This is a genomic window from Streptomyces lateritius, from assembly GCF_014649715.1.
GTDB classification, from domain to species: Bacteria; Actinomycetota; Actinomycetes; order Streptomycetales; family Streptomycetaceae; genus Streptomyces; species Streptomyces lateritius.
This window is the reverse complement of sequence record NZ_BMTO01000001.1, coordinates 572343-627510: the sequence shown is the minus strand read 5'-3', so window position 1 is coordinate 627510 and position 55168 is coordinate 572343. Positions and strand designations below refer to the sequence as shown.

57 protein-coding genes and 2 pseudogenes (2 of these 59 only partly in view) are annotated in these 55168 nt (G+C 71.7%); 29 read left to right on the top strand and 30 right to left on the bottom strand.

What is annotated here, in order from left to right; translation table 11 throughout:
• The 5 genes from IE136_RS02930 to thpD form a co-directional block, all read left to right on the top strand.
• Window positions 1-589, top strand: the 3' portion of a protein-coding gene (locus IE136_RS02930) for a pyridoxal-phosphate-dependent aminotransferase family protein (protein WP_158994121.1). Its footprint begins 515 nt before the window's first position; 589 of the gene's 1104 nt are visible here — the last part of the coding sequence; its start codon lies beyond the left edge, outside the window; the stop codon is at window positions 587-589.
• 362 nt (window positions 590-951) lie between these two features.
• A complete protein-coding gene (ectA, locus tag IE136_RS02925) occupies window positions 952-1488 on the top strand; it encodes a diaminobutyrate acetyltransferase (RefSeq protein ID WP_229818603.1) in 537 nt (178 codons plus the stop codon).
• Entirely contained in the window at window positions 1485-2753 is a 1269-nt protein-coding gene (gene ectB, locus IE136_RS02920; protein WP_158986102.1) for a diaminobutyrate--2-oxoglutarate transaminase, read from the top strand. Before ectA ends, ectB begins: the two co-directional genes overlap by 4 nt.
• 44 nt (window positions 2754-2797) lie before the next feature.
• A complete protein-coding gene (locus IE136_RS02915; protein ID WP_158986104.1) occupies window positions 2798-3196 on the top strand; it encodes an ectoine synthase in 399 nt (132 codons plus the stop codon).
• A 2-nt stretch (window positions 3197-3198) separates the two neighbouring features.
• Window positions 3199-4089 carry an ectoine hydroxylase gene (thpD, locus tag IE136_RS02910; protein ID WP_158986106.1) on the top strand — a complete coding sequence of 297 codons (891 nt, stop codon included), beginning with the start codon at window positions 3199-3201 and terminating at the stop codon, window positions 4087-4089.
• Window positions 4090-4247: 158 nt separating this feature from the next.
• Here the strand turns inward: thpD and IE136_RS02905 are convergent, their stop codons facing one another.
• The 4 genes from IE136_RS02905 to IE136_RS02890 form a co-directional block, all read right to left on the bottom strand.
• A complete protein-coding gene (locus tag IE136_RS02905) occupies window positions 4248-5294 on the bottom strand; it encodes an aminotransferase class V-fold PLP-dependent enzyme (RefSeq protein WP_373308988.1) in 1047 nt (348 codons plus the stop codon).
• Window positions 5295-5371: 77 nt separating this feature from the next.
• On the bottom strand, window positions 5372-6070 hold the full coding sequence (locus IE136_RS02900) for a DsbA family oxidoreductase (RefSeq protein ID WP_189599294.1): 699 nt from the start codon (window positions 6068-6070) through the stop codon (window positions 5372-5374).
• Between the two features lie 62 nt (window positions 6071-6132).
• Entirely contained in the window at window positions 6133-6609 is a 477-nt protein-coding gene (locus tag IE136_RS02895) for a GNAT family N-acetyltransferase (RefSeq protein WP_158986110.1), read from the bottom strand.
• Complete coding sequence (locus IE136_RS02890; protein ID WP_158986112.1) at window positions 6606-7565, bottom strand: AraC family transcriptional regulator; 960 nt, start codon at window positions 7563-7565, stop codon at window positions 6606-6608. The genes IE136_RS02895 and IE136_RS02890 overlap by 4 nt, the downstream gene beginning before the upstream one ends.
• Before the next feature lie 108 nt (window positions 7566-7673).
• Here IE136_RS02890 and IE136_RS02885 point away from each other — a divergent pair, with 108 nt between their 5' ends.
• Window positions 7674-8687 carry a zinc-dependent alcohol dehydrogenase family protein gene (locus tag IE136_RS02885; protein WP_229818602.1) on the top strand — a complete coding sequence of 338 codons (1014 nt, stop codon included), beginning with the start codon at window positions 7674-7676 and terminating at the stop codon, window positions 8685-8687.
• Between the two features lie 6 nt (window positions 8688-8693).
• Here the strand turns inward: IE136_RS02885 and IE136_RS02880 are convergent, their stop codons facing one another.
• Complete coding sequence (locus IE136_RS02880; protein ID WP_158986114.1) at window positions 8694-10196, bottom strand: aldehyde dehydrogenase (NADP(+)); 1503 nt, start codon at window positions 10194-10196, stop codon at window positions 8694-8696.
• A 117-nt stretch (window positions 10197-10313) separates the two neighbouring features.
• Between IE136_RS02880 and IE136_RS02875 the strand changes: the two genes are divergently transcribed.
• The gene (locus tag IE136_RS02875; protein ID WP_158986116.1) at window positions 10314-11084 is read left to right on the top strand and encodes an IclR family transcriptional regulator; all 771 of its coding nucleotides are present in this window, start codon (window positions 10314-10316) and stop codon (window positions 11082-11084) included.
• A gap of 87 nt (window positions 11085-11171) precedes the next feature.
• Here the strand turns inward: IE136_RS02875 and IE136_RS02870 are convergent, their stop codons facing one another.
• Window positions 11172-11669 (bottom strand): cupin domain-containing protein, encoded by a 498-nt coding sequence (locus tag IE136_RS02870; RefSeq protein WP_189599293.1) that lies wholly within the window; start codon window positions 11667-11669, stop codon window positions 11172-11174.
• Between the two features lie 177 nt (window positions 11670-11846).
• On the opposite strand from IE136_RS02870, the gene IE136_RS02865 reads away from it, so the two are divergent.
• The 6 genes from IE136_RS02865 to IE136_RS02840 all read left to right on the top strand — a co-directional run bounded on the left by IE136_RS02865 (window position 11847) and on the right by IE136_RS02840 (window position 18239).
• Window positions 11847-12848 carry a hypothetical protein gene (locus IE136_RS02865; RefSeq protein ID WP_158986118.1) on the top strand — a complete coding sequence of 334 codons (1002 nt, stop codon included), beginning with the start codon at window positions 11847-11849 and terminating at the stop codon, window positions 12846-12848.
• Window positions 12845-14107 carry a sensor histidine kinase gene (locus IE136_RS02860; RefSeq protein ID WP_229818601.1) on the top strand — a complete coding sequence of 421 codons (1263 nt, stop codon included), beginning with the start codon at window positions 12845-12847 and terminating at the stop codon, window positions 14105-14107. The genes IE136_RS02865 and IE136_RS02860 overlap by 4 nt, the downstream gene beginning before the upstream one ends.
• Window positions 14104-14763, top strand: a complete 660-nt coding sequence (locus IE136_RS02855; RefSeq protein ID WP_158986120.1) for a response regulator transcription factor — start codon at window positions 14104-14106, stop codon at window positions 14761-14763. The genes IE136_RS02860 and IE136_RS02855 overlap by 4 nt, the downstream gene beginning before the upstream one ends.
• 128 nt (window positions 14764-14891) lie before the next feature.
• Entirely contained in the window at window positions 14892-16340 is a 1449-nt protein-coding gene (locus tag IE136_RS02850) for a peptidoglycan D,D-transpeptidase FtsI family protein (protein WP_158986122.1), read from the top strand.
• A gap of 106 nt (window positions 16341-16446) precedes the next feature.
• Window positions 16447-16827, top strand: a complete 381-nt coding sequence (locus IE136_RS02845) for a hypothetical protein (protein WP_158994133.1) — start codon at window positions 16447-16449, stop codon at window positions 16825-16827.
• Window positions 16828-17078: 251 nt separating this feature from the next.
• Window positions 17079-18239: an MFS transporter gene (locus IE136_RS02840; RefSeq protein WP_189599292.1), complete on the top strand. Its 1161-nt coding sequence runs from the start codon at window positions 17079-17081 to the stop codon at window positions 18237-18239.
• 9 nt (window positions 18240-18248) lie between these two features.
• Here the strand turns inward: IE136_RS02840 and IE136_RS02835 are convergent, their stop codons facing one another.
• Together IE136_RS02835 and IE136_RS02830 are read right to left on the bottom strand one after the other, a co-directional pair.
• Window positions 18249-19379, bottom strand: a complete 1131-nt coding sequence (locus IE136_RS02835) for a hypothetical protein (protein WP_189599291.1) — start codon at window positions 19377-19379, stop codon at window positions 18249-18251.
• Window positions 19376-20326, bottom strand: a complete 951-nt coding sequence (locus IE136_RS02830; RefSeq protein ID WP_373308980.1) for a 5-dehydro-4-deoxyglucarate dehydratase — start codon at window positions 20324-20326, stop codon at window positions 19376-19378. The genes IE136_RS02835 and IE136_RS02830 overlap by 4 nt, the downstream gene beginning before the upstream one ends.
• A 194-nt stretch (window positions 20327-20520) precedes the next feature.
• On the opposite strand from IE136_RS02830, the gene IE136_RS02825 reads away from it, so the two are divergent.
• On the top strand, window positions 20521-21330 hold the full coding sequence (locus IE136_RS02825; RefSeq protein ID WP_158986126.1) for an NAD-dependent epimerase/dehydratase family protein: 810 nt from the start codon (window positions 20521-20523) through the stop codon (window positions 21328-21330).
• A 188-nt stretch (window positions 21331-21518) separates the two neighbouring features.
• Here the strand turns inward: IE136_RS02825 and IE136_RS02820 are convergent, their stop codons facing one another.
• Window positions 21519-22457 carry an AraC family transcriptional regulator gene (locus IE136_RS02820; RefSeq protein WP_229818600.1) on the bottom strand — a complete coding sequence of 313 codons (939 nt, stop codon included), beginning with the start codon at window positions 22455-22457 and terminating at the stop codon, window positions 21519-21521.
• Between the two features lie 85 nt (window positions 22458-22542).
• On the opposite strand from IE136_RS02820, the gene IE136_RS02815 reads away from it, so the two are divergent.
• The gene (locus IE136_RS02815; protein ID WP_158986130.1) at window positions 22543-22782 is read left to right on the top strand and encodes a hypothetical protein; all 240 of its coding nucleotides are present in this window, start codon (window positions 22543-22545) and stop codon (window positions 22780-22782) included.
• Window positions 22783-22818: 36 nt separating this feature from the next.
• Entirely contained in the window at window positions 22819-24039 is a 1221-nt protein-coding gene (locus IE136_RS02810) for a TerD family protein (RefSeq protein ID WP_189599289.1), read from the top strand.
• A 38-nt stretch (window positions 24040-24077) separates the two neighbouring features.
• Here the strand turns inward: IE136_RS02810 and IE136_RS35300 are convergent.
• Both IE136_RS35300 and IE136_RS02805 read right to left on the bottom strand, forming a co-directional pair.
• Window positions 24078-24203 (bottom strand): annotated as a pseudogene (locus IE136_RS35300) (1-aminocyclopropane-1-carboxylate deaminase); the annotation flags it as partial.
• A gap of 25 nt (window positions 24204-24228) precedes the next feature.
• A pseudogene (locus IE136_RS02805) lies at window positions 24229-25639 on the bottom strand (alkaline phosphatase PhoX).
• 63 nt (window positions 25640-25702) lie between these two features.
• On the opposite strand from IE136_RS02805, the gene IE136_RS02800 reads away from it, so the two are divergent.
• Window positions 25703-26470: an SDR family NAD(P)-dependent oxidoreductase gene (locus tag IE136_RS02800; protein WP_158986132.1), complete on the top strand. Its 768-nt coding sequence runs from the start codon at window positions 25703-25705 to the stop codon at window positions 26468-26470.
• 115 nt (window positions 26471-26585) lie between these two features.
• Here IE136_RS02800 and IE136_RS02795 read toward each other — a convergent pair whose 3' ends face one another.
• The gene (locus IE136_RS02795; protein ID WP_189599288.1) at window positions 26586-28043 is read right to left on the bottom strand and encodes a hypothetical protein; all 1458 of its coding nucleotides are present in this window, start codon (window positions 28041-28043) and stop codon (window positions 26586-26588) included.
• A 205-nt stretch (window positions 28044-28248) separates the two neighbouring features.
• On the opposite strand from IE136_RS02795, the gene IE136_RS02790 reads away from it, so the two are divergent.
• Window positions 28249-30096 (top strand): DUF8508 domain-containing protein, encoded by a 1848-nt coding sequence (locus IE136_RS02790; protein WP_189599287.1) that lies wholly within the window; start codon window positions 28249-28251, stop codon window positions 30094-30096.
• 68 nt (window positions 30097-30164) lie between these two features.
• Here IE136_RS02790 and IE136_RS02785 read toward each other — a convergent pair whose 3' ends face one another.
• Window positions 30165-30338 carry a hypothetical protein gene (locus IE136_RS02785; RefSeq protein WP_158986138.1) on the bottom strand — a complete coding sequence of 58 codons (174 nt, stop codon included), beginning with the start codon at window positions 30336-30338 and terminating at the stop codon, window positions 30165-30167.
• Between the two features lie 62 nt (window positions 30339-30400).
• Here IE136_RS02785 and IE136_RS02780 point away from each other — a divergent pair, with 62 nt between their 5' ends.
• On the top strand, window positions 30401-30847 hold the full coding sequence (locus IE136_RS02780) for a GNAT family N-acetyltransferase (protein ID WP_158986140.1): 447 nt from the start codon (window positions 30401-30403) through the stop codon (window positions 30845-30847).
• A gap of 128 nt (window positions 30848-30975) precedes the next feature.
• Window positions 30976-31884: a 4-hydroxy-tetrahydrodipicolinate synthase gene (gene dapA, locus IE136_RS02775; protein ID WP_189599286.1), complete on the top strand. Its 909-nt coding sequence runs from the start codon at window positions 30976-30978 to the stop codon at window positions 31882-31884.
• Here the strand turns inward: dapA and IE136_RS02770 are convergent.
• From IE136_RS02770 to IE136_RS02755, 4 genes are all read right to left on the bottom strand, one after another.
• Entirely contained in the window at window positions 31875-32096 is a 222-nt protein-coding gene (locus IE136_RS02770) for a hypothetical protein (RefSeq protein WP_158986144.1), read from the bottom strand. The two genes, dapA and IE136_RS02770, sit on opposite strands and share 10 nt — an antisense overlap.
• Before the next feature lie 86 nt (window positions 32097-32182).
• Window positions 32183-33166, bottom strand: coding sequence for a 2,3,4,5-tetrahydropyridine-2,6-dicarboxylate N-succinyltransferase (dapD, locus tag IE136_RS02765; RefSeq protein WP_158986147.1), 984 nt, complete (start codon window positions 33164-33166; stop codon window positions 32183-32185).
• Window positions 33167-33248: 82 nt separating this feature from the next.
• Window positions 33249-33860 (bottom strand): TetR/AcrR family transcriptional regulator, encoded by a 612-nt coding sequence (locus IE136_RS02760; protein ID WP_189599285.1) that lies wholly within the window; start codon window positions 33858-33860, stop codon window positions 33249-33251.
• The gene (locus IE136_RS02755; RefSeq protein WP_158986151.1) at window positions 33860-34180 is read right to left on the bottom strand and encodes a DMT family transporter; all 321 of its coding nucleotides are present in this window, start codon (window positions 34178-34180) and stop codon (window positions 33860-33862) included. Before IE136_RS02755 ends, IE136_RS02760 begins: the two co-directional genes overlap by 1 nt.
• 62 nt (window positions 34181-34242) lie before the next feature.
• Here IE136_RS02755 and IE136_RS02750 point away from each other — a divergent pair, with 62 nt between their 5' ends.
• On the top strand, window positions 34243-35328 hold the full coding sequence (locus tag IE136_RS02750) for a DUF7847 domain-containing protein (RefSeq protein WP_158986153.1): 1086 nt from the start codon (window positions 34243-34245) through the stop codon (window positions 35326-35328).
• Here IE136_RS02750 and IE136_RS02745 read toward each other — a convergent pair.
• The 9 genes from IE136_RS02745 to IE136_RS02705 form a co-directional block, all read right to left on the bottom strand.
• The gene (locus IE136_RS02745) at window positions 35325-35690 is read right to left on the bottom strand and encodes a VOC family protein (protein WP_158986155.1); all 366 of its coding nucleotides are present in this window, start codon (window positions 35688-35690) and stop codon (window positions 35325-35327) included. The genes IE136_RS02750 and IE136_RS02745 overlap by 4 nt on opposite strands.
• Before the next feature lie 60 nt (window positions 35691-35750).
• Window positions 35751-36089 (bottom strand): metal-sulfur cluster assembly factor, encoded by a 339-nt coding sequence (locus IE136_RS02740; RefSeq protein WP_158986157.1) that lies wholly within the window; start codon window positions 36087-36089, stop codon window positions 35751-35753.
• Entirely contained in the window at window positions 36086-36550 is a 465-nt protein-coding gene (sufU, locus tag IE136_RS02735) for a Fe-S cluster assembly sulfur transfer protein SufU (RefSeq protein ID WP_158986159.1), read from the bottom strand. Before sufU ends, IE136_RS02740 begins: the two co-directional genes overlap by 4 nt.
• A gap of 9 nt (window positions 36551-36559) precedes the next feature.
• Window positions 36560-37828 carry a cysteine desulfurase gene (locus IE136_RS02730; protein ID WP_158986161.1) on the bottom strand — a complete coding sequence of 423 codons (1269 nt, stop codon included), beginning with the start codon at window positions 37826-37828 and terminating at the stop codon, window positions 36560-36562.
• On the bottom strand, window positions 37825-38589 hold the full coding sequence (gene sufC, locus IE136_RS02725) for a Fe-S cluster assembly ATPase SufC (RefSeq protein WP_158986163.1): 765 nt from the start codon (window positions 38587-38589) through the stop codon (window positions 37825-37827). Before sufC ends, IE136_RS02730 begins: the two co-directional genes overlap by 4 nt.
• Before the next feature lie 7 nt (window positions 38590-38596).
• A complete protein-coding gene (locus tag IE136_RS02720; RefSeq protein WP_158986165.1) occupies window positions 38597-38914 on the bottom strand; it encodes a bifunctional 3-phenylpropionate/cinnamic acid dioxygenase ferredoxin subunit in 318 nt (105 codons plus the stop codon).
• Complete coding sequence (gene sufD / locus IE136_RS02715) at window positions 38914-40095, bottom strand: Fe-S cluster assembly protein SufD (protein ID WP_189599284.1); 1182 nt, start codon at window positions 40093-40095, stop codon at window positions 38914-38916. Before sufD ends, IE136_RS02720 begins: the two co-directional genes overlap by 1 nt.
• A 105-nt stretch (window positions 40096-40200) precedes the next feature.
• Window positions 40201-41616, bottom strand: coding sequence for a Fe-S cluster assembly protein SufB (sufB, locus tag IE136_RS02710; protein ID WP_158986169.1), 1416 nt, complete (start codon window positions 41614-41616; stop codon window positions 40201-40203).
• The gene (locus IE136_RS02705) at window positions 41613-42341 is read right to left on the bottom strand and encodes a helix-turn-helix transcriptional regulator (protein WP_158986171.1); all 729 of its coding nucleotides are present in this window, start codon (window positions 42339-42341) and stop codon (window positions 41613-41615) included. The genes sufB and IE136_RS02705 overlap by 4 nt, the downstream gene beginning before the upstream one ends.
• A gap of 192 nt (window positions 42342-42533) precedes the next feature.
• Between IE136_RS02705 and IE136_RS02700 the strand changes: the two genes are divergently transcribed.
• From IE136_RS02700 to IE136_RS02690, 3 genes are all read left to right on the top strand, one after another.
• Window positions 42534-43469 carry an ABC transporter ATP-binding protein gene (locus IE136_RS02700; RefSeq protein ID WP_189599283.1) on the top strand — a complete coding sequence of 312 codons (936 nt, stop codon included), beginning with the start codon at window positions 42534-42536 and terminating at the stop codon, window positions 43467-43469.
• Window positions 43466-44233 (top strand): ABC transporter permease, encoded by a 768-nt coding sequence (locus tag IE136_RS02695; protein WP_158986175.1) that lies wholly within the window; start codon window positions 43466-43468, stop codon window positions 44231-44233. The genes IE136_RS02700 and IE136_RS02695 overlap by 4 nt, the downstream gene beginning before the upstream one ends.
• 101 nt (window positions 44234-44334) lie before the next feature.
• Window positions 44335-45303: a COX15/CtaA family protein gene (locus IE136_RS02690; protein WP_158986177.1), complete on the top strand. Its 969-nt coding sequence runs from the start codon at window positions 44335-44337 to the stop codon at window positions 45301-45303.
• 169 nt (window positions 45304-45472) lie between these two features.
• Here IE136_RS02690 and IE136_RS02685 read toward each other — a convergent pair whose 3' ends face one another.
• The 3 genes from IE136_RS02685 to IE136_RS02675 form a co-directional block, all read right to left on the bottom strand.
• Window positions 45473-46552, bottom strand: coding sequence for an amidohydrolase family protein (locus tag IE136_RS02685; protein WP_158986179.1), 1080 nt, complete (start codon window positions 46550-46552; stop codon window positions 45473-45475).
• Between the two features lie 111 nt (window positions 46553-46663).
• A complete protein-coding gene (locus IE136_RS02680; RefSeq protein WP_158986181.1) occupies window positions 46664-46996 on the bottom strand; it encodes a hypothetical protein in 333 nt (110 codons plus the stop codon).
• 103 nt (window positions 46997-47099) lie between these two features.
• Window positions 47100-48047, bottom strand: a complete 948-nt coding sequence (locus IE136_RS02675; RefSeq protein WP_158986183.1) for a heme o synthase — start codon at window positions 48045-48047, stop codon at window positions 47100-47102.
• Between the two features lie 317 nt (window positions 48048-48364).
• Between IE136_RS02675 and tkt the strand changes: the two genes are divergently transcribed.
• Genes tkt through pgl form a run of 5 tightly spaced genes read left to right on the top strand, consistent with a single transcriptional unit; the run spans window position 48365 to window position 54965 of the window.
• Window positions 48365-50452, top strand: a complete 2088-nt coding sequence (gene tkt / locus IE136_RS02670; RefSeq protein WP_158986185.1) for a transketolase — start codon at window positions 48365-48367, stop codon at window positions 50450-50452.
• A 37-nt stretch (window positions 50453-50489) separates the two neighbouring features.
• Window positions 50490-51608: a transaldolase gene (gene tal / locus IE136_RS02665; RefSeq protein WP_158986187.1), complete on the top strand. Its 1119-nt coding sequence runs from the start codon at window positions 50490-50492 to the stop codon at window positions 51606-51608.
• Window positions 51609-51613: 5 nt separating this feature from the next.
• Window positions 51614-53146, top strand: a complete 1533-nt coding sequence (gene zwf, locus IE136_RS02660; protein ID WP_158986189.1) for a glucose-6-phosphate dehydrogenase — start codon at window positions 51614-51616, stop codon at window positions 53144-53146.
• Window positions 53143-54186, top strand: coding sequence for a glucose-6-phosphate dehydrogenase assembly protein OpcA (gene opcA, locus IE136_RS02655; protein ID WP_189599282.1), 1044 nt, complete (start codon window positions 53143-53145; stop codon window positions 54184-54186). The genes zwf and opcA overlap by 4 nt, the downstream gene beginning before the upstream one ends.
• A complete protein-coding gene (pgl, locus tag IE136_RS02650; RefSeq protein ID WP_158986193.1) occupies window positions 54183-54965 on the top strand; it encodes a 6-phosphogluconolactonase in 783 nt (260 codons plus the stop codon). Before opcA ends, pgl begins: the two co-directional genes overlap by 4 nt.
• Before the next feature lie 89 nt (window positions 54966-55054).
• Here pgl and IE136_RS02645 read toward each other — a convergent pair whose 3' ends face one another.
• Window positions 55055-55168, bottom strand: partial view of an acyltransferase family protein gene (locus IE136_RS02645; protein WP_229818599.1) — the final stretch only. 1020 nt of this gene lie beyond the right edge of the window; 114 of the gene's 1134 nt are visible here — the last part of the coding sequence; the start codon falls outside the window, past its right edge; it ends in the stop codon at window positions 55055-55057.

Here is a 55168-nt window from a genome sequence, read left to right as displayed (position 1 = left end):
GCCGGCCGGTGTCTCGGCGGTGTCCGTCAGCGAGCGCGCGTGGGAGCGTTTCGCCGCCAACCCCGGGGCGCCGCGCCGTTCGTACCTCTCCCTCCTCGACTGGAAGGAGCGCTGGATCGACGGCGGGCGGAAGACGCTGCTGCACGCGCCGGCGCAGTTGGAGATGCTGGCCCTCGAGGCGTGCGTGGAGCGCATCGAGGCCGAGGGGCTGGACGCGCTGATGGCCCGGCACGCGTCGGCGGCCGCCGCGACCCGGGCGGGCGCGCTGGCGCTGGGCGGCGGCATCGAACCGTACGTCCACGAGGCGAAGGACGCCGCCCCGGTGGCGACGACGCTGCGTTCCCCGGCGGGTGTGGACGCCTCGGAGCTGGTCGCCAGGGCGCTGGCGGCGGACCCGTCGCTGCCGCTGATCGCGGGCGGTGGGGTGCTGGCCAAGGAGATGATCAGGGTCAACCACTACGGCGCGGACGCGACGCCGGGCGTGGTGCGGTCCTCACTGACGGCGCTGGGCGCGGCGCTCGGTGAGACGGGCCGACCGGTGGACCTGGAGGCCGCCGGGCGCGCCGTGACGGAGGCCTGGGACCGGTAACCCGGCACCGGCACCACCTCCACACCCCCAACGCCCCCAAGGGGACTCCCAGAAATGCCGCGACCACCGGTCGCGGCATTCTTCTTTTCCCGCAGAATTACGGTCACGCATTCTCCATGCGAATTCCCTCATAGCTTCCAGGCTTCTTCTGCCCGGTTTTCCGGGCCCTAAACGCCAAGGTTTCGTCAGCGTTTCCCGCGCCTTTCAAGTCTTGTGATCGACTCCACATCACGTCCGTTTCGCCCGGGTAAATACGGGCAAATCCACCACTTCTCGCGCTCGCGCGAATAACACACACCGCGCCGCCATCCCACCCCCCAGGCACATGCAATTCGAGAATTCGCTCGGTAAATTGCCTCGGCATGACCGCCGCACAAGCAGCCATGACCGTCGAAAGCCCGAGCGTGGAGGACGGAGCCGCGCTCTGGCGTATCGCCCGCGATTCCGAGTCGCTCGACCTGAACTCTCCGTACAGCTATCTGCTGTGGTGCCGGGACTTCGCCGCCACCTCGCTCGTCGCACGCGACGCCGACGGTGAGCCGATCGCCTTCGTCACCGGCTACCTGCGGCCCGACCGGCCCGGCACCCTCGTCGTCTGGCAGATCGCCGTCGACCGGGCGCATCGCGGCCGCGGTCTGGCCGGCGTGCTGCTCGACGCGCTGAGCGCGCGGGTCGCCCCCGGCGCCGTCGAGGCCACGGTCACCCCGGACAACACGGCCTCCGACCGGCTCTTCACCGCGTACGCCGAACGGCACGGCCTCCGGCTGGAGCGCGAGGTCCTCTTCGACGGATCCCTGTTCCCGGAGACGCCCGGCCCGGCCGGCGGCCATCTGCCGGAAGTCCTCTACCGCATCAGCCCGCGCCCCCACCACGACCAGACCACGGGAGAATCGCTGTGACCATCGCCCCGCCTGCCCTCAGTGTCTTCGAGACCCTGGAGTCGGAGGTGCGCAGCTACTGCCGTGGCTGGCCCACCGTCTTCGACCGCGCCCAGGGCGCCCGCCTCACCGACGAGGACGGTCATTCCTATCTGGACTTCTTCGCCGGCGCCGGTTCACTCAACTACGGCCACAACAATCCCGTACTGAAACGGGCGCTCATCGACTATCTGGAGCGCGACGGGATCACCCACGGTCTCGACATGGCGACCACCGCCAAGCGCTCCTTCCTGGAGACCTTCCAGGAAGTGATCCTCCAGCCGCGTGCTCTGCCGTACAAGGTGATGTTCCCGGGCCCGACGGGCACCAACGCCGTCGAGTCCGCGCTGAAACTGGCCCGGAAGGTGAAGGGCCGCGAGTCGGTGGTCTCCTTCACCAACGCGTTCCACGGCATGTCGCTGGGCTCGCTCGCCGTCACCGGCAACGCCTTCAAGCGGGCCGGAGCGGGTATCCCGCTGGTCCACGGCACACCGATGCCGTTCGACCACTACCTCGACGGCCAGGTCCCGGACTTCCTCTGGTTCGAGCGGCTGCTCGAGGACCAGGGTTCGGGGCTGAACAAGCCGGCCGCCGTGATCGTGGAGACGGTGCAGGGCGAGGGCGGCATCAACGTCGCCCGGGCCGAGTGGCTGCGGGCGCTCGCCGACCTGTGCCGCCGCCAGGACATGCTGCTGATCGTCGACGACATCCAGATGGGCTGCGGACGCACGGGCGCCTTCTTCTCCTTCGAGGAGGCCGGCATCACCCCGGACATCGTCACGCTGTCGAAGTCGATCAGCGGGTACGGGCTCCCCATGTCGCTGTGCCTGTTCCGGCCCGAGCTGGACATATGGGAGCCGGGCGAGCACAACGGCACCTTCCGCGGCAACAACCCCGCCTTCGTCACCGCGGCGGCCGCGCTCGACACCTACTGGGCCGACGGCCAGATGGAGAAGCAGACCCTGGCCCGCGGGGAGCAGGTCGAGCAGGCGCTTCTCGCCATCTGCGAGGAGAACTCCGCCGACGGCGCCCACTACCGCGGTCGCGGCCTGGTCTGGGGCCTGGAGTTCGCCGACGCGACCCGGGCGTCGAAGGTCTGCGCCCGCGCCTTCGAGCTGGGTCTCCTGCTGGAGACCTCGGGCCCGGCGAGCCAGGTCGTGAAGCTCCTGCCGCCGCTGACCGTGACGCCGGAGGAGCTGGACGAGGGGCTGAGCGTCCTGTCCCGCGCGGTCCGCGAGACCGTCTGAACCACCTTGAGCAACAAGGACGAGCAACAAAGGAGTCGTACCCCGTGATCGTCCGATCGTTGAAGGACATCGAGAACACCGAACGCCATGTGCGGGCCAAGTCCGGCACCTGGGAGAGCAAGCGGATCGTCCTCGCCAAGGAGCGCGTCGGGTTCTCGCTCCACGAGACCGTTCTGTACGCGGGCACCGAGACGTCCATGTGGTACGCGAACCACATCGAGGCCGTCCTGTGCGTGGAGGGCGAGGCCGAGCTGACCGACGACGAGACGGGCGAGACGCACTGGATCGAGCCGGGCACGATGTACCTGCTCGACGGTCACGAGCGGCACACCCTGCGCCCCAAGACCGATTTCCGCTGCGTCTGCGTCTTCAATCCCCCGGTCACCGGCCGGGAGGACCACGACGAGAACGGGGTGTATCCCCTGCTGACGGAGGAGGGCTGATCATGACCGACGTACTGAACGTACCGACCACCGACCGCACGGACCTGTACCCCACGCGGGGCACCGACGAGGTGCTCACGCCCCGCCGCGACCCGGTCGTCTGGGGCGCGGGCGGCCCGCACCTGGAGTCGTACGAGCGCGACGGCTTCCTCGCCGAACCCGGTCTGCTGACGGACGACGAGGTCGCAGTCTACAAGCGCGAGCTCGACCGGCTGATCGCCGATCCGGCGGTACGGCAGGACGAGCGCGCGATCGTCGAGCGGGCGACGGGGTCCGTCCGCTCGGTCTTCGAGGTGCACCGGATCAGCGAGGTCTTCGCCCGGCTCGTCCGCGACGAGCGGGTGGTGGGCCGGGCCCGGGAGATCCTCGGCTCGGACGTGTACGTCCACCAGTCGCGGATCAACGTGAAGCCGGGCTTCGGCGCCTCCGGGTTCTACTGGCACTCCGACTTCGAGACCTGGCACGCGGAGGACGGACTGCCTCGGATGCGGACGGTGTCGGTGTCGATCGCGCTGACCGAGAACCACGACACCAACGGCGGCCTGATGATCATGCCGGGTTCGCACCGGACGTTCCTGGGGTGCGCGGGCGCGACGCCGAAGGACAACTACAAGCGCTCGCTCCAGATGCAGGACGCCGGCACGCCGTCGGACGAGGCGCTGACGAGCCTCGCGGACGCCCATGGGATCCGGCTGTTCACGGGCCGGGCCGGCTCGGCGACCTGGTTCGACTGCAACGCCATGCACGGTTCGGGCGACAACATCACGCCGTACCCGCGCAGCAACGTCTTCATCGTCTTCAACAGTGTGGAGAACGCGGCGGTGGAGCCGTTCGCGGCGCCGGTGCGGCGGCCGGAGTTCATCGGCGCCCGGGACTTCACGCCGGTGCGGTGAGCCGTACGACCGTACGGTGACGGACGCGGGGGCCCGGCCGGGCCCCCGCGCGTCCGGTCGCAGCGCCGGATCCGCCGGCGACTGGAGCCCGGGCCGGTGCGGATCGACTGCCCGGCCGCCGCTGACGGAGGCGCGGGGACGCCTCGTTCAGACCTCGATCACCCGGCCAGGACGTCCAGGGCGCGGTCCACGTCCGCCGCCCCGTTGTAGAGGTGGAAGGACGCCCGCAGATTGCCCGCCCGGGCGGACACCAGCACGCCGGCCTCCCGCAGGGCGGTCTGGCGGTCGCCGAGCCCCGGCACCGCGACGACGCCGGAGACGTCCGGCACCGGCGCGTGGCCCAGCTCGTCGAGCCCGGCCCGGAAACGGGCGGCGAGCGCCTTGTTGTGTGCCTCGATCCGCTCGATGCCGATCTCCTCCAGAAGGGCCAGCGAGCGGGCCGCCCCGTGGTACGAGAGGAAGGCCGGCGGCTCGTCGAACCGCCGCGCGGACCGGGCCAGGTCGCGCACCGGGCCGTAGCTGTTGACCCACAGGTCCTCGCCCGCCACCCATCCGGCGTGGATCGGGACGAGCGAGTCCTGCGCCTCCTCGGTGACGGTGAGGAAGGACGAACCGCGCGGGCAGAGCAGGAACTTGTAACCCCCGGCCACCGTGTAGTCCCACTCCCCCGCCCGCAGCGGCAGCCAGCCGGCCGACTGCGTGGCGTCGAGCAGTGTCCGGGCGCCGTGCGCGGCCGCCGCCGCCCGTACCGCCGCGAAGTCGGCCGTCCGGCCGTCCGCGGACTGCACGGAGGAGAACGCGACGAGGGCGGTCTCGGGGTTGATGGACTCCGCAAGGCGTTCCAGCGGCACGAAGCGCGTCTTGAGGTCGCCGCGGACCGTGAAGGGGGTGATCACGGAGCTGAAGTCACCCTCGGGGAAGAGGATCTCCGAGCCCGTCGGCATCGACTGCGCGATCATCCCGACATGGACGGAGACCGAGCTGCCGACCGCGACCCGCTCGGGGTCGACACCGACGAGCCGCGCATAGGTGGCACGCGCCTCGGCGACGATCTCGAAGCTGCCGGCCCCGTCCGGCCGGCCGTCCGCGGTCTCCTCCGTGAGGAGGGTGACCGCCTCGATGGTGCGACGGGGCAGCAGCGCACAGGCGGAGGTGTTGAGATACGTGTACTTCGGCGCGAACTCGGCGCCGCCGAGAGGGTCCATGACATCCATGGCCCCAGCCTGTGCTCCCCCCGACCTCCCGTCAATGACGAACGATCATGGGGAGCGACAGGAGACGCTCAGACCTCGCAGGTGCCGTCGGCGTCGCAGGCGGGCGCGTCGATGCCGGCCGGCTGCATCGTGCGGCCCTGCCAGGCCTGTTCCAGGGCCTGGGTGAAGATCTCGGCGGGCTGGCCGCCGGAGATGCCGTAGCGGCGGTCCAGGACGAAGAAGGGCACGCCGTTCGCGCCGAGTTCGGCGGCCTCGCGCTCGTCCGCCCGTACCGCGTCCGCGTACGCGGTCTCGTCGGCGAGGACGGAGCGGACCTCGGTCTCGTCCAGGCCGGCCTCGACGCCCAGTCGGACCAGGGTCTCGGTGTCGAAGACGGACCGCTCCTCGGCGAAGTTGGCGCGGTAGGCGAGGTCGAGCAGGTCGTTCTGACGGCCGCGGTCCTTGGCCAGATGGAGGAGACGGTGGATGTCGAAGGTGTTGCCGTGGTCCCGGCCCTCCGTGCGATACCCGAGGCCCTCGGAGTGCGCGTTGGAGGCGACGTGGGCCTCCATGGCGCGGGCCTCGTCCAGGGTGCGGCCGTACTTCCGGGCCAGCATGTCGATCACCGGCGCCGTGTCACCCTTGGGCCGGTTCGGGTCGAGCTCGAAGGAACGGTGCACCACCTCGACGTCGTCGCGGTGGGCGAAGGCCGCCAGCCCCTTCTCGAAGCGGGCCTTGCCGATGTAGCACCACGGGCAGGCGATGTCGCTCCAGATCTCGACGCGCATGTTCTTGCTTCTCTCCGGGGTCGGGGGGTGTTCCGCGGTGGGAACGCCGCGGGCCGCCCGGTTCATTCCGTCGCGGGCTCCACTGTGAGACGGAGCACGAGGTGGGTGCCGGAGCGCGGAGCGCCAGTGTCCGGGGTCCAGCCGTGGGCGGCGTAGAAGGCCTTGGCCCGCTCGTTCCGGTCGAAGACCTGCAGCCGGGCGGTGGTGACGCCCTCGGCGCGCCAGGCCTCCAGGCAGGCGGCGTGCAGCTCGGCGCCGACACCGCGGCGCCACCGGTCGGGCCGGACGTGGAGCTGGGTGAGCGTCATGACGCCGTCGACCGGTCGGTACGCGGCGACGCCCGCGACCTCGCCGTCCCGCTCGGCGCAGAGGACCTGGCCGCGGCCCACCGCCCCGCTCCAGGCGGCCCGGGTGCGGGCGAGCTCCTCCGGGCCGGCGTACTCCTCCTCGGGGACATGGCCCCGGTAGTAGGTGGCCCGCGCCGCCAGGTGCAGGGCAGCGATCGTGTCGAGGTCGTCGGCGTTCGCGTGTCTGATCACTCCGTCGAGGACGCCGGCGGCCGGGCCGCGGTTGCGGGCGGCGCCGCCTGACGGCGGTACTGCCCCGGGGCCATCCCGTACTCCCGTTTGAACGCCTTGGCGAAGGCGAACTCCGAGGCGTACCCCGTCCGCCCCGCGACCGTCCGCAGTGGCGTGTCGTCCGTGCGCAGGAGCCGACCGGCCGTCGTCATCCGCCACCACGTCAGGTAGGCGAGCGGCGGGCGGCCCACCAGCGCCGTGAACCGCCGGGCGAAGGCGGCACGCGAGAGGCCCGCCTCCGTGCCGAGTTCCTCCACCGTCCAGGCCCGGGCCGGGTCGCCGTGGATCGCCCTCAGGGCCGCGGCGACGGCCGGATCGCCGAGCGCGCCGGACCAGCCCGTCGCACGGTCGGGGCGCTCCGTCAGCCACCAGGTCCGCAGCAGATAGAGCAGCAGCGTGTCGAGCAGGGCGGGGACGACGGCGTCGGATCCGGGTTGCGGCTCGGCGAGTTCGGCGCCGAGCAGGTCGATCGCGGCGCGCAGCCGCGGGTGGGCGCCGACCCGGGCCGGGATGTGGACGAAGGGCGGCAGCTCGGTGAGGAGCGGATGGGCCCGCGCCCGGCTGAGCTGGTACGCGCCGCACAGCAGCAGGGTCTCGTCGGTGCCGACCGGTCCGCGGTCGGGGATCGAGGGCCAGGAGCCGTCGGGAGCCTGGACGGCGTCGACGAGCGGGGTGGACGGATGGTCGGCGAGGCCGTGGCCGGTCCCGTGAGCGAGCAGGACGACGTCTCCGGGACCGAGCCGGACGGGCGGGGCGCCGTCCGGGGGCAGCAGCCAGGCCGCGCCCTGGAGGAGGACGTGGAATCCGGCGCCCTTGCTCGCGGGGAACCGGAAGCCCCAGGGCGCGAACCTGACCGTGCGGGAGGAGTGGGGCCGTCCGGTGCGCATGGCGGCGATGGCATCGCTCAGTACGTCCATGCCGGCACCGTACCCCCGCCGATCACCGTCGGGTGGGAGACGATCGGACATGGAGGAGAGGTTCCGGGACATGGATCGTCTCTTCCCCGCCCGCCTACCGTCGTCCGCATGACGAAGGACACCGTGACAACGGACATGACGACAAGGGCGGTTCTGTTCCACGAGGCCGGCGGCCCGGAGGTGCTCCGGGTCGAGGAGGTGCCGCTGCGCGCCCCGGGTCCCGGCGAGGTGCTCCTGCGGGTCGAGGCCATCGGCCTCAACCGCGCCGAGGCGCTCTTCCGCGCCGGCACCTACTACTATCCGGCGACGCTCCCCGGCTCCCGGCTCGGCTACGAGGCGGCGGGGGTCGTGGAGGCGGTCGGCGAGGGCGTCGACGCGTACGCCCCGGGCGACCCGGTGCTGGCGGCCGCCAACTTCGACTTCGGGGTGCACGGGGTGTACGCGGAGCGGGTCGTGCTGCCCGAGGAGTACGTGGTGCGTCGGCCGGAGGGCGTGGACGCCGTGACGGCGGCGGCGGTGTGGCTGGCGTACTCCACCGCGTTCGGCGGCATGGTGGAGGCGGGCGGGCTGCGCCCCGGCGACCATGTGGTGATCATGGGCGCTTCCAGCGGCGTGGGCACGGCCGCGATCCAGACCGCGCTGCGGGTCGGTGCGGTGCCGATCGCCACGACGCGGGGCGAGGACAAGCGCGAGCGGCTGCTCGACCTGGGCGCCGCCCGGGTGATCGTGACGGAGAGCGAAAACGTGGTGAAGGAGGTGAAGCGGTTCACCGGCGGCCGGGGCGCGCGGGTCGTCTTCGACGCCGTCGGCGGGCCCGGCTTCGCCACCCTCGGCGACGCCCTGGAGCCCGGCGGCACGGCGGTGCTGTACGGCTGGCTCGATCCACGGCCGGCCGCCGTGCCGATGAACTGGCCCCTGACCGTGCGGGGTTACGCGAACGGCGCGGTGGTCCGCACGGCCGAGGGGCGCGGCCGGATGGCCGGGTTCATCGGCTCCGGACTGCGAGACGGCTCGCTGGCGCCGGTGATCGCCGAGACCTTCGAGGGTCTGGAGCGGATCACCGACGCCCACCGGCTGATGGAGTCCAACACCCACACCGGGAAGATCCTGCTGACCGTCTGACGGTGGTCAGCTCTCGCGGCGGGGCAGGCCCAGGGGGTTCCCGTCCCGCAGCTCCGGCGGGAGCAGGTGCTGCGGGGTCGACTGGTACGTGACCGGGCGCAGCCAGCGCTCGATCGCGGTGGCACCGACCGAGGTGGAGGTGGAGGTGGTGGCCGGGTACGGTCCGCCGTGGTGCTGGGCGCCCGCCACCGCCACGCCCGTCGGCCAGCCGTTGACGAGCACACGCCCAGCGAGGGGGGTGAGTTCGGCGAGGAGGCCGGCGGCGTCCGGGTCGTCGTCGGCCGCGATGTGCAGGGTGGCCGTGAGGTTGCCGGGGAGCCGGGAGAGGATCTCGCTGATCTCCTCGCGGGAGGCGTAGCGCGCGACGACGGTGACCGGGCCGAAGCACTCCTCGAAGAGCAGTTCGTGCTTGCCGTCGACCAGGGTCTCGGCGTCGACGGTGAGCACGCCCGCGCTGACGGTGTGGTCGCCGCCGGGGCCGGGGGTGACCGGCGCGGTCACCCCCGGGAGGCCGGCCCGCTCGCGGACGCCGCCGACGAAGGCGTCCCGCATCCGGTGGTCCAGCATCACGCCGGGCTCGGTCTCGCTGACGGCCGCCGTCAGGGACGCCACGATCCCGTCGCCCGCCTCGCCCCGGGGGGCCAGGACGAAGCCGGGCTTGGTGCAGAACTGGCCCGCACCCAGGGTCATCGAGCCGGCGAGCCCGGCCCCGAGCTCCGCGGCCCGCTCGTCCGCCGCCGCGCCGGTGATCACGACCGGGTTGAGGGAGCCGAGTTCGCCGTGGAAGGGGATGGGGACGGCCCGGGCCGCCGCCGCGTCGAAGAGCGCCCGCCCGCCGCGTACCGAACCGGTGAAGCCCGCCGCGGCGACCAGCGGGTGGCGGACGAGCTCGACGCCCGCCTCGAAGCCGTGGACGAGGACGACCACGTCCTCGGGCAGCCCGACCTTCGCGGCGGCCCGGCGCAGCAGGGAGGCGCAGAGCTCCGAGGTGGCGGGGTGGTCGGGGTGGGCCTTGATCACGACGGGGCAGCCGGCCGCGAGGGCACTCGCGGTGTCGCCGCCGGGGACGGAGAAGGCGAGCGGGAAGTTGCTGGCCGCGTAGACGGCGACGACGCCGAGCGGGATCTTCCAGCGGCGCAGGTCGGGCGTGGGGGGCGTCGTGGTGGGATCGGGCAGGTCGATCCGGACGTCGAGGAAGGAGCCCTCGTCGACGACGTCCGCGAAGGAGCGCAACTGCGCGGTCGTACGGGCGAGTTCGCCGGTCAGCCGGACCGGGCCGAGCGCCGTCTCGGCGTCGGCCGCCTCGATGACGTGCGTGCCGGCCTCGTCGAGGAGATCGGCGGCGGCCCGCAGCAGGGCCGCCCGCGCCGTACGGTCGGCGAGCGCGGCGCGGGCGGCGGACGCCGCACGGACGGCCCGGTCCACCTCGCCGGCTGTGGCCTCCACCGCAACCTGCTCGCGCGGCTTCCCTGTCCGGGGGTCCACACTCCACACTGATTCAGCCGCCACCGCCACGCCCCTCTTCACGCTCTGTTCGCTATTCTGAACAGGATTCCTGTAGATGAACGGGACTCTATTGACGGGTGTGCCCTCTCCACAAGAGGCACCAACAGAGGGGCGAGGGCAATGTCGACTGCCGACACGGGTGGGGCCCAGGTCAAGTCCGCGGTGCGTACGGTGGAACTGCTGGAGTACTTCGCCGGGCGGCCGGGGATGCACTCGCTCGCCGCGGTCCAGGAGGCCGTCGGCTACCCCAAGTCCAGCCTGTACATGCTGCTGCGCACCCTCGTCGAGCTGGGCTGGGTGGAGACGGACGCGACGGGCACGCGGTACGGCATCGGAGTGCGGGCCCTGTTGGTCGGCACCTCGTACATCGACGGCGACGAGGTGGTGGCCGCCGCCCGGCCCACCCTGGACCGGCTCTCCGACGACACCACCGAGACCATCCACCTGGCGCGGCTCGACGGCACCAACGTGGTCTATCTGGCGACCCGTCAGTCCCAGCACTACCTGCGGCCGTTCACCCGGGTCGGCCGCCGCCTGCCGGCCCATTCGACCTCGCTGGGCAAGGCGCTGCTCGCCACCCACAGCGACGAGCAGGTCCGCAAGCTGCTCCCGGAGACGCTGCCCGCGCTGACCGAGCACACCATCACGGACCGCGAGGGACTCATCGAGGAGCTGCATCTCATCCGCGAGCAGGGGTACGCGGTGGACCGCGAGGAGAACACCCTCGGGCTGCGCTGCTTCGGCATCGCGATCCCCTACCGGACCCCGGCGCGGGACGCCATCAGCTGCTCGGTGCCGGTGGCCCGGCTCACGCCCGGCCACGAGCAGATGATCAAGGACGCGCTGTTCGACGCGCGCGACCGGCTGACGCTGGCGACCCGCCGGCTCTGACCCTGGCCTCCGGTTCTGATCGGCCACGGCTCACGGTTCTGATCACCCACCGCCCGCGCCTCCGATCAGCGAGCGCCCGCGGCCCGATCAGCCACGCTCCGCCAGGGCCCGCTGCCACACCGGGCTGTCGACGTAGTGGTTGTCGAACCGCTCGGAGGACTCCTTGATCTCCTCGAAGCTCGCCTCGCCCCGCATCACCCGGCCGAGCAGCCGCAGGTAGTCGAAGCGCGCCATGCCCGGCGTGAAGACGAACAGGACGTCGGCCTCGGCGCCCGGCGCCGCCGCGAAGGCGTGCGGCGTGCGCGGCGGGACGAGCAGGAAGTCGCCCTGCTCCAGGACGGTGAGCTCCTCCCCCACCAGCACCTGGAGCGAGCCTCCGAGGACGAAGAACATCTCCGACGCCTTGGTGTGGAAGTGGGCCGGCGCGCCGACGGCGCCCTTCGCGAAGGACGAGCGGTAGCTGGTGAGCAGACCGCCGGTGGTGTCGGAGTCGGCGAGCAGGGTCATCACGCTGCTCGGGTCGGCGGTGGTCTCGGCATGGGCGGCGCGGGTCAGGAGCGGGGCGAAGGTCTGCGTCGTGTTCATGAAGATCACTCTAGGCCGGTCAGTGACCTGGTGAGGGGTGCATTTCCCGCCCGGAATCATGGGTCAATTCTGGACCGGGTGCCGAAGGCCGGACGAGGCGCTTCTCCGCCGCGCGGCGGAGGCTGTTCGTCGCCGGGCAGGAGGTGCGGGGGCCACCGGGACGGAAGCGTGGAGGCCATGACACAGACGCTCCCTCTCCCCGGCACCGCGACCGGCCGACCGACCCCGGCCCGCCGGATCCTGCGCGCACTCGCCGTCGTGGCCTGCGTCCCGTACATCTCCCTCAAGGTCGCCTGGGTCGCCGGCAGCGAGATCGGCATCCCGCCCGGCAGTGTGCTGCTGGACCACCGGGCGTTGCTGATCGTCGCCAACTCGGTCTCCGTGGTGATGGACGCCATGGTGGTCCTCCTCGCCCTGCTGCTCACCCAGCCCTGGGGCCTGCGCGTGCGGGCCTGGCTGCTCGCGTTCCCCATGTGGGCCGCCACCGGACTGCTCTCCCCGATCATGGTCGGCTTCCCGGCGCAGCTCGTGCTCTCCGTCTTCGCCGGCCCGCAGAAGCACGAGTCCGGCGGGAGACCGTTCCTCGACGAGTGGGTCTTCGGGGCCGTCTACGGCGGCTTCATCGGCCAGGGTCTGGCCCTCGGCGCCCTCTTCCTCCTCTACACGCGGGACCGCTGGGGCCATGTGTGGCGCGGCACCCTGGACGACCTGCCCGCCCGGCTCTCCGGCACGGCGGTACGTGTCACCGCCGTCGTCGCCTCGCTGCTCGCCCTGGCACCCTGCGCCGTCCGGCTGATGTGGGCCCTCGGCTCGACGCACGGCCTCTCCGCGGGCCAGATCTCCCAGCGCACCGAGGAGTTCCACCTGCTGGAGTGGATGCGGCTGCTCTTCACGGCCGTCGCCGTCGTCACCGTGCTCATGCTGGTCTTCGCGGGAACCTCCGGGCGGCGGACCGGGGCGCTGCCCGTCCGTACGCCCCTGGGCCTCGCCTGGGTCGCCACGGGCGGAGTGGGCTGCTGGGGGGCGTACATGACCCTGGTGACCTTCCTGCCGGACACCGATCCGGACAAGGCCTTCACCGGCCTGGCGCGGCTGACCTACGCTGGGGAAATGATCACCGGGTTCCTGCTGGCCGCCTGCGTGGCCGCCTTCCTGCGGCGCCGGAGCGCGAGCGCGTGAGACGTCCGGGCACCCGGCTCCTCGGGCAGCGGGCCAGGCTGCGCTGGATCCATCTGATCCTGGGTGGCGCCCTGTTCATGCCGTACTGGCTGGTCGGCACCGTCGTCATGGGGCCGCTGAGCGACGGACAGTCCATGTTCTCGGCAAGTCTGCGGGTGCAGTTCGGGGCGTACGCGATCGGCCTGCCGCTCGCCGCGCTCACCTCGCTCTTCCCGCTGACCCGGCCGATGTCGGTGGCGGCGGCGGGGGCGCTGTGCGGGATCGCGCCAGGCCGGCTCGCGGACGGGCCGGCGAGGGGCCGGGGCGCGCAGGCGCGGACGGCGGGCTGGTTCACGCTCCATCTGGGGCTCGGCGCACTGGTCAGCGGCGCGACACTGGCCCTGCCCCCGTTCGCGGTGTCGCTGATGGCGCTGCCGTTCTCGGCCTCGCTGCGGGAATCCGAGCTGGCATCCATGTGGGGTCTCGACCGGTCGTGGGCGCCGTGGGTCTGCCTCCCGGCGGGCCTGCTGATGCTGATCGCGCTGGCCGCCGTCGCGGCGGGCACGGGGGCGTTCCTCGCCCGGCAGGCGCCGCGGCTGCTCGGGCCGAGCCCGGCTGACCGGCTCGCCGCGGCGGAGCGGCGTGCCGCCGAACTGGCCGTGCGCAACCGGCTCGCCCGTGAGCTGCACGATTCGGTCGGCCACGCGCTGAGCGCGGTCACGCTCCAGGCGAGCGCCGCGCGCAGGGTCCTGGACAGCGGCGAGGAGCAGGACCGGGAGTTCGTGCGGGAGGCACTGGAGGCGATCGAGGAGACCACCCGGCGCACGGTCGGCGAACTGGACTCCGTCCTCGGCCTGCTGCGCCGGGACGAGGAGGACGCGGCGGACGGGGAGCTCGCGAGTCCCGGTCTCGGCTCGCTCGACGCGCTGCTCAAGGGGGCCGGCCGCGAGGTCGCCCTGACGGTGACCGGGACGCTCGACCGGGTGCCGGACGCGGTCTCGCGGGAGGCGTACCGCATCGTCCAGGAGGGGCTGACGAACGCGGCCCGGTACGCGGGCGGTGAGCGCGTGAACGCGCGCATCGCCCTGACCGACGAGGACTTGGAGATCACGATGGAGAACCCGCTGCCCGCCCGGGCGCCGGTGGCCCGCCCCGACGGCGGCCGCGGCCTGCGCGGCATCGCCGAACGCGCCCGGCTGCTCGGCGGCACGTCCGAGGCGGGAGCGTCGGGCGGCGTCTGGCGTCTCGCCGTCCGGCTCCCGGTGGGAGGCCACCGATGAGCGGCCCGATCAGGATCGTCCTGGCCGACGACGAGCGGATGGTCCGCACCGCCCTGCGGGTGATCCTCGACGCCGAACCGGACCTGGAGGTGGTCGGCGAGGCGTCGACCGGCGCCGAGGCGGTGCCGGTGGTGCGTGAACTGCGGCCGGACGTGGTGCTGATGGACGTACGGATGCCGGAGGTCGACGGGATCCGGGCGACCGAGCAGATCCTGGCGACGCTGCCCGAACCGCCCCGGATCGTGGTCGTGACGACCTTCGAGAACGACGCGTACGTGTACGACGCGCTCCGGGTGGGCGCCGCCGGGTTCCTGCTGAAGCGGGCGGCGGCGGAGGAGCTGGTGAGCGCCGTACGACTGGTGGCGCGCAGCGACTCGCTGCTCTACCCGGCGGCCGTACGGGGCCTCGCCGCCGAACACGCCCGGCGCAGGCCGCCGGCGCCGCCGCGCTGGGCGACCCGGCTGACCGAGCGGGAGGCGGAGGTCCTGCGGCTGATGACGACGGGGATGACGAACGCGGAGATCGCGGACCGGATGGGTGTCGGCCCGGCGACGACCAAGAGCCACGTGGCGGCGGTCCTGTCGAAGACGGGCGCGCGGGACCGTACGCAGGCGGTGATCCTGGCGTACGAGTCGGGGTTCGTCACCCCGCGTTGAGCGGGCCCTCACCACCGGTCCCCGCGCGCTCACCCCCCGTCGACGAAGTGGCGCCCGGTATGAAGGTTCCCTGAGAAACGGGACACACCCGGAACATCCGGCGCCCTGCCGTTCGTCCCGCACATGGGATGAATAAGACGATCAGGCGCGCCTCGGTCTTCGCGCTGCTCCTGGTGCTCGCCCTGCTGGGCCGGGCGACCTGGGTGCAGGCGTACGAAGGCAAGGCCCTCGCAGACGACAAGAACAACCGGCGGAAGGTCATGGCGCAGTACGCGCAGCCGCTCGGGAACATCATCGTGGCCGGCTCGCCGGTCACCGGTTCGAAGAAGACGGAGGGCGGCGACCTCGCGTACAAGCGCGACTACACCGACGGCGAGCTCTACGCGGCCGTCACCGGCTACAGCTCGCAGGCGTACGGCGCCACGCAGCTGGAGGGCATCTACGCCGACGTCCTGGACGGCACCGACGACCGGCTGAAGAACCCGCTGGAAGCCCTCACCGGCAAGCAGCAGGAGCCCGGGGACGTGCTCACGACGATCGACCCCGCCGTGCAGAGGGCCGGCTACCAGGCGCTCGGGAAGAAGAAGGGCGCCGCCGTCGCCATCGACCCGAAGACGGGGCGGATCCTGGGCATGATCTCCACGCCCTCCTACGACCCCTCGAAGATCGCCGGGATGACGGACGGGGCGAGCTGGCGGGAGCTGACCACGGACGACGACAAGCCGCTGGTCAACCGCGCGCTGCGACAGCCCCTGCCGCCGGGTTCCACCTTCAAGCTGGTCGTCGCCGCGGCCGCGCTGGAGGAAAAGCTCTACGGCTCCGTGGACACGGCGACCGAGAGCCCGAACCCGTACACGCTGCCGAACACCCGGACCGTGCTGAAGAACGAGAACGCCTCCGCGCCCTGCGAGAACGCGACCATCCGCACCGCGCTCCAGTACTCCTGCAACAACGTCTTCGCCAAGATGGCCGTCGATCTCGGGCAGGACAAGGTGAAGGCGATGGCGGACAAGTTCGGCTTCGACGACGCCGAGCAGGACGTGCCCGTACGCGCCTACCCGAGCGTCTATCCGTCCGGCATGGACAAGGCGCAGACGGCACTGACCGGTATCGGGCAGTTCGATGTGACCGCCACCCCGCTGCAGATGGCCATGGTGTCCGCCGCGATCGCCAACGACGGGCTCATGGCGTCGCCGCACATGGTTTCGCGGGTCGTCGACTCCGACGGTGACACCCTCGACTCCTTCGAGGACGGGGACACCCGGCGGATCGTCTCCTCCGGGACGGCGGAGCAGCTGCGCAGCGCGATGGTGACGGTGGTCGAGAAGGGCACGGGCACGAACGCGGCGGTCTCCGGCGCGGAGGTGGGCGGCAAGACCGGTACCGCACAGCACGGCGAGAACAACAGCAAGACGCCGTACGCCTGGTTCACGTCCTACGCCAAGGACGCCGAGACGGGCAAGGAGGTCGCCGTCGCCGTCCTGATCGAGGACTCGGGCGCGGCGCGCTCGGAGGTCAGCGGCAACGGGCTGGCGGCCCCGGTGGCGCAGAAGATGATGAAGGCGGCGCTGAGGTGACGGCGGGGCCCGCGACACGGTATGCAAGGTCCCTCAAGATCCGAGCACAGTTTCGATCCCGCGGAGGACCGCCGTGCGCCTGCCCCGTTCCCTGTCCGGCTGGACCATGGCCGTCTTCGGGCTGCTCGCCGCGGGATTGGGGGTGGTGGGGCTGGTCTCCCCGGACGCCATGCTCACGGTCATGGGCTTCGACCCCATACCGAAGGCGAGCCGCGCGGAGGGAGACCACACCCTGGTCTTTCTGACCGCCTCCTCCATGGCCGCGCTGAATATGGGCGTCTACTACGTCCTGGCCTCCCTCGCCGACTGGAAGCCCTTCTTCCGCTGGACGGTTCCCTTCCGTCTCCTCACCTGCGCCGTCTTCACCATCGCCGTCGTCACCGGCCGCGCACCGGCCGGGTTCCTCGGCGTGGGCATCTGGGAGGGCCTCGGCGCGCTGGCCACGGGGGCGGCCCTCCGGTACGAGAAGCGGTCGCCCCGCCCGTAGACGGGCCTACTCGACGCCGGGCAGCTGCTGGAGACGCCGACCACCGTGCCCATCGTGTCGAAGAAGTCGCTGAGCAGCAGGGTGAGACGAGCAGCACGAGGGTGACGACTTCGATCTGTTCGAAGGCGCCGAAGAGACTGAAGGAGCCGACGAAACCAGCAGACGCCGCTCACCGATCCGGCCTGATCACAAGGCACCCCTAGGTCATCTGCCCGATCCGCACGGGCCACCTCAGAGGTCAGGCTGCGGGCATGAAGGGGACGGCAGGGCTTTATCTCTCCGGGGTGCTGGTGTCCGGCTTCGGCTCCACGGCGATGTGGCTGGCTTCGGGGATCTGGGTCAAGTCACTGACCGGCTCGGACAGTCTGGCGGCGCTGACCGTCTTCGCGCTGTGGGCGCCGGTGCTCCTCGGCCCGCTGCTCGGCACGGTCGCCGACCGCGTGCGGCGCAGGCCGCTGATGGTGTGGTCGAACGCGGCGATGGCGGCCCTGCTGCCGACGCTGCTGTGGGTGGATTCCGCGGACCGGGTGTGGCTGCTGTTCGCCGTGCTCGTGCTGTACGGGGCGCAGGGGGCGGTCCACGACGCGGCGGAGGCCGCGCTGGCCGCGGGCGTCCTCGACAAGCGGCGGCTCGGGGACTTCAACGGGCTGCGGACGACGGCGAACGAGGGCATGAAGCTGATCGCCCCGCTCGCCGCGGCGGGACTCCTCGCCCGGTACGGCGGCGGTCTGGTCGCCCTGCTCGACGCGGCGACCTTCGCCGCGGCCGCCGGCCTGTTCGCGCTGATGCGGGTGCGGGAGGAGAGGCCGGCGCGGCGGGAGTCGGCGCACTGGCTCCGTGACACGGCGGAGGGACTGCGGACGATCCGGTCCTCCCCGGTGCTGCGTCCGCTGGTGGGGACGGGGGCGTTCACGATGCTGCTCGCCGGCCTCAACGGAGCGGCGGTCTACGCGGTGGTGGACAGCGGCCTCGGCCGCTCCCCCGCGTACGCGGGCGTGCTGTACGCCGTCCAGGGCGCGGGTTCGGTGGTCGCGGGGCTTGCGGCGGGGCCCCTGCTGCGCAGGGTGCCGGAGCGGCTGGTGTCCGCCGCCGGGCTGGCCCTTTTCGCCACGGCGGCGGGGCTGCGGGCGGTCCCGCACGACGGGGTGGCCCTGGCCGCGAGCGCGGTGATCGGCCTGGGGCTGCCCTCCGTCCTCCTCGCCGCGATGACGGCCGTTCAGCGGGAGGCTCCGGCGGACGCGGTGGGCCGCGCGGCGGCGACCGCGCACACGCTGCTCTTCGTCCCGAACGCGGTCGCCCTGGCGGTGGGCGCCGGTCTGGTCGCCTTCCTGGACGTACGGGTGCTGCTCCCGCTCCTGGGCGTGGCGGGCCTGGCGGTGGCGGGAGTGACGGCTGCCCGCCACCGCGCGTGAGGCCCCGCGTCAGCCGAGCGCCCGCAGGGCCTCCCGTACCGCCGTGAGGTCCGCGTTCGAGGCCAGGCCCGCGTGGTAGAGGCGCAGTTCGGTCGCTCCGGCGTCCGCCGCGCGCTTGGCGTCGTCGGCGAGGAGACGGGGGGAGCCTCCCATGCCCGTCACCACCGGGAAGTTGGCCGCGACGACGGAGGAGGGGCGAGCCCGCCCCGCGAAGGGGGCCACCGAGGAGGCCGGGGTGACCACGCCGTCCGCGACGGCGAGGACGTGCGCCGGGTCGGTGCCCACGTTGGCGCCGCAGCGGTACGGGAGCGGATCGGCGTGGAGCAGGACGCGGAAGCCGGGTGGGGCGGCCGCCCGGACCGCGCCCACGGCGGCCTCCTGGAGGGCGCGGGAGCACCGGAGGCGCCAGGCCAGAGCCGGGCCCTCGAAGGCGCCGAGGCTGCCCGCGGGGCCCCCGGCCCAGACCGGTTCCAGTGCGTCCCGCACGGCCGCCGCCAGCCCGTCGGGGTCGACGCCCTCCTCTCCGTACCCCCGCACGCAGGAGGGGCAGAAGCAGAGGGACATCAGGTACTGCTCGGCGTCGCCGAGCACCACGCCCGCCGTCTTGTCGTGGGCGTGGAGATGCGCGAGGCCGTACCAGCCGCAGGACTCCAGCTCCGTGCCGGCCGCTCCGGGCCGTACCGCCGCCTCGGCCGCGAGGCGGACGAGGTAGGCGCGGACCTCCGGCTGCGCGATGCACGGCGCCCAGGGGTAGCGGTCGCCGTAGGCGTTGACGACCGAGGTCTCCGGACGCTCCGCACCCAGGCGGGAGTTGTGGGCGAGGACGACCCAGCTGTGGACCTCAAGGCCCGTGTCGGCGAGGGCGTGGGCGGCCGCGCCGTACGCGTCGCCCGGCGCCCACTCCCCCGCCGGGTACGGCCGCAGGTCGTGTCCGGACCAGCGGGCGGGGTCCGGCGGGTAGAGGACGGCGGCGTACTCGGCGGTGACGATCCGGTGCCGCGGGTGCCGGGGCGTGAGGGCGCGCGTGGAGTGGTAGGCGGAGGCGAGCGTGACCTGCCGGACGCCGAGGTCCGCGAGCAGGGCCGGCGCGGCGGGGTCACCGACGACGTCCCAGGGGTAGACGAAGGTTCCGGCCCTCACGCGTCCGCCTCCCCGGTCGCGAGCAGGGCCCGGCCGCGCTCGATGATCACGGCGAGCTCCTTCAGGTGCTCGGGCGCGGGCTCGCTCAGCGGCGGCCGGACCTCGCCGACGTCCAGACCCCCCATCCGTACCGCCGCCTTGACGAGGGACACCGCGTAGCCGCGTCCCTTCGCCCGCAGTTCCACGAGGGGCCGGTAGAAGCCGTCGATGAGCCGGTTCACGGTCGCGTCGTCGCCGGAGGTGAGGGCCCGGTGGAAGGCGAGGGCGATGTCGGGGGCGAAGCAGAAGACGGCGGAGGAGTAGAGGGTGACGCCGATGCCCCGGTAGGCGGGTCCGGTGAGTTCGGCGGTGGGCAGGCCGTTGAAGTAGAGCAGGTCGAGGCCCTCGGCGCGGACGGCGCTGACGATCCGCTGCATCAGGTCGAGGTCGCCGAGGCCGTCCTTGAGTCCGATGATCCCCTCGGCCCGGGCGAGGGCGACGGCGGTCTCGGGGGTGAGGATCGCGTTGTCGCGCTGGTAGACGACGACGTCGAGCGAGGTGGCGGCGGCCAGTTCGGTGTAGTGGCGCAGCAGCCCCGCCTGGTCGGCGACGACGAGGTACGGGGGCATGGCGAGGAGGGCGTCGGCGCCGGCCTCCTCGGCGAGCCGGGCGTAGCGGATCGCGAGCGCCGTTCCGTAGCCGGCGCCGGCCAGGACGGGGACGCGGCCGGCGGCCTCCTCGACGGCGGCGGCGACGCAGACGCGGAACTCCTCGGGGGTGATGGCGTGGAACTCGCCGGTGCCGCAGCAGGCGAAGACGGCGGCGGCCCCCGCCTCGATGCCGTCCCGTACGTGCGCGCGGAAGGTGTCGAGGTCGACGGCGCCGTCCGGTCCGAAGGCGGTGACGGGGAAGAACAGCGGGCCGTCGAGCCGCTCGACGAGCGGGGCGGCGGGCGGGGCTGAGGTCACGGGCGCTCCCTGAGAAGTCCGTCGTGCACAGTTCTGACTGTTGTCCATATTCTTGAACAACTTCACGCTAGAGCAGTGCCGAAGCGCCGGTCAAGGCGCAAACCCGCTTCCCCGCACGGCCTTGACGGTCCATGAGGCCGCTCCCTACCGTGTCCATGGTTGTGAATGTGATCCACGGACGGAGACTGACGTACATGCCCACACCCCGCACCGTCCTGCTCACCGGCGCCGCCGGCGGCGTCGGCACGCTGATGCGTGAGCTGCTGCCCGCGTACGGATACGAGCTGCGGCTGCTCGACCTGGCCCCCGTCGACGGCGCGCCCGACGCGATCGTGGCCGACCTCGCCGACCGGAAGGCGCTGCGGGAGGCCGTCCGGGGCGTCGACTCCATCATCCATCTCGCCGGGATCTCCCTGGAGTCCACCTTCGAAAAGATCCTGGCCGCCAACATCACCGGCCTGCACCACCTCTACGAGGCCGCGCGCGAGGAGGGGGTGCGACGGATCGTCTTCGCCTCCAGCAACCACGCCGTCGGCTTCACCCCGCGCCCGCGCGGGGACGACCCGCTGATCCCCGTCGGCACCCCGCACCGGCCCGACACCTTCTACGGCCTGTCCAAGTGCTTCGGCGAGGATCTGGCCCAGTTCTACTGGGACATGCACGGGATGGAGACCGTGTCCGTACGGGTCGGGTCCTGCTTCCCCGAGCCGACCTCGGTCCGGATGCTGTCGATGTGGCTGAGCCCGGCGGACTGCGCCCGCCTCTTCCACGCGGCCCTCACCGCCGAGCACGTGGGACACACGGTGGTGTACGGCTCCTCCGCCAACACCCGGCTCTGGTGGGACCTCTCCTCGGCGCGTGCCCTCGGCTACGAACCCCAGGACGACTCGGAGCCGTACGCGGAGCGACTCGTCGCCGAGCAAGGGCCCCTGTCGGACGACGACCCGGCGGCCGCGCACCTGGGCGGCCACTTCTGCACCGACCCGCCGCGCTGGCCCCACTGACGGCCCGACGGATACACGGGCCCGGCCGGACTGATGCGGGGGCGCCGGCCGGAGCCCGGGTCACGGCATGCGTTGGCACACGCGGACGGGGGGAACGCTAGAACGTCCGGCGGCGCGCCGCGATCCGCTCGGCGCACCGGCTGTCCGAAAAGCGCGACGATCACGACGGGCGGGGCCCGGCGGGGTGATCAGCCTCCCGAACGGAGGGTCTGCGAGGGCGTCTCGCCGAACCGGGTCCGGTACTGCGCCGCGAACCGTCCCAGGTGCGTGAAGCCCCAGCGCCCGGCCACCTCGCTCACGCTCAGCTCACCCGGCCCCGCGCCCCGGAGCTCCTGGTGGACCCGGTCGAGCCGGACCTCCCGTAGGTACGCCATCGGCGACATACCCACGTACTCCCGGAACGACTCCTGGAGCCGGCGCACGCCGACCCGGGCCAGGCCGGCGAGTTCGGTGGTGGTGAAGGGGTGCTCGGGGCAGGCGAGGACCGCGTCCATCGCCCGCTTCACGGGTGCGGGGCGCAGCGGCTCCGACGGGTGGGCGAGCTCGTCCCGCCAGGGGTGCTCGGCAGCCAGGAGCAACCCGTTGAGCAGGGCTTCCTGCAGCGGCGCGGCCACCAGCGGGTGCTGGGCCAGGCTGTCCCCGGCGAGCGCCTCGTGCGCCACCTGTCGGGCGAAGCGCACCCAGCTCAGCCCGGGGCCGCGCGCGACGTCCAGGCGCGGCTCGAAGGCGAGCGGGCCGCGGAGCGGGCGGCCGAGGAGGCGTTCGAGCCGGTCGGCCAGCGCGGTCGCGCCGATCTTGACGGAGACGGCCCTGCAGTCCCCGCTCCACCGGTCCAGGACGGTGTCGCCCGACGGGTCGAGCACCACCGCGTCCGTCGCCGTCGCGACCACCGGCGCGCGACCGCCCTGGCGCAGTTCCATGGTCCCGGTGAGCGGGGCGTTGACGTGGAACGCGCCCAGCTCGCCGAAGCGCATCCGGACATCGGCCCCGCAGGCCAGGTCCCCGATGACCAGCGGTCCGAGCTCGACGGTGTCGAACCGGGCGGCGAAGGTCCGTTCCCGCCGCTCGATGACGTCCATGAAATTGGCGTAGTACCGCGCGTCGATCTCCTGCCGCGCCTCGTCCACGTCCCGCGTCCGAAAAGAGCTCCCACCCACGAGGCGAAAGAATATTCGCATGACGGAGCCGGCCGGGACCGGCAGGATGCCCGTCATGCCACGGCCCCATGGATTCGTCTACGAGCAGCGCGCGAACGGCACGGTCGTCCTCACCCACCAGGGACGCGCCGCCGGCACCCTGCGCGGTCCCCGCGCGGAGAAGTTCCTGGCGGAGGTGGTTGCGGGGGACGCCCAGCTGGTCATGGCGCGCTGGACCGGCGCGTACAGGTTCGGCAACGAGCGTGCCGGGAAGAACCACCCCCGTCACCAGGGTGGCCGAAGGGGAGGAAGGTAAGGGAACGGCAAAGCGGTCTCGCTCGTTACCCCTGGCATGACCGCTATGACCCCCGGCTCGAACATCCCTCTCTCCGCCGCGCGCGTGGCGGTGGACGTCGCCGCCCCGGTGCGGCTCGACGTCTCGGGCCTGCTGCTCAACGCCGACGGCAAGGTGCGCTCGGACGACGACTTCATCTTCTACAACCAGCCCGCCGGCCCCGGCGTGACGTACCGCTCGGGCGGCGGCACGACTCCGGACGCGATCGTGGTGGACACGGCCGCGGTGCCGCCCGGCATCGAGAAGATCGTCGTCACAGCGAGCCCCGACGCGGCCGGCCAGTCGTTCCAGGGCATCGAGCCCACGGCGACGATCCGGAACGCCGACGACGGCACCGTCCTCGCGACCTTCACGCCGCCGCGGCTCGGCACGGAGACGGCGCTGGTGATCGTGGAGATCTATCTCCGGGGCGGTGCCTGGAAGGCCCGTGCGGTGGGCCAGGGATACGCGAACGGGCTCGCCGGGATCGCCACCGACTTCGGCGTCTCGGTGGACGAGGAGCCCGCGGCGGCGGCCCCGGCCGCGGCGCCCGTCACGCCGGCGGCGCCGCCGGCTCCCGCAGCGGACCCGCGGATCGCCGCCCCGACGCCTCCCCCGCCGGCCGCTCCCCCGGCGGCGCCCGCAGCCCCCGTCTCGACGGGCAAGATCAACCTGGACAAGGGCCGGGTCAGCCTCCAGAAGAACCAGACAGTGTCCCTGGTCAAGGGCGGCCGCCCGCTGCTCTCCCAGGTCAAGATGGGCCTCGGGTGGGAGCCCGCGTACCGCGGCAAGGACATCGACCTCGACGCCTCCGTCATCGCCTACGGCCCGCAACGCAACCACCTGGACAGCTGCTACTTCGGCAAGCTGTCCATCCTGAACGGATCGATCAAGCACTCCGGGGACAATCTGACGGGCGAGGGCGCGGGTGACGACGAGGTCATCGTCGTGGACCTCGGCCGTCTCCCCGCCGACGCCACCGGCCTCGTCTTCACGGTCAACTCCTTCTCCGGCCAGAAGTTCACCGAGGTCGCCAAGGCCTACTGCCGCCTGATGGACGCGGCGACCGGCGAGGAGCTGGTCCGCTTCGACCTGACCACGGCCGAGCCGCAGACGGGCGTGATGATGGCCAAGCTCATCAAGCAGTTCTCGGGCGAGTGGGAGATGACGGCGATGGGCGAGTTCGTGAAGTCGCGGACCGTCCGGGGCATGGTCAAGCCGGCCGCCCAGGCGCTCTGAACGGCCGGCCGTGAGCCTGCCCGGAAAACCGACCGCTGGAACAGCGCGCTGTACGCGTTGAGGGCGGGCCGGCCGCCGAGGTGGACGTGGAGGACGGTCGCGTCGCGGCCGTTCTCGCCCCGCGCCACCAGGTCGACCAGACCCGCCGTCGACTTTCCCGACCAGTGACCGGAGGCCGGGGCCGGTCGCTCAGCGCCGGGGCCGGCGTCGCCAGGGGGCCGGTGACGGCGACCATGATCCCCGGGGACTGGATGCACGCGAAAAGCGTGTCGCCGTCGGGCGAGAAGACGACGCCGGTGAACTCGCTGTCGTTCAGCTCGTTGCGGGCGATCGGGTACGTCCGGCCGCGCTCGGTCGCGCCGAAGAGGTGCTGGAAGCCTTCGCCGTCCTCGGCGACGACGAGGCCGCCGTGGGGGGAGACGGTGATGCTGTCCGGGCCGTCGTAACCGGAGGCCACGCCGAGGAGGACCTGGAGGGTGAGGGTGCGGCGCTCGGGGTCGTAGAACCAGACCTGACCGTCGTGCGGGGCCCCGGGGCTCTCCTCGCGGGCGTACGAGGAGACGACGTAGGCCCCTCCGTCACCCCACCACATGCTCTCCAGCTTGCGGGCGCGGATGACCTCGCCGGGCCCGAACTGCTCGCGGACCTCGGCCGTGCGCCCGTCGCGGTCGGGGACGTCCACCCAGTCCACGCCGTAGACGGGGCCGATCGCGGCGCGGGAGAGGCCGTCGACGAACCGGCCCGCCGAGTCGAAGCACCTGGGGGCCTGGCGCACGCCCGCGTCGTCGGCGAGGGTGCGGAGCCTGCCACGGCCGTGCGTGAAGCCCTCCGGCGGGACCCAGCGGAAGAAGAGGCCGTTGGGCTCGGCCGCGTCCTCGGTGAGGTAGGCGTGGCCGCGCCGGGGGTCGATGACGACGGCTTCGTGGTCATAGCGGCCGAAGGCCTTGATCGGCCGGGGGTCGAGATAGGCGCGGCGGTCGTGCGGGGCGACCTCGAAGACGTAGCCGTGGTCCTTGGTCATGCCGTTCTCGCCGGCGAGGTCGGAGTTCTCCTCGCAGGTGAGCCACGTGCCTCAGGAGGTGCGCCCGCCGGCGCAGTTGGTGGAGGTGCCGGCGATGCCGACCCACTCGGCGACGCGGCCGTCGCGCTGTATCTCCACGACCGTGCAGCCGCCGGAGGCGGCGGGGTCGTAGACGAGCCCCTCGGTGAGCGGGACAGGATACTTCCACTTGGAGCGCGGGCCCTTGAGCTCGTGGTTGTTGACGAGGTACGTGACGCCGCGCGGGCCCGCGAAGGTGGCGGTGCCGTCGTGATGGGAGGGGGTGAACTCACCGGACTCCAGGGTGGTGACGCCGCTGTGGGTGATGACGCGGTACGAGAACCCGGCGGGGAGGGCGAGGATGCCGGCGGGGTCCTGCACGAGCGGCCCGTACCCGAGCCGGTGCCCGTGCCCCTCCCGGTCCTCGGCGGCCAGCGCCTCGGGCGCGGTGGCGAGCGCTCCGACAGCGCCGGTGAGGGCGAGGCCCGCGCCGGTGGCGGCGGACTGCTTGGCGAATTCTCTGCGTTGAGAGGCATGGCGATCGGTCTCCCCTGGGGTCACCCGGTGTCGGGCACGCGGTTCCGGCCACGTATAAACGGGAGTTGAACAGAGAGGCGAATTCCCATGAACCTGCCCCCCTCCGGCCGTCGGGTCCTCGTCAGCGGTGCTTCCCGGGGCCTCGGCCGCGCGGTTGCCCAGGCGTTCGCCGCCAACGGCGACCGGGTCGCCGTCCACTACGGCTCGCGCGCCGACGAGGCCCGCGAGACCCTCGACTCCCTCGAAGGCACCGGCCACGCGCTGGTCGGCGGGGACCTGTCCGATCCGGCGGGCGCGGCGGCGGTGGCCGGGGCCGCGGCCGAGGCGCTCGGCGGGATCGACGTGCTGGTGAACAACGCGGCCGTCAACGTCCGCCATCCGCTGCCCGAGACGCCGTACGACGAGTGGGTCGCCGTCTGGGAGCGGCACGTCGCGGTGAACCTGCTCGCCACGGCGAACCTGAGCCACCTGGCGGCCCGGCGGATGATCGACCAGGGCGGGGGCGGCAGGATCGTGAACATCGGCTCGCGCGGGGCGTTCCGGGGCGAGCCGGACCACCCGGCGTACGGGGCGACGAAGGCCGCCGTCCACGCGCTGGGCCAGTCCCTGGCGGTCTCGCTGGCCCCGCACGGCATCGCCGTCGCCTCGGTGGCCCCCGGCTTCTTCGCGACCGAACGCGTGGCTCCTCGCCTCACGGGCCCGGAGGGCGAAGCGATCCGCGCCCAGAGCCCCTTTCACCGCGTGGCCGCGCCGGAGGAGATCGCCGCGGCCGTCCTCTGGCTCGCCTCCCCGGAAGCCGAATGGTCCTCCGGCGCCGTCCTCGACCTCAACGGCGCGTCCCACCTCCGCACCTGACCCCGGACCCGAGAGCCCGCGGCGGCCCCGGGGCGGGGCCCCGGGTCCGGGCAGCCTTTCGGGGGAGCGGCGGGGCGGGGAGTCCGGGTCCTCACCCGCGACGCCCCGGCCCGCGTCAACCCCCGACGCGTGAGCGCGCCTTGAAGGCCGCCTTGCGGGCGTCCTTCGCCGCGTGCTTGTCGCGGTGGAGGCGGCCCATCGCCTCCAGGACCTCGGCCGTCGCCGGGTGGTCGACGCGCCAGGCCGTGTCGAAGAAGCCGCTGTGCTGGCCCGTGAGGCCCTCCACCAGGTCCTGGAGTTCCTCCAGGTCACCCTCCGCGTCCAGCTGCGCCGCGATCGTGTCGATCGCCAGCCAGAAGATCATCGACTCCGGCGGCGCCGGAATGTCCGCCGCGCCCCGCTCCGCCAGCCAGACCCGGGCGAGCCCGCCCAGCTCCGCGTCGTCCAGGACCTCCCGTACGGCCGGCTCCGCCTCGGGCCCCACCAGGGCCAGGGCCTGCTGGCAGTGGAGCCGGCGCAGCGGCGAGCCGGCGTCGGCGCCCCGGGCGGCGGCGAGCAGCTCCCGCGCCGCCTCCACCGCGCCCCGCCCGGCCAGCCACCCCGCGGTCTCGGCGCGCGCCGCGCTCTCGGGGTACACGGAGAGTCCGTCGAGCAGGGCGTCCGCGCCCTTGTCCGCCAGTTCGCCGACGGCCGGCGCGTCCACGCCCGCCTCCAGCATCCTGGCCCGTACGCCGTAGAGCCCGAGCGGCGTCAGCCTGACCATGCCGTACCGGGTCACGTCCTCCTCGTCGATCGGCGGGGCCGGCTCCGGGCCCTCCTCGCCCGCCTCCGCCTCCACCATCAGCGCCTCGTCGACCGGCTGGTACTCGACGAGCCCGATCGGTTCGAGCAGCCTGAACTGGTCGTCCAGCCGCATCATCGCCTCGGAGACCTGCTCCAGTACCTCGTCGGTCGGCTCGCCCATGTCGTCCGGCACGATCATCGACGCCGCGAGCGCCGGCAGGGGCACCGGGCCCTCGCCCGTACCGCCTTCGCTGACCGTCAGCAGATACAGGTTCCCGAGCACGCCCTCCAGGAACTCCGCCTCCTCCTCCGGGTTCCAGTCGAGCCGCTCGAAGTCGATCTCGCCGTCCTCGCCGATGACCTCCGCCAGATCGTCGAGCACGGGGGCCGTCGCGTCGGCGAGCACCACGTCGAGGCCGTCGAGCCAGATCCCGAGGACGTCGCGCGGCGCGCCGCCGGTGAGGAGGGTGAGGTTCTCGCCGGCGGTCACCGCACCGGGGGCTTCCTCGTCGCCGTCCTCGACTTCCACCAGGCCGGTGTCCACCGCGACCCGCCACGCCTCGCTCGCGTACGCCTCGCCCTCCTCGTCCGCCGCGAGACCCAACACCTCGGCCGCCGAGGGGAGTTGTTTGTCGACGAGTTCACCGCCCGAACCGACCCGGGTCTCGGGGCCGGCCCAGCGGGCGAGCCGGGCGGCACGGGCCAGCAGGGGGGTGGCCAGGGCGTCGCGCGCCAGCTCCGCGTCCGAGTGCAGCTGAACGGGGGGCAGAGTGGGGCGATCCGGTGCCATCTGGGGTCTTCTCCTCGAAGAGCGCTGGGGGACGAACGGCCTTCAGCGTAGACGCATTTCCGGCGCCGTCCGCCGGTTCACGGAGCCGTCAGCCTTCGTACACCCGTCGACCACCCGCCGACCCTTGACAAGGCACCCGCTCAACCAAGAGATTGACGCGCGTAGATCCATCGACCGATCCTCCAAGCACCTGCGGAGCCCCTTGATGCCTTCCTCCATACCGAGATCAGCGGCCGTCGCCGCCGTCGTGTCCGCCGCCCTCGCCGCCGGGCTCCTCGCCGGATCCGCCGCCTCGGCGGACACCTCCGCCGACGCCGCCGCCGGCGTCCGCGTCCACGACATCCAGGGCACCACGCGCGTCTCGCCGCTGGTCGGCAAGCAGGTCACCGGTGTCACGGGCGTCGTGACCGGTGTACGGACGTACGGCTCGCGCGGTTTCTGGATCCAGGACCCGCAGGCCGACGACAACCCGGCCACCAGCGAGGGCCTCTTCGTCTTCACCAGCTCCGTCCCGACCGTCGCCGTCGGCGACGCGGTGAGCGTGAACGGCACCGTCGGCGAGTACGTCCCCGGCGGCCTGAACTCGGGCAACCAGTCGCTCACTCAGATCTCCCGGCCGACCGTGACCGTGGTCTCCTCCGGCAACCCGGTCCCGGCACCGGTGACGATCTCCGCCTTCTCCGTCCCGGACGCGTACGCCCCTGAGGGCGACCCGGCCGCCGGCGGCTCGATCAACGGCCTCACGCTGGACCCGGAGACGTACGCCCTGGACTACTACGAGTCCCTGGAGGGCGCCAACGTCCGCGTCGGCACCTCGCGGGTCGTGGGCGCCACCGACCCGCACGCGGAGCTGTGGGTGACGGTGAAGCCGTGGGAGAACGCCAACCGCCGGGGCGGCACGGTCTACGGCTCGTACAGCGCGCAGAACACCGGGCGGCTGCAGATCCAGTCGCTCACGCCGCTCGCGCAGCAGCCCTTCCCCAAGGCGAACGTCGGCGACGTGCTCGCCGGTACGACCGAGGGCCCGCTGGACTTCAACCAGTTCGGCGGCTACACGCTGACCGCGCGCACCCTGGGTACGGTCGTGGACCGCGGCCTGGAGCGCGAGACCACCGAGAAGCAGCACAAGAACGAGCTGGCGGTCGCGACGTACAACGTCGAGAACCTCGATCCGTCCGACCCGCAGGAGAAGTTCGACGCGCTGGCCGCGGCCGTGGTGGACAACCTGGCCTCGCCCGACATCGTCGCCCTGGAGGAGATCCAGGACAACAACGGCGCCAAGAACGACGGCACGGTCGCGGCCGACCAGACGCTGAAGAAGTTCACGGACGCGATCGTGGCCGCGGGCGGCCCGGCCTACGAGTGGCGCTCGGTCGACCCGGTGAACAACAAGGACGGCGGCGAGCCCGGCGGCAACATCCGTCAGGTCTTCCTCTTCAACCCGGAGCGGGTCTCCTTCACCGACCGGTCGGCGGGCGACGCGACGGCGGCGACGGACGTGGTGCGCGGCGAGCGGGGCGGCGCGGCGCTGACGGCCTCGCCCGGCCGGATCGACCCGGCGAACACGGCGTGGGAGAACAGCCGCAAGCCGCTGGCCGGCGAGTTCACCTTCCGCGGCCGGACGGTCTTCGTCATCGCCAACCACTTCGGCTCGAAGGGCGGTGACGAGGGTCTGACCTCGCACCACCAGCCGCCGAACCGTTCCTCCGAGGCGAAGCGCCTCCTCCAGGCGCAGGCCGTCAACGCCTTCGTCAAGGATGTCCTCGCCATCGAGAAGCAGGCCGACGTGCTGGTCCTCGGCGACATCAACGACTTCGAGTTCTCCGAGACCACGAAGGCGCTGACGGACGGCGGCGCGCTCTACCCGGCCGTGAAGTCGCTGCCGCGCAGCGAGCGCTACTCGTACGTCTACCAGGGCAACAGCCAGGTTCTCGACCAGATCCTGACGAGCCCGGGCGTGCACCACTTCGAGTACGACAGCGTCCACATCAACGCGGAGTTCGCCGACCAGGACAGCGACCACGACCCCCAGGTCCTCCGCTTCCGCCCCTAGCTAGATCGCGTCCGGAGAGTAGCGCCGTCTGCCCGCGGGCCAGGCGGGACTTCACGGACCCGGCCTAGTCACGGCGGCCGGTGGCCCGGTCCGCCGGAGGGGGCAGGCAGCCCTCCGGCGGGCCGCCCACCGCGCGAAGCCCGGCTCGCCTCCCCCGCGTAGCCGAAGTCCGGGCCGAAGGGCAGCACGACGCCGTGCCGGGTCCCGATGGCCTGGACCTCGTCCCGGGCCAGGGGCGTCACCCCGGCTCCGGCGGCACCCGGCATCGACAACAGGTCGATGCACCCGTGGAAGACTGCCGGGCATGATCTTTCGTACGGCCACTCGGGGTGAACTGCCCGCCGTTCTTGCCCTGCTGGCGGACGAGGAGAGGGTCGTGGCCCCCGCTTCCGTCGTCGTCACCGAGGCGTACGAGCGGGCGTTCGCGGAGATCGAGGGGGATCCGCGCAACGAGCTGATGGTGCTCGTGGAGGAGGGCGGCACGGTCCTCGGGTGTCTGCAACTCACCTACATCCCCGGCCTGGGCAAGGGCGGCGCCGAGCGTGCCCTGATCGAGGCGGTGCGGGTCCGGGCGGACCGGCGTGGGGGCGGGCTCGGCCGGGAGCTGATGCGGCGGGCGGTGGAGCGGGCGCGCGAACGCGGCTGCGGGCTCGTGCAGTTGACCAGCGACAAGCGGCGGACGGAGGCCCACCGCTTCTACGCCTCCCTGGGCTTCGCCCGCAGCCACGACGGTTTCAAACTGCGGTTCTGACCCGCCCCAGCGCCCGTCTGTTGCCCGGGATCATCCAGGCCGACCCTGCGACCCTTCAGAGATGCTGATCGATCACCCGAAGCAGAACTAAGTGGACCTTCAGCGTCCTGGCCGCGCAGACTGCCTCGATGAGCACTGAACGACCTTTCGGCCGGGCACTCTGCGCGATGATCACCCCCTTCACCGCCACCGGGGAGCTGGATCTCGACGTCGTCCGCGAGCACGCCGCCCACCTGGTCGCCGAGGGCTGTGACGGCCTCGTCCTGAACGGAACGACCGGCGAGTCCCCGACCACCTCGGACGACGAGAAGGCGGCCCTGATCAGGGCGGTGTGCGAGGCCGTCGGACCCGGCCCGGCGGTCGTCGCGGGTGTCGGCACCCCCGACACCCGGCACACCGTCGAGCTGGCCCGCCAGGCCGAGGCGGCGGGCGCCGACGGGCTCCTCGTCGTCACTCCGTACTACAGCCGCCCTCCCCAGGCCGCCGTCGAGGCGCATTTCCTACGCGTGGCGGACGCCACCGGACTGCCGGTGATGCTGTACGACATCCCAGGGCGCACCGGCACCCGCGTCGAGCCGGAGACGATGCTGCGGCTCGCGGCGCACCCCCGGATCGTCGCGGTCAAGGACTGCGCCTACGACCTGCTCGGCAGCGCGAAGGTGATCGCCCGCACCTCGCTCGCCTACTACTCCGGCTGCGAGGAGCTGAACCTTCCGCTGTACGCGGTCGGCGGCGCCGGTTACGTCAGCACGGTGGCGAACGTGGTGCCCCGTCAGCTACGGGCGGTCCTCGACGCCTTCGACGCGGGCGACACGGCCGGCGCCGCCCGGCTCAACGCGCTCACGCTGCCGCTCTCCGAGCTGATGACGGCCTCCGGCCTGCCCGGCACGGTGACGGCCAAGGCGCTCCTCGGCGACTTCGTGCGCGAACCGTTGCAGCCCGCCGACCGGGAGGCGGTCGACGGGCTGCGATCGGCGTACGAGGATCTGGTGGCGGCCGAGGATCTCGTGGCGTACGGGGATCCTGCTCAGTCGTAGACGTAGGTGGCGCTGCCGAGGACCGCCGCGTGTTCGAGGACGTCCTCCAGGGGGTCGTCGATCTGACCGGTGTGGAGCGTGAGGTTCGGGCCGTTCGAGACGGCCGGGCCGTTGTACGTGCGCGTGTGCGTCTCGTCCGCCGCCGCCGCACCGGCGGACAGCATGACGGCCGCCGCGCTCAGCACTCCGACAACGATGGGCCTCGTCCTCATGTCGGCTCCTCGCCTTTTCCGCTCGTACGACGCATCGGGTGCCTCGCGTCGACTCGTTAACGCAGAGTCACCCGATGCGGTCACGCTCAGTTGTGGCTGTGGAGGATCTCGTTGAGCCCGCCCCACACCGCGTTGTTCGGGCGGGCCTCGACGGCGCCGGTGACCGAGTTGCGGCGGAACAGGATGTTGGAGCCGCCGGAGAGGTCGCGAGCCTTGACGATCTCGCCGTCCGGCATCGTGACGCGCGTACCGGCGGTGACGTACAGACCGGCCTCGACGACGCACTCGTCGCCCAGGGCGATGCCGACGCCGGCCTCGGCGCCGATCAGGCAGCGCTCGCCGATGGAGATGATCACGTTGCCGCCGCCGGAGAGCGTGCCCATGGTGGAGGCGCCGCCACCGATGTCCGAGCCGTCACCGACGACGACACCTGCGGAGATCCGGCCCTCGACCATCGAGGTGCCCAGGGTGCCGGCGTTGAAGTTGACGAAACCCTCGTGCATGACGGTCGTACCGGCGGCGAGGTGCGCGCCGAGCCGGACGCGGTCGGCGTCGGCGATCCGGACCCCGGCGGGGGCGACGTAGTCCGTCATCCGCGGGAACTTGTCGATCGACGTCACCTGGAGGTGCAGGCCGTCGGCGCGCGCGTTGAGGCGCACCTTGTCGAGGTCGTCGACGGCCACCGGGCCGAGCGAGGTCCAGGCGACGTTGGCGAGCAGCCCGAAGATGCCGTCGAGGCTCTGGCCGTGCGGCTTGACCAGCCGGTGGCTGAGCAGGTGCAGGCGCAGGTACGTGTCGTGGGCGTCGAGCGGCTTGTCGTCGAGGGAGGAGATGACCGTACGGACGGCGACCACCTCGACGCCACGGCGGGCGTCCACGCCGAGGGCCTGGGCGGCGCCCTCTCCGAGGGCGTCGACGGCGGCGTCGGGGCTGAGCCGCTCCGTGCCGGCCGGACCGGGCGTGTCGGTCAGCTCGGGGGCGGGGAACCAGGTGTCGAGAACGGTGCCGTCGCCGGCGATGGTGGCGAGGCCGGCGGCGACGGCGCCGGTGGTGCGAGGAGCAGTGGTCATGACGGAAAACCTAACGGTCGGGCCCCCGCGCGGGCCAACCGGTCTCAGGTGTCGGTCGAGGTGTCCGGCGAATCCGACGACGTCAGGGGGCGAGGTTCGGCGGTTCCGTCGGAGCGAGCAGCCGGGTCATCATCGTGCGCGCGTACTCCTCGTCGTACGTGCCGCCGGTGAGCAGAACCTGGAGGCAGATGCCGTCCATCAGGGCGACGAGGGCCCGGGCGGTGACCGGATCCGTCCGCCGGGACAGGGCCTTGGCCACGGCGTCGGTCCACTCCGCGGCGACCGGCCGCAGGGCGGGGCGCCGCAGGGCGGCCAGGTAGAGCTCGTACTCCAGTTCCAGGCCGGTCCGCTCGCCGCCGATCCACTCCCCCATGAGACGGGCCAGTGCCGCGGCGAGATCCGACGCGGCCGCTGTGGAACCGGCCCCGGGCGCCGTGAGACCGGTCAGCGCGTCGCTCTCGCGCAGCGCCCGCGCGAATCCCTCGTTCGCCTGCCGGAGCGCGGCGACGAGGAGTTCGTCGAGCGAGGAGAAGTGGTACGTGGTGGAGCCGAGCGGCACGTCGGCCTCGGCGGCGACGGTCCGGTGGCTGAGTCCGGCGATGCCCCGTGCGCCGACCACCCGCAGCGCCGCGTCGACGATCCGCTGCCGCCGTTCGGGGTCGTGGCGGCGGGGGCGCTGACCGGGCCGCGCCATCAGTGCGCTCCGCCCAGGTGGAGGACGAGGACGCCACCGATGATCAGAAGAACTCCGGCGACCTTCGCGACGCTGAGGGTCTCGTTCATGAAGAGGACGCCGATGGCGGCGACGGCGGCGGTGCCGACGCCCGACCAGATGGCGTAGGCGGTGCCGACCTGAAGGGTCTTCAACGCCTGGGCGAGCAGGGCGAAGGCGATCAGGTAACCCGCGGTGGTGACGAGGGAGGGCCAGAGCCTGGTGAAGCCCTCGCTGTACTTCATGGACGTCGTCGCGACGATCTCGGCGGCGATGGCGCCCGCAAGCATTCCGTAACCCATGCGTACAAGCGTACACAACGTTGTGTACGGTCGTACGCAACGCGGCCCGCTACGGTGTGCGCATGACACATCCCTCCGGGCCGTACGGCTATGGTTACGCTCCCCCACCACCCCCGCCGAAGCCCGGCGTGATACCCCTCGCTCCGCTGAGTCTGAGCGACATGCTCACCGGCGCCTTCGCCACGATCGGCCGCTACTGGAAGCCGCTGCTGGGTGTGGCGCTGGCCGCCTACGGCGCGGCTCTGCTGCTGGTCGCGGCGGCAGTCGGCGTCGCGTACGCGGTCGTCGCCGACCACCTGCCCGGCGTCTTCGACCTGGGGGACGGGCGGAACCCCACCTGGGACGACGGCCGGCCGCTGCTGATCGCCTTCGGCTGCGTCTGGCTGATCGCCATGTTCGGAACGCTCGTCGCGAGCGCCGTGGTGTACGGGGCGTGCCCGGCGGTTCTCCAGGAGGCGGTCCTCGGGCGCCGTACGACCTTCGGCGCGGTCTGGCGCCGCGCCTGGTCGCGGATGCCGCCGGTGCTCGGCACGGTCTTCCTGACGGTGCTGGTGACCGTGCCGGTCCCGCTCATCGTGTTCGTGGCGGCGTTCGTCGGCCTGCTGGTGAGCTTCGCCGGGGGGACGGGCCCGCTGGCCCTGCCGTTCCTGGCGTTCGGCGGCGCCATGCTGGCCACCCTGCCGACCGTCCCGCTCGCCATCTGGCTCTGGGTGAAGTTCAGCCTGGCCCCGGCGGCGGCGGTCTTCGAGGGGCAGCCCGCGACGGCGGCAATGCGCCGCTCGTCCCAGCTGGTCCGCGGCTCGTGGTGGCGGATCTTCGGTGCGCTGCTGGCCGCGGGCGCCATGGCCGCGATGGCGAACTGGGCGATCCAGCAGGTGTTCAGCGCCCTGCTCTCCCTCCCGGCCTCGTTCGAAGGCGCCGAGACCGCGGACTCCGCCGGCGAGGTCCTGATCTCCCTCGCACCGGTCCTGGTTGTCGCCGTCATCGGCTCGATGGTGGCGCAGGCCGTCTGCTCGGCCTTCCCCCCGCTGGTGACCGGCCTGGTCTACGTCGACCAGCGCATCCGGAAGGAGAACCTCGCGCCGGTCCTCGCCGAGGCGGCGGCCCAGGCGGCGCCCCCGGACGGCGGGCGAGGCGTCCCCGTCTAATCCGTGAGGGACCGCTTCGGACGCAGCACGCAGAACTCGTTGCCCTCGGGGTCGGCGAGGACGACCCAGGTCGCGTCCTCGCTCTGCCCGACGTCGACCCGCTTCGCCCCGAGGCCGACGATCCGCTCGACCTCCGCGTCCCGGTCGTCGGGCGACAGGTCGATGTGAAGCCGGTTCTTGACGGTCTTCGACTCCGGCACCGGCAGGAAACACATCCCGGGCCAGGCATGCTCGTCGGCGCCGATGACGATCTCGTCCTCGGCCTCGAAGAGGATCTTCCAGTCGAGCACCTGGGCCCAGAAACGGGCCTGCGCCGGCAGGTCGTGGGCGTCGACGGCGAGGTGATACATGCGAACGGCCATGCCCCCAGTCTGCCTGGCGGGCATGGCCGTTCGTGGTATTCCGGCGGACCGGGTCGGACCTCAGACGTTGAAGCCGAGCGCGCGCAGCTGCTCGCGGCCGTCGTCCGTGATCTTGTCCGGGCCCCACGGCGGCATCCATACCCAGTTGATCTTCAGCTCGCTGGCGATGCCGTCGGTGGCGGCCTTCGCCTGGTCCTCGATCACATCGGTCAGCGGACACGCCGCCGACGTCAGGGTCATGTCCAGCGTGACGACGTTGGTGTCGTCGATGTGGATGCCGTAGATCAGGCCGAGGTTGACCACGTCGATGCCCAGCTCGGGGTCGACGACGTCGTACAGCGCCTCGCGGATCTCTTCCTCGGAGGCCGGCTTCATCGTGGCCCCAGCGTTCTCGGTCATGCCGACTTCCTCTCCGCACCGTCGCCCAGAGCCTGGGCGGTCGCGTCCTTCCACGCCATCCAGCTGAGCAGCGCGCACTTGACCCGGGCCGGGTACTTGGAGACGCCCGCGAACGCGACCGCGTCCTCCAGGACCTCCTCCATCGCGTCGTCCGGCTCGATCTGGCCCTTGGACTGCATCAGCTCCAGGAAGGTGCCCTGGATCTTCTGCGCCTCGGCCAGCTCCTTGCCGACGAGCAGCTCGTTCAGGACCGAGGCCGAAGCCTGGCTGATTGAGCAGCCCTGACCTTCGTACGACACGTCCTCGATGCGCGAGCCGTCGTACTTCACGCGGAGCGTGATCTCGTCGCCACACGTCGGGTTGACGTGGTGCACCTCGGCGTCGCCGTCCCTGAGACCGCGCCCGTGCGGGTGCTTGTAGTGGTCCAGGATGACGTCCTGGTACATCGAATCCAGCTTCACGAGAATCCCCTAGCCGAAGAAGTTCCGTACGTGCTCCAGCCCCTCGACCAGGGCGTCGACCTCGGCCGGCGTGGAGTACAGATAGAACGACGCTCGCGTGGTCGCGGGAATTCCGTACCGCAGGCAGACGGGCCGCGCGCAGTGGTGGCCGACGCGGACCGCGATGCCCTGCTCGTCGAGGACCTGGCCCACGTCGTGCGGGTGGATGTCGCCGAGGACGAAGGAGATCGCCGCGCCGCGGTCCTCGGCCGTGGTGGGGCCGATGATCCGCAGGTCCGGAACCTCCTGGAGGCGACGGACGGCGTACTCGGTGATCGCGTGCTCGTGGCGCGCGATGTTCTCCATGCCGATCGCCGAGAGGTAGTCCACGGCCGCGCCGAGGCCGACGGCCTGCGCGATCGGGGGCGTACCCGCCTCGAACTTGTGCGGGGCAGGCGCGTAGGTCGAGGAGTGCATCGACACGGTCTCGATCATCTCGCCGCCGCCGAGGAACGGAGGCAGGTCCTCCAGGAGCTCCTGCCGTCCCCAGAGCACGCCGATGCCGGTGGGACCGACCATCTTGTGGCCGGTGAAGGCCACGAAGTCGGCCTGCAGCGCCTGCACGTCGAGCACCATGTGCGGGGCGGCCTGCGAGGCGTCGATGCAGACCAGCGCACCGACCTCCTGGGCACGGCGGATGATCGTCTCGACCGGGTTGACCGTACCGAGCAGGTTCGACACCAGCGTGAAGGAGACGATCTTGGTCTTCTCGGTGATGACCTCTTCGATGTTCGACAGGTCGAGCCTGCCGTCGTCGGTGAGCCCGAACCACTTCAGCTTCGCGCCGGTGCGCTGCGAGAGCAGCTGCCACGGCACGATGTTGGAGTGGTGCTCCATCTCCGTGATGGCGATCTCGGTCTCGTGGTCCACGCGGTAGGGCTCGTCGGCCCAGCCCAGCATGTTGGCCACGAGGTTGAGCGACTCCGAGGCGTTCTTGGTGAAGATCACCTCGTCGCGGCTCGGCGCGTTGATGAACGCCGCGACCTTGTCACGGGCGCCCTCGTACAGCGCCGTCGCCTCCTCGGCGACCGTGTAGACGCCGCGGTGGACATTGGCGTTGTGACGCTCGTAGTACGTGTTGAGCGCGTCGAGCACTTGACGCGGCTTCTGCGAGGTCGCCGCGGAGTCCAGGTACACGATCTTCTTGCCGTCGTGGACCACGCGATCCAGGAGCGGGAAGTCCTTGCGGATCGCCTCGGTGTCGAGGAGGCCGGTGAGCCCCTGATGGGCAGATGTCACGCGGATGCGCCACCCTTCACGTACGACTCGTAGCCCTCGTTCTCCAGCTTGTCGGCGAGCTCGGCGCCGCCGGACTCGGCGATGCGACCGTTCGCGAAGACGTGCACGAAGTCGGGCTTGATGTAGCGGAGAATCCGCGTGTAGTGCGTGATCAGCAGGGTGCCGACCTCGCCGCTCTCGCGGACGCGGTTGACGCCCTCGGAGACGACGCGCAGGGCGTCGACGTCCAGGCCGGAGTCGGTCTCGTCGAGGATCGCGATCTTCGGCTTGAGGAGCTCCAGCTGAAGGATCTCGTGGCGCTTCTTCTCACCGCCGGAGAAGCCCTCGTTGACGTTGCGCTCGGCGAAGGCCGGGTCCATCTGGAGCTGCTCCATCGCCTCCCGGACCTCCTTCACCCAGGTACGCAGCTTGGGGGCCTCGCCGCGGACGGCGGTGGCGGAGGTGCGCAGGAAGTTGGAGACCGAGACGCCGGGGACCTCGACCGGGTACTGCATGGCCAGGAAGACGCCGGCGCGGGCGCGCTCGTCGACCGACATCTCGAGGACGTCCTCGCCGTCGAGGGTGACGGTGCCGCCGGTGACCGTGTACTTCGGGTGACCGGCGAGCGAGTACGCCAGGGTCGACTTGCCGGAGCCGTTGGGGCCCATGACGGCGTGGGTCTCGCCCTGCTTGATGGTCAGGTCGACACCCTTGAGGATCTCCCGGGGGCCGTTCTCGGCCTCGACGGAGACGTGCAGGTCGTGGATTTCAAGCGTTGCCATGGGTGACTCAGGACTCCTGGGTGACGGAGACGAGCACATCGTCCCCTTCGATCTTTACGGGGTATACGGGGACGGGGCGCGTCGCGGGAAGGCCGGACGGCTTGCCGGTGCGGAGGTCGAAGCTGGACCCGTGCAGCCAGCACTCGATGGCGCAGTCCTCGACCTCGCCCTCCGACAGCGACACGTTCGCGTGCGAGCAGATGTCGTTGATCGCGAACACCTCGCCGCCGGTCTGGACGACGGACACCGGCGTGCCGTCGACCTCGACCCGCTTGGGGGTGTCGCTCTCCAGCTCGCTCAGTGCGCAGACGCGGACGAAGGCCATCAGACGGTAGCCTCCAGCTCGGCCTCGATCTTGGTGATCAGGCGCTCCTGGACGTCCGGCAGGCCGATCTGCTGGACCAGCTCTGCGAAGAAGCCGCGGACGACCAGGCGGCGGGCCTCGGTCTCCGGGATGCCGCGGGCCATCAGGTAGAAGAGCTGCTCGTCGTCGAAGCGACCGGTGGCCGAGGCGTGACCGGCGCCGGCGATCTCGCCGGTCTCGATCTCCAGGTTCGGCACGGAGTCGACCCGGGCGCCGTCCGTGAGGACCAGGTTCCGGTTGAGCTCGTAGGTGTCGGTGCCCTCGGCCCTGGCCTGGATGAGGACGTCACCGATCCAGACGGCGTGCGCGTCCTGGCCCTGCAGCGCGCCCTTGTAGGCCACGTTGGACTTGCAGTGCGGGGTGTTGTGGTCGACCAGGAGGCGGTGCTCCTGGTGCTGACCGGCGTCGGTGAAGTACAGGCCGAAGAGCTCGGCCTCGCCGCCGGTGCCGGCGTACTCGACGCGCGGGTGGAGGCGGACCACGTCGCCGCCGAACGTGACGACGACCGACTTGAAGGAGGCGTCGCGGCCGACCAGCGCGTTGTGCTGGGCGACGTGGACGGCCTTCTCGTCCCAGTCCTGGACGGAGACGACGGTGAGCTTGGCGCCGTCCCCGAGGAGGAAGTCGACGTTGGCGGCGAGCACCGCGTCGCCGGTGTGGTCGATGACCACGACGGCCTCGGCGAACGCGCCCAGCTCGATCACCTGGTGGCCGAAGGCGACGCCGCCCTGGCCGTGCACGGCGATCCGGACGGGCTCGGTGAGGACGGCCTCCTTGGCGACGGTGACGACCGAGGCCTTCTCGAAGGAGGAGTACGCCTGGGCGGCGACCCGGTCGACGGGCTTGCCGGCCCTGCCGAGGCGCGCGTCGTCACGGCCGACGGTCTCCACGGTGACGCCCTCGGGGGCCTCGATCTCGACCTTGACGCCCTCGCCGGACGCGACGGCGGTGCCGTCGTGCAGTCCGCGGAGGCGCTCCAGGGGGGTGAACCGCCACTCCTCCTCACGGCCGTGCGGGACGGGGAAGTCCGCGACGTCGAAGGACGGGGGCGCGCTCATGCGCGTGGCGACGGTGGACTCGGCGGCCACCGCGATCGAGCCGGCGGTGGTGGAGCCCGCCGGGATGTTCTGAGCGTCAGCCATGGCTGTCGGTGTGCTCACTTTCTGCGTTCGGTGCGTTCGCTGCGAGAAGCTCGCGGGGGCCCGTCGCGCGGGCCCCCGCGAGGGGTGGCCGGGTGGCCGGGGCTGCTAGCCCACCGCGCCTTCCATCTGCAGCTCGATCAGCCGGTTCAGCTCCAGGGCGTACTCCATGGGCAGCTCCTTGGCGATGGGCTCGACGAAGCCGCGCACGATCATCGCCATCGCCTCGAACTCGGTCAGACCGCGGCTCATCAGGTAGAAGAGCTGGTCCTCGGAGACCTTGGAGACGGTGGCCTCGTGGCCCATGGAGACGTCGTCCTCGCGCACGTCCACGTAGGGGTACGTGTCGGAGCGGGAGATCGTGTCGACGAGCAGCGCGTCGCACAGCACGTTCGACTTGGAGCCCGGCGCACCCTCGCCGATCTCGATGAGACCGCGGTAGGAGGTGCGGCCGCCGCCTCGCGCCACCGACTTGGAGACGATGTTGGACGAGGTGTTCGGGGCCATGTGGACCATCTTGGCGCCGGCGTCCTGGTGCTGCCCCTCGCCCGCGAAGGCGATGGACAGGGTCTCGCCCTTGGCGTGCTCGCCCATCAGGTAGACGGCCGGGTACTTCATGGTGACCTTGGAGCCGATGTTGCCGTCGACCCACTCCATGGTCGCGCCCTCGTAGGCCACGGCGCGCTTGGTGACCAGGTTGTACACGTTGTTCGACCAGTTCTGGATCGTCGTGTAGCGGCAGCGGCCGCCCTTCTTCACGATGATCTCGACGACCGCGGAGTGCAGCGAGTCGGAGGAGTAGATCGGGGCGGTGCAGCCCTCGACGTAGTGGACGTAGGCGTCCTCGTCGACGATGATCAGCGTCCGCTCGAACTGGCCCATGTTCTCCGTGTTGATACGGAAGTAGGCCTGCAGCGGGATCTCGACGTGCACGCCCTTCGGGACGTAGATGAAGGATCCGCCGGACCACACGGCCGTGTTCAGCGAGGCGAACTTGTTGTCGCCGACCGGGATGACCGTGCCGAAGTACTCGCGGAAGAGCTCCTCGTGCTCCTTCAGCGCGGTGTCGGTGTCGACGAAGATGACGCCCTGCTCCTCCAGGTCCTCGCGGATCTGGTGGTAGACGACCTCGGACTCGTACTGGGCCGCGACACCGGCGACGAGGCGCTGCTTCTCCGCCTCGGGGATGCCGAGCTTGTCGTACGTGTTCTTGATGTCCTCGGGCAGTTCCTCCCACGAAGCGGCCTGCTTCTCGGTGGAGCGCACGAAGTACTTGATGTTGTCGAAGTCGATGCCCGACAGGTCGGAGCCCCAGCTCGGCATGGGCTTCTTGTCGAAGAGGCGCAGACCCTTCAGCCGCAGCTTCAGCATCCACTCCGGCTCGTTCTTCTTCTCGGAGATGTCGCGGACGACGGCCTCGGAGAGACCGCGCTTGGCGGTGGCACCGGCCGCGTCCGAGTCGGCCCAGCCGTACTCGTACCGACCCAGGCCCTCGAGCTCGGGGTGGCTGATCTCGGTGGTCATGCGGGGTTCCTCCCGGCCGTACTTGCGGATGCTGATGGGGGTGTGGTCTGTGGGGCGCTGTGCGGGATGAACGTCGTACAGACGCCGTCACCATGCGCGATGGTGGCCAGACGCTGGACGTGCGTTCCCAGGAGGCGCGAGAAGACTTCCGTCTCCGCCTCGCACAGCTGGGGGTACTGCTCGGCGACGTGGGCGACCGGGCAGTGGTGCTGGCAGAGCTGCTCGCCGACCGGTGCGTTGCGCGCGGTGGCAGCGTACCCGTCGGCGCTCAGCGCCCTGGCGAGAGCCTCGGTGCGCCGGTCGGGGTCTGCCGCCTCGACGGCCGCGCGGTACGTCTCGGCCTGGGCCTCGAGTCGGTCGCGGGCGAAGGCGGCGACGGCCGCCTCTCCACCTGCGTTCCTCTCGATCCAGCGCAGGGCGTCGACGGCCAGCGAGTCGTACGACTGGTCGAAGGCGTCCCGGCCGCAGTCGGTGAGTGCGAAGACCTTGGCGGGCCGGCCACGGGTGCGGGCGCCGTAGACGCGCTTCTCGCGGGCTTCGACGACGTTCTCGGCGACGAGCGAGTCGAGGTGCCGTCGCACGGCCGCCTGGGTGAGGCGGAGCCGCTGCGCGAGATCGGCGACCGTCGACGGCCCGTGGTCCAGGATGGACCGCGCGACCCGGTTGCGCGTGGATCGCTCACCGGTCGCGAGTTCCTCCACCGGAGCCGCGTCGACGTTTTTCACAACGCCATTGTTGCGTAATTCCTTCGGCAGTGACAAGCGACACCGAAGCCGATCACGGTGCCATGCATCACTCAGGTAAGGCTTACCTGACCTGCGGAAACGATCATTCGTGCGACGTCTGGCGGCCCCGGCGCAGATCGCGCCGCAGGCCCCGGGCCGGGGCACCCTTGTGCCGCTCTCTAGACTTCCGGCATGCGATACGAGTCCGTCGACACCGCCGTCCGGGTACGCGGCCTGGTCAAGCGGTACGGAAGCAAGACCGCCGTCGACGGCCTCGACCTCGACGTGCGGACGGGCACCGTGACCGCCGTCCTCGGCCCGAACGGGGCCGGCAAGACCACCACGATCGAGACCTGCGAGGGCTACCGGAAGGCCGACGCGGGCACCGTCCGCGTCCTCGGCCTCGACCCGGTCTCCGACGCGGCCGCGCTGCGCCCCCGGGTCGGCGTGATGCTCCAGTCCGGCGGTGTCTACTCCGGCGCCCGCGCCGACGAGATGCTCCGCCACATGGCGAAGCTGCACGCCCACCCGCTCGACGTGGACGCCCTGAGCGAGCGCCTGGGCCTCGGCTCCTGCGGCCGGACGGCCTACCGTCGACTCTCCGGTGGCCAGCAGCAGCGCCTCGCGCTCGCCATGGCCGTCGTCGGCCGCCCCGAGCTGGTCTTCCTGGACGAGCCGACCGCGGGCCTCGACCCGCAGGCCCGCCACGCCACCTGGGACCTCGTCCGTGAGCTGCGCGCCGACGGCGTCACCATCGTCCTCACCACGCACCTGATGAACGAGGCCGAGGAGCTCGCCGACGACGTCGCCATCGTCGACGCCGGCCGGGTGGTCGCCCAGGGCAGCCCCGAGCAGCTCTGCCGCGGCGGCGCCGAGAACACCCTGCGCTTCACCGGCCGCCCCGGGCTCGACCTCGGCTCGCTGCTCAAGGCCCTGCCCGACGGCACCGCCGCCGCGGAAATGACCCCGGGGGCGTACCGGATCAGCGGCGAGGTGGGCCCCCAGCTGCTCGCCACCGTCGCCAGCTGGTGCGCCCAGCACGGCGTGATGCCGGACGGCATCACGGTCGAGCGCCACACCCTCGAAGACGTCTTCCTCGAACTGACCGGCAAGGAGCTGCGCGCATGAGCAGCGGTACGTACGCGCCGAAGCCGGGGGCCGCGCCCGTCGGGCGGATGATCGCGGCGCAGACGGCCCTGGAGACGAGAATGCTGCTGCGCAACGGCGAGCAGCTGCTCCTCACCGTGATCATCCCCTCGCTGCTGCTCGTGCTCTTCTCGACCGTCGACATCATCGACACGGGCGCGGAGCGGGCCGTCGACTTCCTCGCCCCGGGGGTCCTCGCGCTCGCCGTGATGTCCACCGCCTTCACCGGCCAGGCCATCGCCACCGGTTTCGAGCGCCGTTACGGGGTGCTCAAGCGGCTCGGCGCCTCCCCGCTCCCCCGCTGGGCGCTGATGACCGCCAAGACGCTCTCCGTCCTGGTCACCGAGGTGCTCCAGATCGCACTCCTGACGGCGATCGCGCTCGGACTCGGCTGGTCGCCGCAGGGCGGCGCCGCCTCCGTGGCGCTGCTGCTCGTCCTCGGCACGGCCGCCTTCTCGGGCCTCGGCCTGCTGATGGCCGGCACGCTGCGGGCGGAGGCGACGCTGGCGGCCGCGAACCTGGTCTTCCTGCTGCTCCTGGTGGGCGGAGGGGTGATCGTGCCGCTGGAGAAGTTCCCCGCCGCGGCCCGCTCGGTCCTGGAGCTGCTGCCGATCTCCGCGCTCTCGGACGGGCTGCGGGACGTACTGCAGGGCGGCGCCCCGATGCCCTGGGGCCAGGCTCTCGTCCTCGCGGTGTGGGCGGTCCTCGGTCTGGGCGCGGCGGCCCGGTTCTTCCGCTGGGAGTGACCGCCGGGAGTGACCGCCGGGAGTGACCGCCGGGTGACGTTCCGGGACAACCCGTCCCGTACCCACCCCCTCGTGAAAGCGTGCACAAGCCCCCGCCTACCATGGTGCGCGTGCTGAACCCACTCGCCTCCATCGCCCGGCGCTGGACCCCGTCCCCTCGGACGCTCCGGCGCGCCGCGCTCTCCGTCGTCGTCATGAGCGTGGTCATCATCGTCACCGGAGGCACGGTCCGGCTGACCGGCTCCGGGCTCGGCTGCGACACGTGGCCCAAGTGCACCGACGACAGCCTCTTCGCCACGCCGGAGCAGGGCATCCACGGGGCGATCGAGTTCGGCAACCGGATGCTCACGTACGTCCTGTCGGCCGCCGTCGGCTGGACGATCGTCGCGGCGCGCTCCACCAAGCCGTGGCGGCGCGGGCTGACCCGGCTGGGCTGGCTCCAGTTCTGGGTCGTGATGCTCAACGCCGTCCTCGGCGGCATCACCGTCTGGATGGACCTCAACCCGTGGACCGTGGCGGGTCACTTCCTGGCCGCCAACGGGCTGCTCACCGTCGCCGTGATCACCTGGCAGCGCACCCGCGAGGGCGACACGGCCCCACGGCCGCGCGTTCCGGGACCGGTCCGCAAGCTGTCCTGGGCGATCGTCGGCGTCTCCGCGCTGCTGATGGTCCTCGGTACGGGAGTGACCGGCTCCGGCAAGCACGCCGGTGACAGCAGCGAGGTTCCCCGCATGCCGTGGGACTGGACCGTCGCCGCGCACGTCCACGCGATCTCGGCCTGGGTCGTCTGCGCGCTCGCGCTCGCGATGTGGCTGGTGCTGCGCGTGGTCGACGCCCCCGACGACACCCGGGCGCGCGCCCGGGACCTGCTGATCGTGCTGCTCGCGCAGGGCGGGATCGGCTATCTCCAGTACTTCACCGGCGTCCCCGAGCTGCTGGTCGGCGCGCACATGCTCGGCTCCTCGCTGATGTGGATCGCGGTGCTGCGGCTCGCGCTGAGCCTGCGGGAGCGTCCGGTGTCCTCGCCGGGGATCCCGGCCCAGACGGACCCGGCCCTGGCCACCGCCTGATCCAGTTCGGGGAGGGACCTCGGACGTCGGACGTCGGACGTCTGACCCCGGTTCCGGGACCGTCTGGCTGCCGATTCCGGGGCCGGCGTCCCGGTCCGGACCCCTCCGGACCACGCGTCGGCCGTGAATCCGGAACGAATTTTCTCGGATCCGGGCTCCGGGGCCCTGCTCAGATGAGCCCGTAGACCCGTCGCGCATTGCCCGACGCGATCATCGCGGCGACCCGCCGTGCGTCCGTACGGGACCAGGAGCCGTCGCCGACCCATTCGCCGAGCACCCGGCCGAGCGCCCCCCGGAAGACGCTCGCGGCGACGACGTGCAGCTCGGGCAGGGCACGGGCCCCGCTGGAGAAGAGCAGCTTGCCGAAGGGGGCAAGCTCCAGGACCTCGGCGAGGAGGGCCGCCGCCCGGGTGCCGGTGAGCGCGAGCACGGAGCCCAGGTCCGCGTACACGTGCGGGAACGCCCCGGTCAGCCGCGCCGTCTGGCGGTGGTACGGGTATCCGTGCAGCAGCACGAGGTCGGTGCCGAGCCCGCTGGTGGTCGTGGCGAAGTCCGCGAGCCCGGTCGGGTCCCCGGTGCCCACGCGCAGCTGGAGGGGCCGCCCCGTGGCGACGGCGATCCAGAGCAGATGACGCAGCAGTACGGGGTCGGTGAGCCGGCCGCCGACCGTGCGCCGGGCCAGCCAGCGTCCGGCGGCCCCGCGCACCTCGCCGGGGCCGGGCGGTTCGGGCGCGTACGCGAGCCCTCGGCCCACCCCGGCGACGGAGGTGAAGGCGACGGCGGTCGTGGCGGCGCCGTGGACGGCCTCGGCGAGGTTGGCGAGCAGGCCCTCGACGGTCCCCGAGGTGTCCGCGACCTGTTCGGCGAGGAGTTCGAGGCGGACGATCTCGCGGGCGTCGGCGTCGCCCGCGGAGGCGATCTCGGCGGGGCCCGTCAGGTCGCCCGGCTCTCCCGTGTCCACGAGGTAGGTGGAGATCCCCGAGGCCCGCAGCAGGCGGCGTCCGGTCTCCAGGACGCCCAGTTCCCGGCGCCGGGCGAGATAGCGGGCCGGCGGGCAGTGCGGCTCCAGGCCGAGCAGCGGCGGGCACCAGCGGCGTACCGCGAAGCCGGTCTGCGTGTCGAAGAAGGTGGTGCCGGGCGCGGGCGGCCCGGCGGCCGGCCCGAGGTGGGCCTCGAAGGTGCCGAGGCCGAGCTCCGTACGGAGCACCCCGTGGCAGTACTGGTCCACCAGGCTCGGGGTCTCGATCATTCGGGGGGCTCCCTGTGTGGACGTCCTTGCACACGTCCTAACGGGTGAGCCCCGCCCGAGGTTGTTGCCTGACCGGTCGCCTGGGGAGTGCCTTGTTCACGGACACACGGCCTAGTCGGCTGCCGGGCCGTTGGACGGGCCGCCGAGCTGGATGCCGGCCATGCGGGTCCACTCGTACGGGCCGGTCCTGACCTTGGCGGCGAAGTCTCCGTCGAACTCGTCGTGGAGGGTGAGGCCGGCCTTCTCCGCGGCTTGCTGGGCGACGGGGAAGGAGGGGGCGACCAGGTCTCCCCAGCCGCCGTCCTCGCCGACGAGGACGATCCGGGTGCCCATCTGGCCGATGTAGGCGAGCTGCCCCTCGGCGCCGCCGTGCTTCTTGGAGAACGCCTGGATCTGCTTGGCGAGCTTGGCCGCCTTGCGCTCTGCCTGCTTGGTGTCTGCCATGAGAAGGATGCTACCCAGCGGTAGATCCACTGGCGACGGCCGGGGCACGTGGTCTTTCCCACGCGCTCCGGCCGTTGTCGAAAGGTCCCGGGATCCTGGCGGACTACCTCAGGAAGGGGTCCACCGCGACCGCCACGAAGAGCAGCGAGACATAGGTGATGGACCAGTGGAACAGGCGCATCTCCTTGAGCTTCGGGCCCGTCGCGCCGCCCTTGGCGCGGTTCAGGAGCGCGTGCGCCTCCCAGAGCCACCAGCCGCCCGTCAGCAGCGCCACAGCGGTGTAGAACCAGCCGGTGTAGCCGAGCGGCGTCAGCAGCAGCGAGACGGCGACCATCACCCAGCTGTAGAGGACGATCTGCTTGGCGACGACCTTGTTGGAGGCGATGACGGGCAGCATCGGCACGCCCACGCGCGCGTAGTCCTCCTTCACCTTCATCGACAGCGGCCAGTAGTGCGGCGGCGTCCAGAAGAAGATGACGAGGAAGAGGACGATCGCGGCCCACGACATGGAGTTCGTGACGGCGGACCAGCCGATCAGCACCGGCAGACAGCCGGCGATGCCGCCCCAGACGATGTTCTGCGCGGTCCGCCGCTTAAGGATCATCGTGTAGACGATCACGTAGAAGAGCAGCGCGCCGAGCGAGAGGGCGGCGGAGAGCCAGTTGACGAGGAGGCCGAACCAGAGTGTGGAGACGACCGCGAGGGTGAGGCCGAAGATCAGGCCCTCGCGCGGCGATACCATGCCGGTCACCAGCGGACGCTGCGACGTGCGGTCCATCAGCGCGTCGATGTCGCGGTCGATGTACATGTTCAGCGCGTTGGCGCCGCCCGCCGACAGGTAGCCGCCGAGGCAGGTGGCCAGGACCAGCCACAGGTTCGGCACGCCCTGTTCGGCGAGGAACATCACCGGGACGGTGGTGATGAGCAGAAGCTCGATGATCCGCGGCTTGGTCAGCGCCACGAACGCCTTGACGCGGGCCCCGAACGGCCGGTGGCCCCCCGGGCTGGGAGTCAAGACGACCCCTGCGGGTCGGGACTCGACGGCCGTCACGCACACCCCTGACAGAGAATTTCCCAGCAAGCTCCCCGGTGAAGACGGGGTGAAGACTTGCGCGTACCACGCCACTCTAGACGTTGCCCATACGCCGATCTTCGCGGGGGTGGGGTCGTGTTGAGGGCACTCGTCCCAAGGCGTGGACAGGGGTCGGGAGGCGAAGTGACAGAGTCGCCCCCACTCTTGACGTGACCGCTCATTTGAGGGACACGCACTCGAAAAGATGGGCGTTCTGTCGGGGGTAGGCTCGACAACGCCGGTACACCCTCAGTCACCGGCCATCTGAAACATGTGGAGAGGAGCCCTGACCCAGGGTGAGCACTAAGCCGACCACCACAGACCTCGAGTGGACCGAATTGGACCAGCGGGCCGTGGACACCGCCCGCATCCTGGCCGCGGACGCCGTACAGAAGGTCGGCAACGGCCATCCCGGTACGGCCATGAGCCTGGCGCCCGCCGCGTACACCCTCTTCCAGAAGGTGATGCGCCACGATCCGGCCGACCCCGAGTGGGTCGGGCGCGACCGGTTCGTGCTCTCCGCCGGTCACTCGTCCCTGACCCTCTACACCCAGCTGTACCTGGGTGGCTTCGGGCTCGAGCTGGACGACCTGAAGGCCTTCCGCACCTGGGGCTCGAAGACCCCGGGCCACCCGGAGTACGGACACACCGCCGGTGTCGAGACGACGACCGGCCCGCTCGGCCAGGGCGTCGCCAACGCCGTGGGCATGGCGATGGCCGCGCGCTACGAGCGCGGTCTGTTCGACCCGCAGGCGGCCCCCGGCACCTCCCCCTTCGACCACCACATCTACGTGATCGCCGGTGACGGCTGCCTCCAGGAGGGCATCTCCGCGGAGGCGTCCTCGCTGGCCGGTCACCAGAAGCTCGGCAACCTGATCCTGCTGTGGGACGACAACCACATCTCGATCGAGGGCGACACCGAGACCGCCGTGTCCGAGGACACGATGAAGCGGTACGAGGCCTACGGCTGGCACGTGCAGCGGGTCGAGCCGCAGGCCAACGGCGACCTGGACCCGGCCGCCCTGTTCGCGGCGATCAAGGCCGCCGAGGCCGAGACCGAGCGCCCGTCGTTCATCGCGATGCGCTCGATCATCGCCTGGCCCGCCCCGAACGCGCAGAACACCGAGGCCGCGCACGGCTCGGCGCTCGGCGACGAGGAGATCGCGGCCACCAAGCGCGTCCTCGGCTTCGACCCGGAGCAGACCTTCGAGGTCACCGATGAGGTCATCGGCCACACCCGCGCCCTGGGCGACCGCGGCCGCGAGGCCCGCGCCGCCTGGGAGAAGTCGCTCGCCGAGTGGCGTACGGCCAACCCGGACCGCGCGGCGGAGTTCGACCGGATCCAGGCGAACGAGCTGCCCGAGGGCTGGGAGTCCAAGCTCCCCGTGTTCGAGCCGGGCAAGGGTGTCGCCACCCGTGCCGCGTCCGGCAAGGTCCTGCAGTCGCTCGGCGCGGTCATCCCCGAGCTGTGGGGCGGCTCGGCCGACCTGGCGGGCTCGAACAACACCACGATCGACAAGACCTCGTCGTTCCTGCCCGAGGGCAACCCGCTGCCGGAGGCCGACAAGTACGGCCGCACGATCCACTTCGGCATCCGCGAGCACTCCATGGCCGCGGAGATGAACGGCATCGCGCTGCACGGCAACACCCGTATCTACGGCGGCACCTTCCTGGTGTTCTCCGACTACATGCGCAACGCGGTGCGTCTGTCGGCCCTGATGCACCTGCCGGTGACGTACGTCTGGACCCACGACTCGATCGGTCTGGGCGAGGACGGCCCGACGCACCAGCCGGTGGAGCACCTGGCCTCGCTGCGCGCGATCCCCGGTCTGAACGTCGTGCGTCCGGCGGACGCCAACGAGACCGCTCTCGCGTGGCGCGAGATCGTCAAGCGTCACACGCGGGAGTTCGGCAAGGGCGCCCCGCACGGTCTGGCCCTGACCCGTCAGGGTGTGCCGACGTACGCGCCGAACGAGGACACCGTCAAGGGCGGCTACGTGCTGTTCGACGCCGAGGGCGGCGAGCCGGAGGTCGTGCTGATCGGCACGGGTTCCGAGGTGCACCTGGCCGTCGAGGCCCGTGAGCAGCTCCAGGCCGCGGGCGTCCCGACCCGGGTCGTCTCGATGCCGTCGGTGGAGTGGTTCGAGGAGCAGGACCAGGGGTACAAGGACTCGGTCCTGCCGCCGTCCGTGAAGGCGCGCGTCGCGGTCGAGGCGGGCATCGGTCTGACCTGGCACCGGTACGTCGGGGACGCCGGCCGGATCGTGTCGCTGGAGCACTTCGGTGCCTCGGCGGACGCGAAGGTCCTGTTCCGCGAGTTCGGGTTCACCCCCGAGGCGATCGCCGCCGCGGCGCGGGAATCTCTCGCCGCTGCCACGCGCTGACGCCCATACGTACGACTTAATTGGAGATGCAACTCTCATGACAGACGCTCTCAAGCGCCTCTCCGACGAAGGCGTCGCGATCTGGCTGGACGACCTCTCGCGCCAGCGGATCACGTCCGGCAACCTGGCCGAGCTGATCGACCAGAGCCACGTGGTCGGTGTCACCACCAACCCGTCCATCTTCCAGAAGGCGATCTCCGAGGGGCACGGGTACGACCAGCAGCTGGCCGACCTCGCCGCCCGCAAGGTGACGGTGGAGGAGGCCATCCGCATGATCACGACGGCGGACGTCCGTGACGCCGCCGACATCCTGCGCCCGGTCTTCGACGCGACGGACGGCCAGGACGGCCGGGTCTCCATCGAGGTCGACCCGCGCCTGGCGCACAACACGGCGGCCACCGTCGCCGAGGCCAAGCAGCTGGCCTGGCTGGTCGACCGTCCCAACACGCTCATCAAGATTCCGGCCACCCAGGCGGGCCTGCCGGCGATCACCGAGGTCATCGGCCTCGGCATCAGCGTGAACGTGACGCTGATCTTCTCGCTGGAGCGCTACCGCGCGGTCATGGACGCGTACCTGGCGGGCCTGGAGAAGGCGAAGGAGCGCGGCCTGGACCTTTCCAAGATCCACTCGGTGGCGTCCTTCTTCGTCTCCCGGGTGGACTCGGAGATCGACAAGCGTCTGGAGTCGATCGGCACGGACGAGGCCAAGGCCCTCAAGGGCAAGGCCGCCCTGGCCAACGCGCGTCTGGCGTACCAGGCGTTCGAGGAGGTCTTCTCCGGCGAGCGCTGGGCCGCGCTCGACAAGGCGCAGGCGAACAGGCAGCGCCCGCTGTGGGCCTCGACCGGCGTGAAGGACCCGGCGTACAAGGACACCCTGTACGTGGTGGACCTGGTCGCGCCCGGCACGGTCAACACCATGCCGCAGGCGACGCTGGAGGCCACCGCCGACCACGGCGAGGTCACCGGTGACACCGTGCGCGGCACCTACGAGCAGGCCCGCGCCGAACTGGACGCCGTCGAGAAGCTCGGCATCTCGTACGACGACGTGGTGCAGCTGCTCGAGGACGAGGGCGTCGAGAAGTTCGAGGCGTCCTGGAACGACCTGCTCAAGTCGACCGAGGCGGAGCTTGAGCGCCTCGCACCTTCGGAGGCGTAAGCACCTTGAGCGCAGTCCACGGAGCCAACCCGCTCCGTGACGCCGCAGACCGACGGCTCCCGCGCATCGCGGGGCCGTCGGGTCTGGTGATCTTCGGCGTCACGGGCGATTTGTCCCGTAAGAAGCTGATGCCTGCCGTCTACGACCTGGCCAATCGCGGCCTTCTGCCGCCGGGCTTCTCGCTCATCGGCTTCGCCCGCCGCGAGTGGCAGGACGAGGACTTCGCGCAGGAGGTCTACGAGGCCGTCAAGCAGCACGCCCGTACGCCGTTCCGCGAGGAGGTGTGGCAGCAGCTGATCCAGGGGATGCGTTTCGTCCAGGGCGACTTCGACGACGACGACGCCTTCGACCAGCTGAAGACCACCGTCGAGGAGCTGGACAAGGCGCAGGGCACCGGCGGCAACTTCGCCTTCTACCTCTCCGTGCCGCCGAAGTTCTTCCCCAAGGTCGTCCAGCAGCTGAAGAAGCACGGCCTGGCCGACCAGAAGAACGGTTCCTGGCGCCGCGCGGTCATCGAGAAGCCCTTCGGCCACGACCTCGCCTCCGCCAAGGAGCTCAACGAGGTCGTCCACGAGGTCTTCCCGCCCAACGAGGTCTTCCGGATCGACCACTACCTGGGCAAGGAGACCGTCCAGAACATCCTGGCGCTCCGGTTCGCCAACACCCTCTTCGAGCCGATCTGGAACCGGTCCTACGTCGACCACGTCCAGATCACCATGGCCGAGGACATCGGCATCGGCGGCCGCGCCGGCTACTACGACGGCATCGGCGCCGCCCGTGACGTCATCCAGAACCACCTCCTCCAGCTGCTGGCGCTGACCGCGATGGAGGAGCCCGCCTCCTTCGACGCGGACGCGCTCGCGGCCGAGAAGACCAAGGTGCTCGGCGCGGTGAAGCTGCCGAAGGACCTGGGTGCCTCGACCGTGCGCGCCCAGTACGCGCCCGGGTGGCAGGGCGGCGCGAAGGCCGTCGGCTATCTGCAGGAGGAGGGAATCGACCCCAAGTCGAAGACCGACACCTACGCGGCCGTCAAGCTGGAGATCGACAACCGCCGCTGGGCGGGCGTCCCCTTCTATCTCCGTACCGGCAAGCGCCTCGGCCGCCGCGTCACCGAGATCGCGGTCGTCTTCCAGCGCGCGCCCCACTCCCCCTTCGACCAGACGGCGACGGAGGAGCTGGGCCAGAACGCCCTGGTCATCCGGGTGCAGCCGGACGAGGGCGTCACCATGCGCTTCGGCTCCAAGGTGCCGGGCACCTCCATGGAGGTGCGGGACGTGTCGATGGACTTCGCCTACGGCGAGTCCTTCACGGAGTCCAGCCCCGAGGCGTACGAGCGGCTCATCCTCGATGTGCTGCTCGGCGACTCGAACCTCTTCCCGCGGGTCGAGGAGGTCGAGCTGTCCTGGAAGATCCTCGACCCGATCGAGCAGTACTGGGACAAACACGGCAAGCCCGCCCAGTACCAGGCGGGTACGTGGGGTCCGGTCGAGGCGGACGAAATGCTCGCACGAGACGGACGGAGCTGGCGCAGGCCATGAAGACCGACCTGACGGACACCACGTCCAGCAAGATCAACAAGGCGCTGGTGCTCGGGCGGCGGGCCATCGGCACGCCGGCCGTCGGCATGGTGCTCACCCTCGTCATCGTCACCGACGAGGAGAACGCCTACGACGCGCTCAGGGCGGCCAACGACGCGTCCCGCGAGCACCCCTCGCGGACCCTGGTGGTCATCAAGCGGGCCGCGCGCTCCCCGCGCGACCGCGCGAAGGCACGGCTCGACGCCGAGGTCCGCCTCGGCGCCGACGCCAGCACCGGCGAAACGGTTGTGCTCCGGCTGTACGGCGAGGTCGTCGACCACGCCCAGTCGGTGGTCCTTCCGCTGCTCCTCCCGGACGCGCCCGTCGTCGTCTGGTGGCCGGTCAACTCCCCGGCCGACCCGGCCAACGACCCGCTGGGCGCGCTCGCCCAGCGCCGGGTGACCGACACCTACGCCGCCGAGCAGCCGATCCACGAGCTGAACGGCCGCGCGCAGACGTACACCCCGGGCGACACGGATCTGGCGTGGAGCCGGATCACCCCCTGGCGTTCGATGCTGGCCGCCGCGCTCGACCAGGTCGTGTGCGAGGTCACCTCCGCGGAGGTGGAGGGCGAGGAGTTCAACCCGAGCGTCGAACTGCTCGCCATGTGGCTCGCGGACCGGCTGAAGGTGCCGGTACGGCGCTCCACGTCGGCCGGCCCGGGGCTCACGTCCGTACGGATGGAGTCCACCTGCGGGCCGATCGTGCTCGACCGGCCGGACGGCTCGCTGGCGACGCTCTCCATCCAGGGACAGCCGGACCGTGCCGTGGCGCTCAAGCGCCGCGAGACGTCCGACCTGATCGCGGAGGAGCTGCGGCGGCTCGACCCGGACGACACGTACGCCTCGGCGCTGCGGTACGGCGTCGACCGGCTGGACGAGGCGTCGGCGGTGACCGCTCCCGATCCCGTCGAGGAGGCCCCGGTCGCGGCGGCTCCGGCGGCCGACCCCGCTCCCTCGTCCACGAAGAAGTCCGCGGCCAGGAAGGCGGCGGCCAAGTGAGCGCTCCGCAGCTGGTCGTCCACCGCGACAAGGAGCTGATGGCCCAGGCGGCCGCGGCCCGGCTGATCACGCGGATCGTGGACGCCCAGGCCGCGCGCGGCTCGGCCTCCGTGGTCCTGACCGGCGGCCGCAACGGCAACGGGCTCCTGGCGGCGCTCGGTTCGGCGCCGGCCCGGGACGCGGTGGACTGGTCGCGGCTCGACCTGTGGTGGGGCGACGAGCGGTTCCTGCCCGAGGGTGACCCGGAGCGCAATGTCACCCAGGCCCGTGAGGCGCTGCTCGACAGCGTCCCGCTGGACCCGGCCCGGGTGCACGCGATGCCGGCCTCGGACGGCCCGTACGGGAACGACGTGGAGGCGGCCGCCGCGGCCTACGCGGCCGAACTGGCCGCCGCCGCGGGCCCGGAGGACCATGGCCCGGTGCCGGCCTTCGACGTGCTGATGCTGGGTGTCGGGCCCGACACCCATGTGGCCTCGCTCTTCCCGGAGCTCCCGGCGGTCCGCGAGACCGAGCGGACGGTGGTGGGCGTGCGCGGCGCGCCCAAGCCGCCGCCCACCCGCGTATCGCTGACGCTTCCGGCGATCCGGGCGGCCCGCGAGGTCTGGCTGCTCGCGGCGGGCGAGGACAAGGCGAAGGCGGCGGCGATCGCGCTGTCGGGCGCGGGCGAGGTCCAGGCCCCGGCGGCGGGCGCCTACGGCCGCTCCCGCACGCTGTGGCTGCTCGACGCGGCGGCCGCCTCGGAGCTGCCGCGCGGCCTGTACCCGCCGGCGTCGGCCTGAGCCTGCTGACGGACGCTCAAGGAGGCCCGGTTCACCGCACGGTGGACCGGGCCTCCGGCGTCCGGGCGTGCGTGCCCGGCACGCCGTTCTCAGGCCGGCCGGCCCGAGAGGCGCTTCTTCCCCAGGAAGAGTCGCCTGCCGGGCTCCTCCACCAGCCGGTAGAGGAGGGCCGACAGTGCGAGGGAGACGACGAAGGCCGATCC

Coding starts and splice junctions, on each gene's coding strand:
- ectA (WP_229818603.1), top strand. CDS start 952: ATGACCGCCGCACAAGCAGCCATGACCGTCGAAAGCCCGAGCGTGGAG.
- thpD (WP_158986106.1), top strand. CDS start 3,199: ATGACCGACGTACTGAACGTACCGACCACCGACCGCACGGACCTGTAC.
- IE136_RS02905 (WP_373308988.1), bottom strand. CDS start 5,294: ATGGACCCTCTCGGCGGCGCCGAGTTCGCGCCGAAGTACACGTATCTC.
- IE136_RS02900 (WP_189599294.1), bottom strand. CDS start 6,070: ATGCGCGTCGAGATCTGGAGCGACATCGCCTGCCCGTGGTGCTACATC.
- IE136_RS02890 (WP_158986112.1), bottom strand. CDS start 7,565: ATGGACGTACTGAGCGATGCCATCGCCGCCATGCGCACCGGACGGCCC.
- IE136_RS02885 (WP_229818602.1), top strand. CDS start 7,674: ATGACGAAGGACACCGTGACAACGGACATGACGACAAGGGCGGTTCTG.
- IE136_RS02875 (WP_158986116.1), top strand. CDS start 10,314: ATGTCGACTGCCGACACGGGTGGGGCCCAGGTCAAGTCCGCGGTGCGT.
- IE136_RS02870 (WP_189599293.1), bottom strand. CDS start 11,669: ATGAACACGACGCAGACCTTCGCCCCGCTCCTGACCCGCGCCGCCCAT.
- IE136_RS02865 (WP_158986118.1), top strand. CDS start 11,847: ATGACACAGACGCTCCCTCTCCCCGGCACCGCGACCGGCCGACCGACC.
- IE136_RS02855 (WP_158986120.1), top strand. CDS start 14,104: ATGAGCGGCCCGATCAGGATCGTCCTGGCCGACGACGAGCGGATGGTC.
- IE136_RS02850 (WP_158986122.1), top strand. CDS start 14,892: ATGAATAAGACGATCAGGCGCGCCTCGGTCTTCGCGCTGCTCCTGGTG.
- IE136_RS02845 (WP_158994133.1), top strand. CDS start 16,447: ATGGCCGTCTTCGGGCTGCTCGCCGCGGGATTGGGGGTGGTGGGGCTG.
- IE136_RS02840 (WP_189599292.1), top strand. CDS start 17,079: ATGAAGGGGACGGCAGGGCTTTATCTCTCCGGGGTGCTGGTGTCCGGC.
- IE136_RS02825 (WP_158986126.1), top strand. CDS start 20,521: ATGCCCACACCCCGCACCGTCCTGCTCACCGGCGCCGCCGGCGGCGTC.
- IE136_RS02815 (WP_158986130.1), top strand. CDS start 22,543: ATGCCACGGCCCCATGGATTCGTCTACGAGCAGCGCGCGAACGGCACG.
- IE136_RS02810 (WP_189599289.1), top strand. CDS start 22,819: ATGACCGCTATGACCCCCGGCTCGAACATCCCTCTCTCCGCCGCGCGC.
- IE136_RS02800 (WP_158986132.1), top strand. CDS start 25,703: ATGAACCTGCCCCCCTCCGGCCGTCGGGTCCTCGTCAGCGGTGCTTCC.
- IE136_RS02795 (WP_189599288.1), bottom strand. CDS start 28,043: ATGGCACCGGATCGCCCCACTCTGCCCCCCGTTCAGCTGCACTCGGAC.
- IE136_RS02790 (WP_189599287.1), top strand. CDS start 28,249: ATGCCTTCCTCCATACCGAGATCAGCGGCCGTCGCCGCCGTCGTGTCC.
- IE136_RS02780 (WP_158986140.1), top strand. CDS start 30,401: ATGATCTTTCGTACGGCCACTCGGGGTGAACTGCCCGCCGTTCTTGCC.
- dapA (WP_189599286.1), top strand. CDS start 30,976: ATGAGCACTGAACGACCTTTCGGCCGGGCACTCTGCGCGATGATCACC.
- IE136_RS02770 (WP_158986144.1), bottom strand. CDS start 32,096: ATGAGGACGAGGCCCATCGTTGTCGGAGTGCTGAGCGCGGCGGCCGTC.
- dapD (WP_158986147.1), bottom strand. CDS start 33,166: ATGACCACTGCTCCTCGCACCACCGGCGCCGTCGCCGCCGGCCTCGCC.
- IE136_RS02760 (WP_189599285.1), bottom strand. CDS start 33,860: ATGGCGCGGCCCGGTCAGCGCCCCCGCCGCCACGACCCCGAACGGCGG.
- IE136_RS02755 (WP_158986151.1), bottom strand. CDS start 34,180: ATGGGTTACGGAATGCTTGCGGGCGCCATCGCCGCCGAGATCGTCGCG.
- IE136_RS02750 (WP_158986153.1), top strand. CDS start 34,243: ATGACACATCCCTCCGGGCCGTACGGCTATGGTTACGCTCCCCCACCA.
- IE136_RS02745 (WP_158986155.1), bottom strand. CDS start 35,690: ATGGCCGTTCGCATGTATCACCTCGCCGTCGACGCCCACGACCTGCCG.
- IE136_RS02740 (WP_158986157.1), bottom strand. CDS start 36,089: ATGACCGAGAACGCTGGGGCCACGATGAAGCCGGCCTCCGAGGAAGAG.
- sufC (WP_158986163.1), bottom strand. CDS start 38,589: ATGGCAACGCTTGAAATCCACGACCTGCACGTCTCCGTCGAGGCCGAG.
- IE136_RS02720 (WP_158986165.1), bottom strand. CDS start 38,914: ATGGCCTTCGTCCGCGTCTGCGCACTGAGCGAGCTGGAGAGCGACACC.
- sufD (WP_189599284.1), bottom strand. CDS start 40,095: ATGGCTGACGCTCAGAACATCCCGGCGGGCTCCACCACCGCCGGCTCG.
- sufB (WP_158986169.1), bottom strand. CDS start 41,616: ATGACCACCGAGATCAGCCACCCCGAGCTCGAGGGCCTGGGTCGGTAC.
- IE136_RS02700 (WP_189599283.1), top strand. CDS start 42,534: ATGCGATACGAGTCCGTCGACACCGCCGTCCGGGTACGCGGCCTGGTC.
- IE136_RS02695 (WP_158986175.1), top strand. CDS start 43,466: ATGAGCAGCGGTACGTACGCGCCGAAGCCGGGGGCCGCGCCCGTCGGG.
- IE136_RS02690 (WP_158986177.1), top strand. CDS start 44,335: ATGGTGCGCGTGCTGAACCCACTCGCCTCCATCGCCCGGCGCTGGACC.
- IE136_RS02685 (WP_158986179.1), bottom strand. CDS start 46,552: ATGATCGAGACCCCGAGCCTGGTGGACCAGTACTGCCACGGGGTGCTC.
- IE136_RS02680 (WP_158986181.1), bottom strand. CDS start 46,996: ATGGCAGACACCAAGCAGGCAGAGCGCAAGGCGGCCAAGCTCGCCAAG.
- tal (WP_158986187.1), top strand. CDS start 50,490: ATGACAGACGCTCTCAAGCGCCTCTCCGACGAAGGCGTCGCGATCTGG.
- opcA (WP_189599282.1), top strand. CDS start 53,143: ATGAAGACCGACCTGACGGACACCACGTCCAGCAAGATCAACAAGGCG.